54 protein-coding genes (2 of these 54 only partly in view) are annotated in these 57,047 nt (G+C 66.0%); 20 read left to right on the top strand and 34 right to left on the bottom strand.

Annotation, left to right across the window (positions count from 1 at the left end):
• Positions 1–5, bottom strand: the 5' portion of a protein-coding gene (gene tatC, locus CP557_RS18045; protein WP_097381190.1) for a twin-arginine translocase subunit TatC. 916 nt of this gene lie to the left of the window's left edge; 5 of the gene's 921 nt are visible here — the first part of the coding sequence; its start codon is at positions 3–5; the stop codon falls past the left edge of the window.
• A gap of 141 nt (positions 6–146) precedes the next feature.
• Here tatC and CP557_RS18040 point away from each other — a divergent pair, with 141 nt between their 5' ends.
• Together CP557_RS18040 and CP557_RS18035 are read left to right on the top strand one after the other, a co-directional pair.
• Positions 147–2,495, top strand: coding sequence for a twin-arginine translocase subunit TatC (locus CP557_RS18040; RefSeq protein WP_097381189.1), 2,349 nt, complete (start codon positions 147–149; stop codon positions 2,493–2,495).
• Between the two features lie 60 nt (positions 2,496–2,555).
• Positions 2,556–2,744: a CopG family transcriptional regulator gene (locus CP557_RS18035; RefSeq protein ID WP_097381188.1), complete on the top strand. Its 189-nt coding sequence runs from the start codon at positions 2,556–2,558 to the stop codon at positions 2,742–2,744.
• Positions 2,745–2,816: 72 nt separating this feature from the next.
• Here the strand turns inward: CP557_RS18035 and CP557_RS18030 are convergent, their stop codons facing one another.
• Positions 2,817–3,590: a 23S rRNA (uridine(2552)-2'-O)-methyltransferase gene (locus tag CP557_RS18030; protein WP_097381187.1), complete on the bottom strand. Its 774-nt coding sequence runs from the start codon at positions 3,588–3,590 to the stop codon at positions 2,817–2,819.
• Positions 3,591–3,820: 230 nt separating this feature from the next.
• Here CP557_RS18030 and CP557_RS18025 point away from each other — a divergent pair, with 230 nt between their 5' ends.
• The gene (locus tag CP557_RS18025; protein ID WP_097381707.1) at positions 3,821–4,564 is read left to right on the top strand and encodes a DNA polymerase sliding clamp; all 744 of its coding nucleotides are present in this window, start codon (positions 3,821–3,823) and stop codon (positions 4,562–4,564) included.
• A 115-nt stretch (positions 4,565–4,679) separates the two neighbouring features.
• Here CP557_RS18025 and CP557_RS18020 read toward each other — a convergent pair whose 3' ends face one another.
• Positions 4,680–6,200 (bottom strand): CocE/NonD family hydrolase, encoded by a 1,521-nt coding sequence (locus tag CP557_RS18020; protein WP_097381186.1) that lies wholly within the window; start codon positions 6,198–6,200, stop codon positions 4,680–4,682.
• Positions 6,201–6,426: 226 nt separating this feature from the next.
• Between CP557_RS18020 and CP557_RS18015 the strand changes: the two genes are divergently transcribed.
• Positions 6,427–6,744, top strand: coding sequence for a HalOD1 output domain-containing protein (locus tag CP557_RS18015; protein ID WP_097381185.1), 318 nt, complete (start codon positions 6,427–6,429; stop codon positions 6,742–6,744).
• 114 nt (positions 6,745–6,858) lie between these two features.
• Here the strand turns inward: CP557_RS18015 and CP557_RS18010 are convergent, their stop codons facing one another.
• Positions 6,859–7,728 carry an alpha/beta fold hydrolase gene (locus CP557_RS18010; protein ID WP_097381706.1) on the bottom strand — a complete coding sequence of 290 codons (870 nt, stop codon included), beginning with the start codon at positions 7,726–7,728 and terminating at the stop codon, positions 6,859–6,861.
• 249 nt (positions 7,729–7,977) lie between these two features.
• On the opposite strand from CP557_RS18010, the gene priL reads away from it, so the two are divergent.
• Positions 7,978–9,069: a DNA primase regulatory subunit PriL gene (gene priL, locus CP557_RS18005; protein ID WP_097381184.1), complete on the top strand. Its 1,092-nt coding sequence runs from the start codon at positions 7,978–7,980 to the stop codon at positions 9,067–9,069.
• Between the two features lie 48 nt (positions 9,070–9,117).
• Here priL and CP557_RS18000 read toward each other — a convergent pair whose 3' ends face one another.
• Together CP557_RS18000 and CP557_RS17995 are read right to left on the bottom strand one after the other, a co-directional pair.
• On the bottom strand, positions 9,118–9,501 hold the full coding sequence (locus tag CP557_RS18000) for a hypothetical protein (RefSeq protein ID WP_097381183.1): 384 nt from the start codon (positions 9,499–9,501) through the stop codon (positions 9,118–9,120).
• Between the two features lie 41 nt (positions 9,502–9,542).
• On the bottom strand, positions 9,543–9,812 hold the full coding sequence (locus tag CP557_RS17995) for a DUF7472 family protein (RefSeq protein ID WP_097381182.1): 270 nt from the start codon (positions 9,810–9,812) through the stop codon (positions 9,543–9,545).
• 183 nt (positions 9,813–9,995) lie between these two features.
• Between CP557_RS17995 and CP557_RS17985 the strand changes: the two genes are divergently transcribed.
• Positions 9,996–10,616 carry an SWIM zinc finger family protein gene (locus tag CP557_RS17985; RefSeq protein WP_097381180.1) on the top strand — a complete coding sequence of 207 codons (621 nt, stop codon included), beginning with the start codon at positions 9,996–9,998 and terminating at the stop codon, positions 10,614–10,616.
• 109 nt (positions 10,617–10,725) lie between these two features.
• Complete coding sequence (locus CP557_RS17980; RefSeq protein WP_097381179.1) at positions 10,726–12,564, top strand: acyl-CoA dehydrogenase family protein; 1,839 nt, start codon at positions 10,726–10,728, stop codon at positions 12,562–12,564.
• A gap of 159 nt (positions 12,565–12,723) precedes the next feature.
• Here the strand turns inward: CP557_RS17980 and hjc are convergent, their stop codons facing one another.
• Positions 12,724–13,245, bottom strand: coding sequence for a Holliday junction resolvase Hjc (gene hjc, locus CP557_RS17975; protein WP_097381178.1), 522 nt, complete (start codon positions 13,243–13,245; stop codon positions 12,724–12,726).
• Positions 13,246–13,312: 67 nt separating this feature from the next.
• A complete protein-coding gene (locus CP557_RS17970; RefSeq protein ID WP_097381177.1) occupies positions 13,313–14,125 on the bottom strand; it encodes a CPBP family intramembrane glutamic endopeptidase in 813 nt (270 codons plus the stop codon).
• A gap of 118 nt (positions 14,126–14,243) precedes the next feature.
• Between CP557_RS17970 and CP557_RS17965 the strand changes: the two genes are divergently transcribed.
• A complete protein-coding gene (locus tag CP557_RS17965; protein ID WP_097381176.1) occupies positions 14,244–16,352 on the top strand; it encodes a bacterio-opsin activator domain-containing protein in 2,109 nt (702 codons plus the stop codon).
• 375 nt (positions 16,353–16,727) lie between these two features.
• On the opposite strand, the gene CP557_RS17960 is transcribed toward CP557_RS17965, so the two are convergent.
• The 11 genes from CP557_RS17960 to CP557_RS17910 form a co-directional block, all read right to left on the bottom strand.
• Complete coding sequence (locus CP557_RS17960; RefSeq protein ID WP_097381175.1) at positions 16,728–17,498, bottom strand: protein-L-isoaspartate O-methyltransferase family protein; 771 nt, start codon at positions 17,496–17,498, stop codon at positions 16,728–16,730.
• A gap of 78 nt (positions 17,499–17,576) precedes the next feature.
• The gene (locus CP557_RS17955) at positions 17,577–18,206 is read right to left on the bottom strand and encodes a protein-L-isoaspartate(D-aspartate) O-methyltransferase (protein WP_097381174.1); all 630 of its coding nucleotides are present in this window, start codon (positions 18,204–18,206) and stop codon (positions 17,577–17,579) included.
• A 99-nt stretch (positions 18,207–18,305) separates the two neighbouring features.
• On the bottom strand, positions 18,306–19,772 hold the full coding sequence (gene lpdA / locus CP557_RS17950) for a dihydrolipoyl dehydrogenase (RefSeq protein ID WP_097381173.1): 1,467 nt from the start codon (positions 19,770–19,772) through the stop codon (positions 18,306–18,308).
• Between the two features lie 134 nt (positions 19,773–19,906).
• Complete coding sequence (locus CP557_RS17945; RefSeq protein WP_097381172.1) at positions 19,907–22,111, bottom strand: phage tail protein; 2,205 nt, start codon at positions 22,109–22,111, stop codon at positions 19,907–19,909.
• A gap of 3 nt (positions 22,112–22,114) precedes the next feature.
• Positions 22,115–24,085, bottom strand: a complete 1,971-nt coding sequence (locus CP557_RS17940) for a putative baseplate assembly protein (protein ID WP_211290258.1) — start codon at positions 24,083–24,085, stop codon at positions 22,115–22,117.
• 69 nt (positions 24,086–24,154) lie between these two features.
• The gene (locus CP557_RS17935; protein WP_097381170.1) at positions 24,155–27,361 is read right to left on the bottom strand and encodes a putative baseplate assembly protein; all 3,207 of its coding nucleotides are present in this window, start codon (positions 27,359–27,361) and stop codon (positions 24,155–24,157) included.
• Positions 27,358–27,756, bottom strand: coding sequence for a GPW/gp25 family protein (locus tag CP557_RS17930; RefSeq protein ID WP_097381169.1), 399 nt, complete (start codon positions 27,754–27,756; stop codon positions 27,358–27,360). The genes CP557_RS17935 and CP557_RS17930 overlap by 4 nt, the downstream gene beginning before the upstream one ends.
• 3 nt (positions 27,757–27,759) lie before the next feature.
• Positions 27,760–28,050, bottom strand: a complete 291-nt coding sequence (locus CP557_RS17925) for a PAAR domain-containing protein (protein WP_097381168.1) — start codon at positions 28,048–28,050, stop codon at positions 27,760–27,762.
• Positions 28,051–28,061: 11 nt separating this feature from the next.
• Positions 28,062–28,796, bottom strand: coding sequence for a phage baseplate assembly protein V (locus tag CP557_RS17920; protein ID WP_097381167.1), 735 nt, complete (start codon positions 28,794–28,796; stop codon positions 28,062–28,064).
• The gene (locus tag CP557_RS17915; RefSeq protein ID WP_097381166.1) at positions 28,793–29,821 is read right to left on the bottom strand and encodes a phage late control D family protein; all 1,029 of its coding nucleotides are present in this window, start codon (positions 29,819–29,821) and stop codon (positions 28,793–28,795) included. Before CP557_RS17915 ends, CP557_RS17920 begins: the two co-directional genes overlap by 4 nt.
• Positions 29,822–29,823: 2 nt before the next feature.
• Positions 29,824–30,495: a CIS tube protein gene (locus CP557_RS17910; protein ID WP_097381165.1), complete on the bottom strand. Its 672-nt coding sequence runs from the start codon at positions 30,493–30,495 to the stop codon at positions 29,824–29,826.
• Positions 30,496–31,600: 1,105 nt separating this feature from the next.
• Here CP557_RS17910 and CP557_RS17900 point away from each other — a divergent pair.
• From CP557_RS17900 to CP557_RS17885, 4 genes are all read left to right on the top strand, one after another.
• The gene (locus CP557_RS17900; protein ID WP_097381163.1) at positions 31,601–31,951 is read left to right on the top strand and encodes a hypothetical protein; all 351 of its coding nucleotides are present in this window, start codon (positions 31,601–31,603) and stop codon (positions 31,949–31,951) included.
• Positions 31,952–31,972: 21 nt separating this feature from the next.
• Complete coding sequence (locus tag CP557_RS17895) at positions 31,973–32,971, top strand: hypothetical protein (protein WP_097381162.1); 999 nt, start codon at positions 31,973–31,975, stop codon at positions 32,969–32,971.
• A 45-nt stretch (positions 32,972–33,016) separates the two neighbouring features.
• The gene (locus CP557_RS17890) at positions 33,017–34,678 is read left to right on the top strand and encodes a hypothetical protein (protein WP_097381161.1); all 1,662 of its coding nucleotides are present in this window, start codon (positions 33,017–33,019) and stop codon (positions 34,676–34,678) included.
• A gap of 543 nt (positions 34,679–35,221) precedes the next feature.
• Positions 35,222–35,857, top strand: a complete 636-nt coding sequence (locus CP557_RS17885; protein ID WP_143825092.1) for a hypothetical protein — start codon at positions 35,222–35,224, stop codon at positions 35,855–35,857.
• A gap of 526 nt (positions 35,858–36,383) precedes the next feature.
• Here the strand turns inward: CP557_RS17885 and CP557_RS17880 are convergent.
• From CP557_RS17880 to CP557_RS17855, 7 genes are all read right to left on the bottom strand, one after another.
• Complete coding sequence (locus tag CP557_RS17880) at positions 36,384–37,511, bottom strand: hypothetical protein (RefSeq protein ID WP_245853055.1); 1,128 nt, start codon at positions 37,509–37,511, stop codon at positions 36,384–36,386.
• A gap of 196 nt (positions 37,512–37,707) precedes the next feature.
• Positions 37,708–38,163, bottom strand: coding sequence for a phage tail protein (locus CP557_RS17875; protein ID WP_097381159.1), 456 nt, complete (start codon positions 38,161–38,163; stop codon positions 37,708–37,710).
• 48 nt (positions 38,164–38,211) lie between these two features.
• Entirely contained in the window at positions 38,212–38,445 is a 234-nt protein-coding gene (locus CP557_RS23135; protein WP_245853089.1) for a DUF6760 family protein, read from the bottom strand.
• 5 nt (positions 38,446–38,450) lie between these two features.
• The gene (locus tag CP557_RS17865) at positions 38,451–39,011 is read right to left on the bottom strand and encodes a hypothetical protein (protein WP_097381157.1); all 561 of its coding nucleotides are present in this window, start codon (positions 39,009–39,011) and stop codon (positions 38,451–38,453) included.
• The gene (locus CP557_RS22700) at positions 39,008–39,172 is read right to left on the bottom strand and encodes a hypothetical protein (protein WP_169924407.1); all 165 of its coding nucleotides are present in this window, start codon (positions 39,170–39,172) and stop codon (positions 39,008–39,010) included. The genes CP557_RS17865 and CP557_RS22700 overlap by 4 nt, the downstream gene beginning before the upstream one ends.
• Positions 39,169–39,627: a phage tail protein gene (locus tag CP557_RS17860; protein ID WP_097381156.1), complete on the bottom strand. Its 459-nt coding sequence runs from the start codon at positions 39,625–39,627 to the stop codon at positions 39,169–39,171. The genes CP557_RS22700 and CP557_RS17860 overlap by 4 nt, the downstream gene beginning before the upstream one ends.
• 46 nt (positions 39,628–39,673) lie before the next feature.
• A complete protein-coding gene (locus tag CP557_RS17855) occupies positions 39,674–41,413 on the bottom strand; it encodes a phage tail sheath family protein (protein ID WP_097381155.1) in 1,740 nt (579 codons plus the stop codon).
• Positions 41,414–41,733: 320 nt separating this feature from the next.
• On the opposite strand from CP557_RS17855, the gene CP557_RS17850 reads away from it, so the two are divergent.
• The gene (locus CP557_RS17850) at positions 41,734–42,981 is read left to right on the top strand and encodes a hypothetical protein (RefSeq protein WP_097381154.1); all 1,248 of its coding nucleotides are present in this window, start codon (positions 41,734–41,736) and stop codon (positions 42,979–42,981) included.
• A 116-nt stretch (positions 42,982–43,097) separates the two neighbouring features.
• Here the strand turns inward: CP557_RS17850 and CP557_RS17845 are convergent, their stop codons facing one another.
• The 4 genes from CP557_RS17845 to lipA form a co-directional block, all read right to left on the bottom strand.
• Positions 43,098–44,756 (bottom strand): 2-oxo acid dehydrogenase subunit E2, encoded by a 1,659-nt coding sequence (locus tag CP557_RS17845; protein ID WP_097381153.1) that lies wholly within the window; start codon positions 44,754–44,756, stop codon positions 43,098–43,100.
• Between the two features lies 1 nt (position 44,757).
• The gene (locus CP557_RS17840) at positions 44,758–45,747 is read right to left on the bottom strand and encodes an alpha-ketoacid dehydrogenase subunit beta (RefSeq protein ID WP_097381152.1); all 990 of its coding nucleotides are present in this window, start codon (positions 45,745–45,747) and stop codon (positions 44,758–44,760) included.
• Between the two features lie 4 nt (positions 45,748–45,751).
• On the bottom strand, positions 45,752–46,858 hold the full coding sequence (pdhA, locus tag CP557_RS17835) for a pyruvate dehydrogenase (acetyl-transferring) E1 component subunit alpha (protein ID WP_097381151.1): 1,107 nt from the start codon (positions 46,856–46,858) through the stop codon (positions 45,752–45,754).
• A 409-nt stretch (positions 46,859–47,267) separates the two neighbouring features.
• Positions 47,268–48,389, bottom strand: a complete 1,122-nt coding sequence (gene lipA, locus CP557_RS17830) for a lipoyl synthase (protein WP_281255581.1) — start codon at positions 48,387–48,389, stop codon at positions 47,268–47,270.
• A gap of 20 nt (positions 48,390–48,409) precedes the next feature.
• Between lipA and CP557_RS17825 the strand changes: the two genes are divergently transcribed.
• The 3 genes from CP557_RS17825 to CP557_RS17815 are packed head-to-tail and all read left to right on the top strand — an operon-like array spanning position 48,410 to position 52,018.
• On the top strand, positions 48,410–48,925 hold the full coding sequence (locus CP557_RS17825) for a PH domain-containing protein (RefSeq protein ID WP_097381149.1): 516 nt from the start codon (positions 48,410–48,412) through the stop codon (positions 48,923–48,925).
• 57 nt (positions 48,926–48,982) lie between these two features.
• Positions 48,983–49,585 carry a hypothetical protein gene (locus CP557_RS17820; RefSeq protein WP_097381148.1) on the top strand — a complete coding sequence of 201 codons (603 nt, stop codon included), beginning with the start codon at positions 48,983–48,985 and terminating at the stop codon, positions 49,583–49,585.
• Positions 49,586–49,636: 51 nt separating this feature from the next.
• Positions 49,637–52,018 (top strand): DEAD/DEAH box helicase, encoded by a 2,382-nt coding sequence (locus CP557_RS17815; protein WP_097381147.1) that lies wholly within the window; start codon positions 49,637–49,639, stop codon positions 52,016–52,018.
• Between the two features lie 109 nt (positions 52,019–52,127).
• On the opposite strand, the gene CP557_RS17810 is transcribed toward CP557_RS17815, so the two are convergent.
• Both CP557_RS17810 and CP557_RS17805 read right to left on the bottom strand, forming a co-directional pair.
• The gene (locus CP557_RS17810) at positions 52,128–52,781 is read right to left on the bottom strand and encodes an HAD family hydrolase (RefSeq protein WP_097381146.1); all 654 of its coding nucleotides are present in this window, start codon (positions 52,779–52,781) and stop codon (positions 52,128–52,130) included.
• 62 nt (positions 52,782–52,843) lie between these two features.
• Entirely contained in the window at positions 52,844–53,440 is a 597-nt protein-coding gene (locus tag CP557_RS17805; RefSeq protein WP_097381145.1) for a DJ-1/PfpI family protein, read from the bottom strand.
• 268 nt (positions 53,441–53,708) lie between these two features.
• On the opposite strand from CP557_RS17805, the gene CP557_RS17800 reads away from it, so the two are divergent.
• The 3 genes from CP557_RS17800 (at position 53,709) to CP557_RS22695 (ending at position 55,967) form a co-directional block, all read left to right on the top strand.
• Positions 53,709–54,152 (top strand): hypothetical protein, encoded by a 444-nt coding sequence (locus CP557_RS17800; protein WP_097381144.1) that lies wholly within the window; start codon positions 53,709–53,711, stop codon positions 54,150–54,152.
• Positions 54,153–54,191: 39 nt separating this feature from the next.
• Positions 54,192–55,721, top strand: coding sequence for a molybdopterin-dependent oxidoreductase (locus CP557_RS17795; protein WP_097381143.1), 1,530 nt, complete (start codon positions 54,192–54,194; stop codon positions 55,719–55,721).
• Between the two features lie 78 nt (positions 55,722–55,799).
• A complete protein-coding gene (locus CP557_RS22695; protein WP_169924406.1) occupies positions 55,800–55,967 on the top strand; it encodes a hypothetical protein in 168 nt (55 codons plus the stop codon).
• Positions 55,968–55,973: 6 nt separating this feature from the next.
• Here the strand turns inward: CP557_RS22695 and CP557_RS17790 are convergent, their stop codons facing one another.
• On the bottom strand, positions 55,974–56,270 hold the full coding sequence (locus CP557_RS17790; RefSeq protein ID WP_097381142.1) for a hypothetical protein: 297 nt from the start codon (positions 56,268–56,270) through the stop codon (positions 55,974–55,976).
• Positions 56,271–56,275: 5 nt separating this feature from the next.
• On the bottom strand, positions 56,276–56,551 hold the full coding sequence (locus CP557_RS17785) for a winged helix-turn-helix domain-containing protein (protein ID WP_097381141.1): 276 nt from the start codon (positions 56,549–56,551) through the stop codon (positions 56,276–56,278).
• A gap of 316 nt (positions 56,552–56,867) precedes the next feature.
• On the opposite strand from CP557_RS17785, the gene CP557_RS17780 reads away from it, so the two are divergent.
• Positions 56,868–57,047 carry the 5' end (the start) of a hypothetical protein gene (locus tag CP557_RS17780; protein WP_097381140.1) on the top strand. It continues 390 nt past the right edge of the window, so only the first 180 of its 570 coding nucleotides appear in the window; its start codon is at positions 56,868–56,870; its stop codon lies off the right edge, out of view.

Here is a 57,047-nt window from a genome sequence, read left to right as displayed (position 1 = left end):
GACATCTATCGGATACTGATAGGCCGCCGGTTATAGGCCTTTTTCTTACGAACACCCCGTCGTGAGCGAGAAGGGCGTTCGATCGGCCCACGAACTACATACCCCACTCGAAAGGTTGATAACTGGATGTCAGTTACTTTCGTCCAATGAGTTCTGCCGTCGACGAGGATACAGCCCGGGCCCTCAACAGCGGCCGGGAGACGCTCGGCGCACTCCTCTCTGGTGCCCAACAACACCTCCAGAAAGTGTTCATCGTCTTCCTCCTGGGCTTCGTCGGCTCCTTCTACGCGCTTCGGATCGTCGTCTGGGACTTCCTCAAGGCGACGACGGAGTCCCAGATGGGGCAGGATATCGCGGCGGCGACCGATGTCATCACACGGACGCCCTTCGAGGTGATCTTGCTCCAGGCCAAGATCGGGATGATCGTGGGGATCATCGTCGCGCTCCCCGCCTTGCTCTTTTTCTCACGGAAGGCACTCCGTCGGCGGGGGTATACCAGCGTCGTCCCGATTTCGAAAGGCCACATCGCAGGCTTCGTGGTGATGGCGCTGGCCCTGTTCATGGCGGGTGTCGTCTACGCCTACAGCATCTTTTTCCCGTACGCGTTCGCGTTCCTCGCAGGGAACGCGGTCAGTGCCGGCGTCAAACCGAGCTTCGGCATCACCGAGTTCACCGAGTTCATGGCGCTGTTGACGCTCTCCTTTGGCCTCGCCGCCCAGCTCCCGCTGGTGATGGGGGCGCTGTCCTATACCGAAGTCATTCCCTTCGAAACGTTCCGTGACAAGTGGCGACACGCCGTCGTCGGGATCGTCATCTTCGGGGCCCTGTTCTCGCCGCCGGACCCGTTCACACAGGTCATGTGGGCGACCCCGATGGTCATCCTCTACGTCTTCAGTCTCGGACTGGCCAAGGTGGTCACCAACGTCCGGCGACGCGGCGCAGCGAAATCCGCCGGGACGGGGACCGAACACGTCAAGCGCCGCCTCCTCCAGTTCGGTGGCGTCCTCGCCGCGGCCACCCTCACGATCGCGCTGGCCGTCAACCAGGGCGGCTTCGGCTACCTCCACGAATCGGTCTACCCGCTGTTCCCCTCGCGGCTTCGACCCGGGACGACCGGACTCGAGACGTTCGCGCTCGAACACGGCCACCTCGGCGAGCTCGCGGTCGGCCTGGTCGTCGCCGCCGTCGTGGGCTTTCTCGTCCTGCTTGGCTACACGATCTACGTGCTCCAGCAGCCGGTCTACCCCCGCGAGGACGACGTTCGACGGGCCGACAGCCACGACGACATCGATTTCGAGACGCTCGAGGCCGAGGACATCGAGGACGTTTCGACGCAGGTCTTCCGGACGATGAGCGAAGAGCAGGCCCTCGAGTACTCCCGGCAGGCCATGTACGACGACGACCGGGCGAAAGCCGAGGCGATCCTCAATCGCTTCGATACGATACAGGAGTCCATGGCCGGCGAGGACGGAGCGGGAGACGGCGACACGGCGGGCGGGGCGAGTACTGGCGGGGCCGCCGCGGACGACGAAGGGGGCCTCTTCGCGAGCACCGCCGCTGGGATGCTCGATCCGTTCACCGAAGACGAGACCACCGAAGACGACATCGGCGGCTACGCCTACGACATCGCCTTTATCCTCAACAGCCTCACCTCGAAGGTGTTCCGAATCGTCGGGCTGTTCATGGTCGTCATGGGCGGGACCTTCTTCTGGCTCTACTCGGGCGGTCTCGGGGACGTCCTCAGGCTCTTCCTCGATCGAGTTCCACGGGAGTTGCTCGCCGAGGTCGTCGACGAAGACATCAATCTGAGCGAATTGAAGGACCCCGAGTATCTCACCGAGGTCATCAACGAACTGGACATCGTCGTCGCCTTGCACCCCGTCGAAGTGCTCATCTTCGAGGCGAAGGTGAGCGCGCTCGCCGGCCTCATCGCCGTGGTACCGGTGGCGCTGTTCTACGCCTGGCCGGCCGCCAAGGAGCGCGGGCTGGTCTACGGCGACCGCCGGACGTTCGTCGTCTGGGGCGGCGGTCTACTCGCCGGCTTCGCCGTCGGAACCTACCTCGGGTTCTTCTGGGTCGCGCCGTCGATCATCTCGTATCTGATCTCGGATGGGCTCCGCAACGGGATGGTCATCTCCTACCGGATCAAGAACTTCTTCTGGCTCGTGATCTTCACCACCGTCGGAATCGGCTTCCTGCTGAACATCATCGTCACGATGGCGCTGTTCCACGTCGGCGGCATCGTCAGCTACCGCACGATGCTCGAGCGCTGGCGGCCGGTCGTCGTCGGGATCTTCGTCCTCGCGGCCTTCTTCAGCCCGAAGGGGATCCTCATGATGCTGATCGTCTCGATCCCGATCGCGCTGACGTACCTGATCGGCCTCGCCGTCCTCTACGTCCTGACCGCCGGCGGACGGCTGTTCGGCGGTGGCGGTGATGGAACGGCAACGGACCCCGACGCGGACGACGACACCGGAGCCACCGTCGTCGACTAGGAGTCCGGTGCCGCGAGCCGACGGCTTAAGTCGGGGGCTTGCGAACGACTATCCAGACTGATGCCCAAGATCAGCGTCGAAATCCCACAGGAACTCCTCGACGACTTGGACGACCACGTCGGCGACGACGGCAAGTTCGTCAATCGCAGCGACGCCATCCGATCCTCGATCCGCAAAAACCTGGATATCCTCGACGAGATCGACAAACGTCACGACCGCCTCGGGGATCAGGAGTATAGTAGCAACTGAAACGATTTACACACTGATCGCAACGCTGTCGTGCGATCAGGTGTGCACTGACTTACAGTTGCTACTATAGTGTTACTCCTCGTCGATCCGCTGAGCGAACCCGAAGTTCGGCTTCACGTCGTCGACGCGAACCTCGACGGTCTCGCCTTCTTCCGTCCCCGGCACGAACAGCCGATAGCCGTCGATCGACGCGATGCCGTCGCCCTCGTTTCCGACGCTTTCGATCTCGACCTCGAGTTCGTCGCCCGGCCGCACCGTCGCGGTGAGTCGGCCCTTTCCGATGAAGTAGACTTCCGAGGACTCGTCGCGGCTTGCCTTCGGCGACGTCGCACGGACGTACTGGAACTCCTCCTCGACGTCGGCCCGGAAGTCGTCGACGTCCGGCCCCTCGAAGATCTTCACGACGAAGTCGCCGCCGCTGTCGAGGAGTTCGAGTGCGGTCTCGAAGGCCTGCCGCGCGAGGTGCAGCGAGCGAGCCTGATCGAGCGAGTACTCGCCGGACATGTTGGGTGCCATGTCCGACACGACCACGTCGACGGGCCCGCCGGCGGCGTCGACGACGCGGTCGCGGGTCTTGGCTTCGGTCATGTCCCCGCGGAGCGTCTCGACGTTGTCGTGGTCGTCGAAGTCCTTGATCCGCTGGAAGTCGACGCCGATGACGTTTCCGTTGGGGCCGACCTCCTCGGCGGCGACCTCGAGCCAGCCGCCGGGAGCCGCACCCAGGTCGACGACGGTGTCGCCGCTGTCGATGACGTTCTCGAGCTGGTCGAGCTGTTTGAGCTTGTAGGCCGCTCGAGAGCGGTACCCTTCCTGCTTCGCTTTGTTGTAGTAGTGGTCTTTTGCCATGAGTTGATCCTCACGTGGTGGCAGTCCCGGACGACCGACCAGTGACTGCCGACGAAACCGATCCGAGTGTCGTCGCCGCCACTCGGGACGGGCCGTCGTATTCGTATCTCGGATATGCGCCAGAAGCGGAAAGACCTGCTGAAAACGCTCCGCGCCGCGGAGCCGGCGGCCCGGGCCCGCCCGCGCGTAAAGGGTGGCTTTTTATGTCGACCGTTCGTACGGCGACCTATATGTTCAAGGCCATCGTGAGCGCCGAAACGCTCACCAGCGCGCTCGATTCGGTGAGCGTGCTGGTCGACGAGTGCAAGATCCACCTCGAGGAAGACGGGCTGGAGATCCGGGCCGTCGACCCCGCGAACGTCGGGATGGTCGACCTCTCGCTCGATGCGTCTGCGTTCGAGTCCTACGAAGCGGACGGCGGACTGATCGGCGTCGACCTCTCGCGGCTCGAGGATATCGCTGGCATGGCCGAATCCGGCCAGCTCATCCAGCTCGAACTCGACGAGGAGACCCGAAAACTCCACATCCAGATCGACGGACTCGAGTACACGCTCGCGCTCATCGATCCCGATTCGATCCGCCAGGAGCCCGACATTCCGGACCTCGATCTGCCCGCGGAGGTCGTCCTCGAGGGGAACGACGTCAACCGCTCGGTGACCGCCGCCGACATGGTCTCCGATCACATCGCACTGGGCGTCGACGAAACGGAGGAGTACTTCTACGTCGACGCGGAGGGCGACACCGACGACGTCCACCTCGAACTCACCCAGGAGGAGCTGATCGACCTGCAGGTCGGCCCCGCTCACTCGCTGTTCTCGCTGGACTATCTCAAGGACATGAACAAGGCGATCCCGAAAGACACCGAGGTCACGCTCGACCTCGGCGAGGAGTTCCCCGTCAAGATCTACTTCGGCTTCGGCGAGGGCCAGGGACAGGTCACCTACATGCTCGCGCCGCGGATCCAGAGCGAGTAACGCTGGCTCGGCCGCCGACCCACGTTCGGACGATCGATCGCCGTCCTCGAGTTCGGTGCCGTCTTACTTCTGCCTGCAAGCGTCCGCTGGGCTCGGACGGCTCGCAGGTCCCGGCTCAGAGCGAGCCGTCGGCAATCGGCAGCGTCAGCGTCGATTCGTCGTTGTGGACGGTCGCTGACCCGTGTTCGTCCAGGTAGAAGGGATCGCTGGCCTCGATTCGTAGCTCGAGCGCGTCACCGCGGGGGATCTCCCGCAGGAGCGGTTCGAGCTCGAGATCGAGCCGGTGTGTGCCCGGCTCCTCGAGGCGGAACCCGGTCACCTGATCGTCGATCTGTTCGGTCGAGAACGGATCTTCGGCGTGGTGGAGGCTGGCGAAACAGAGCAACGGCGCATCGTGGGCCTCGATCGACACGGAAAGCGCGGGCGTCCCCCGGAGTCGGAAGCCGTCGGACTCGATCTCGTAGCTCGCCGTCTCGTTCCAGAACGGTCGGTGGCGGATCGTCGAGGTCGTCCCACCGAGGCCCTCGAGGCCGACCACCGTCCGTTCGACCGTTCCCGGAAAGTCGTCGAACGTTCGCCACCGACTCGCCTGATCGTCCCAGAGGGAGACCGGCGGAACGACATCGGTCTCCGCGCCACGGACGTGCCGGTCCATCCAGTCGAGCGCCGCCCGGTTCATGTACTCGTGTTGTTCGTCCGTGACAGCGAGTTCGTCGATGTTGTGACCGCCGCCGTAGATGACGAGTCGCGACTCGACGCCCAGGTCGTCGATCTCGCGGTAGTTGGCGACCGCCTCGCTCGGTGGGAAGAGCGTGTCCTTCCAGCCCGAAATGACGAGCGTCGGCGTCTCGAGGCTCTCGAGGGACCGCGTCGGCGATCGCTCCTGGAAGTACTCGAGTGCGGCCTCGGGGATCGCGTTCTCGGCCATCGCCTCGGCGTACCAGTCCTGTAGATTCGAGTCGATGCTCTCCCCGATATCGCCAGTGAACCGCGAGGAAGCGGAGCCAAACCCCACCAGCAACGTGAGCCACCCGGATTTGATCGCACCGTTGGGCGTGATGGCGGTGACGAAATCGTTCCACGCGATTCGAGGGACGATGGCGTCGATTCGGTCGTCTCGTGTGGCAGCGAGGAGTTGGATGCCGCCGCCGTACGACCCCCCGTCCATCCCAAGCGACGGATCGTCGCCGTCGGCGATCACGTCGTCGTGGTCGGCGAGCCAGTCGATCAGCGCCGACACGTCGGCGACCTCGTTCGGTCCGTTGACCCCGACTTCGCCACCGGAGCCTCCGTACCCGCGCGAATCGTACGCGAGCACCACGTACCCGTTGTCGGCGTACATGCCGGCGGTACAGCGGAGGAACTCCCTGCTCATTCCCCAGCCGTGAGTCGTGAGCACGGCAGGGTGGGGTCCGTCGGCGTCCGGTACGTACAGTGTGGCGGCGAGCGCCGTTCCGTCGAACGACTCGACTGTCACGTCTCGCGTCGTGAATGCGCCGTCGCCGTGGAAGAACTCCCTCGAGAGCGCGCAGTCGAGTTCGATCGCCGCTGCCGGGTTCGTCCCGATCCCCATCCCGGCGGCCGTGATCCCACCAGCCGCGGTCGCTCGGAGGAGGGTTCGTCGGTTCACGTTCATATGGCATTGGTTGACATAATTGCCGATATGGATAGTCGTTATCCGACGGATAGCAGGGACCTGATATATCGGCCCACCGCTCCCGCCGCCGCTCGTTGCGAACGCGGCTTCCAGGTCACCTCGAGGACCGACACGGCTCCAGCCGGCGGTCTCGACATCGTCCCCTAATTAAAAGAAGTATATACGAAGGGGACGACCTACCAGCACCTCCAGAGTAGTCAGCGGTATGCCCTCCCCGAACGCTCCCGACGACGGCCCAGAAACGAACGAAACGAGGTACGTCACGACGTTCGATCCGGAAGCTGGTGAACGGGCGAGCGACGCGATCGTCACCGCGGTGGCGGCAATCGTGGGAACGGAATCGGTCGATCTCCCGCCGCTGTACGACGCCGTCGATCCGGAGGCGCTCGACTCGCTGGTCGAACACGCCCAGCGGATGGAAGGCGCGGTCACCCATCAGGTGTGGTTCACCTACGAGTCGTTCGACGTCGGCGTCCGGACCGACGGTGAGATCCGGATCCGGGACGCCACGACGGCGAGTTGAGCAACGACCCGAGTTTCGCTCGAGCGGCGTTTCATGCTGACTTCTATCAGCCAGTGACGGCACAATTACACGGCGGATCGCGGTTGCGCCGGGACATCGGTACAGGGGACCGTCTCAGTCCTGTTCGTCGAGAAAGGCCACCAGTTCCCCGTTGACCTCGTCGTCGTTCTCGATGAAGAAGAGATGGGAGCCACCCTCGACGAGTTCGACGCGACTGTCCGTGATCTTCTCCGCGAGGAGCCCCGCGTTCTCGACGGGAACGACCCGATCGGCCGTCCCGTGGAGGATCAGCGTCGGCACGCGAATTCCGTCGAGGCGGTCGCTGACGTCGAAGTTCTGGACGGCCGCGGCCTGGGCCTCCCGAGCCGGATCGTCGGCGTCCTGTTCGAGTCGCCACTCGAGGATTCGATCCATCAGATGCGGGTTCCGGTTGGTGAACCGGTCGTTGAACGCGGGTCGCATCCGGTGGCGGAGCGTCTCCCGCTGGCTGGCCCCGTCGGGCGTGTCGAACATGTGTTCCTGGGTCTCGTCGGGCACCGGGACCGCGTCGGGCCCGCCGTGAGTGGTACAACACAGCGTCAGCGACTTCGTTCGGGAGTACTCGAGCGCGTAGCGCTGGGCGATCATCCCGCCCATGCTCGCGCCGACGATGTGGGCGTCGTAGATCCCAGCGTCGTCGAGGACGGCCTCGAGATCGGCAGCCAGTCCGCCGATCGAGTAGCCGGCCAGTTTGAGGAGAACGAGCCCACGGAGCGGCCCCGGAAGCCGCGGAACGAGCGGCGGGAGCCCGACGTCCGAGCGACCCGTGCCCCGGTTGTCCGGCGCGATGACATCGTACTCGTCGGCGACGGCCTCGCGTTGCCAGCGCCACATCCACCGTCCGAACCCGAGCCCCTGTACGAACACGACCGGCGCGCGTCCGTCTCCCTCGCTTCGCTCGTACTCGTAATAGATCGACACGCCGTCTCTCGTCGCCTGTGGCATAGCCGAGACGACGAGTCGGATACCCTTGAAATCGATCCTCGAGCCCGAGCCGACCGGGGACCGGTTGCGCGCACTCGAGAACCGGCTGTCGAGATGTGGTAATACCGTATTATCGCCGCCGAGATCGGCGGAGACGGCGGTGTCGGCCACGACTACTGTCGGCGACCGAGCCGTCGATCCGAGCGGATCGGTAATACGTGATTGGGACAATCAGCGCGTTTATCCCGTCGGAGTAATATCGTTGTACCGATGCAGCGACTCCACGCCCGGTACCCGTTTCTCGAGGCGGCCCGCGAGTCCGTCGCGACGGAGGCGGTCGATTTAGCGACCGTGGTCGAACAGGACCGGGCGGTCGTCGATCGCGCGCGCCAACGCGTTATTACCGCACTCGAAGACGGAGAGACGGGGGAGCCACACCGCGATGCCCGCATCGAGTTACTCTCCTATCCGGTCGCGCGGGTGCTCGTCTCGATGGTCGACGAACGGATTCTCGTCCGCAAGTACGCCCGCGCCGAGTCCGCGACGGCCTACGAGCGGTTTACCGCGGACATGACCGACGAGACCGACCTAAAGAGCGTCGAGTCGACCGGGCTGAAGCTCGCGGACCTGCTCGCCGAGTTCGACCTCGAGGACGCCGTCCGCGAGACGGGTGACGGGGAGGGCTACCGGATCGACGTCGGGACCTACCTGCCCCTCGCCGAGGACCTCTGGGACGACGAGTGGCGACTCGTCAATCGACCGTTGGCGGCGGGCGAGATCCCCGTCGACGAGACCGAACTCCTCACGCTCCTGCGCGAGGCGATCCGCGGACGGATCGAGGATGGCCTCCCCTTCGAGGTCCCCGCGGCGATCGCGACCGCGCTCGAGGACGACGCCGCCGAGATCCGGGCGGTACTGGCGGACCTCGAGTTGACGCAGGATATCGACACCGTCGTACCCGACCTCTTCCCGCCGTGTATGAAGGCGCTCCTCGACCAGATTCAGAAAGGTGAGCACCTCCCCCATCACTCCCGCTTTGCGATCACCGCCTTCCTGACGAGTATCGGGATGGACACCGACGAGATCGTCGACCTCTACCGCGTCAACTCGTCGTTCGGCGAGGAGATGACCCGCTATCAGACCGATCACATCAGCGGGGAAACCTCGCCGACGGAGTACTCGCCGCCCTCCTGTGCGACCATGCAGTCCTACGGCGATTGCGTGAACAAAGACGATCTGTGCGAGCGGATTCCACATCCGATGGCCTACTACGAGCAACGGATCGACGACGCCGACGACGAGGAACTCGAGGACTGGCGCGGTGCGGACGGCGAGGACGGCCAGTCGGCGAGTGGCGACTGAGAAAACGCGCCGTCAGCCGATCCGTTCGAACCGAGACGGCTCGTTCGGTCACTCCTGAGACGGCTCGTTCGACAGTTCCTCGGCCTGTTGCTGGATGTCCTGTAGCGCCCGCTCCTGTTCACCGCGAGCGATGCCGCCGGCTTCGACGTGACGGCCCTCGTACTGCCAGGAGGGGATCGCGTTCCAGACGGTCGAGGGCTCGTCCTCGGTCTCGCTCTCGGTTCGGCTCGTCGTCTGTGTGGGTCGTCGCCACGAGAGGAACGCCACCAGTCCGATCAGCGCCACGAGCGTACCGGCGGCAGTCGTCGGGCCGACGACGACCGACAATCCAACGACCAGTGGCGAGCAGAGCAAGCCGAACACGAGCGGGACGGCCAGCCGTCGGAGCCGTGATCGGGACGAGCGCTCGGCGGTATCGTTGGGACTCTCCATACGCTCTGTCGACTCCCTATCGTGAAAAACATGTCGGCGAGTTAAAACGTCCCCTGGGTGTCCGCATCGTCGTCGTCGGTAGCCTCGAGACCGTCCTCCGGATCGTTCAGGGTGTAGGCCAGGCCGATCCCGATCACGGTCAACAGGAGAATGAATCCGACGATAACTCCGATGAGCATCTGGCCACCCTCGGGTGAGAGCGTCCCGTTTCCGGCACTGTAAGAGGAGCCGACGGCGACCATGGCCGCTAGCATCAGGAAGACGCCACCGACGGAGACGACGATTTCGATGAGCTGTTCGCGCTCGATCATTGTCCCATCGCTTTCGCCGGCCCGGTGAAAAGCGCTTCGAAGGGGGGCTCGAGCGGGAGTCGGCCGAGGGTGACCACCAGTCGGAGCGTCTGGCTTGCGATCGCAGGGGTGGCAGTTATTACCCTCGGTACCCTACCGACGTCGAATAGCCAGCCGACTAGCGATTTCAGTTCCGACGCATCCATGAAAACAACAGCGTCACCGAAAGCACCGCTTCCAGTACCGACGGCAGGACACCTCCCCGAGCGATCGCGCCGGGCACGCGCCGAACCGATGTCGGTGTTGCCGCTGGGCGATGGCCTCTACGAGGTCGAGTCCGCGAGCGACCACACCTACCTCGTCGATCTCGAGGCGGGCAGATGTACCTGTCCGGATTACGTCTTCCGCGAGGTCCGCTGCAAGCACGTTCGCCGTGTCGCGATCGAGATCACGGAGGGACACACACCGCCGCCGGGCCGGGTTGCGGTTTCGTGTCACGACTGCGACGAGACGATTTTCGTCGACGAGGACGCGACCGAACCGCTGTACTGCGACGAGCACACGATCCGGCCGGGCGACACCGTCGTCAACCGGGAGACTGGCGACCGCCTCACCGTCGTCGACGTCTCGACGCTCCGGGCCGACGCCGTGGAAATCGGGGCGGCGGACTGTACCGTCGCCGAGTACGCGACGAACGAGGGTTACGATCCCGAGGTCCCCGTCGTCGGAGCAGTCTACCCACACGCGACCGTGGCCCGAAACGGCGTCGTCCCCTCGTCGCTGAGGATCTACGTCTTTCCGCGAACCCGCCTCGAGGCGGCGTAGATCGCCGATTTAGCCCCTGTCGTCGCCGGGAGAACGATTACAACACCTCGCAACGTATTTCGGGTTGACAACTCCCGTTTTCTTGTAGACTGGTACCGACTAGCGGGTTATGGGAACGGGAATCGAGTACGGCGCGTTCGAGGCGGGACGACACGTCAATTACTGGGAACTCGACCGGACGCTCCAGCGGGAACTGCGTCGCGTCACCGACACCGAGACCTTCGAGTGGGCGGAACCTCGCCTCGCGGAGTTCGGCGAGTTGATCGGCCACACCGTCGCGGACAACGCCGATTACGTCGACGATCACGGGCCGGAACTCGAGACGTACGACGAATACGGGGACGTACAGAACTTCGTTCGGTACCCTGCCGAACAACTCGCGAACGAAGCGGCCGTCTACGAGGCCGGCATCGTGGCCGACGCGTTCGAGGCCCCGCCGGGACGCGACGAGCCGATGCCGTTCAGCCACTACCTCGCAACCCTGCAGCTGCTGTGTTACGCCGACGCCGGCTTCGGCTGTCCGGTCGCGATGACCGCCGGTTCGGCGCTCGTCCTCGAGCGCTTCGACGACGGGGAGCTCGAGTCCTACTACCGAGGCCTCGTCAGTCGCGACTACGACGGGCTGATCGAGGGAGCGATGTTCCTCACCGAAGAGCAGGGCGGCAGCGACGTGGGGGCAAACGAAACGACGGCGAGGTACGACGAAGCGGCCGACTGCTGGCGACTCACCGGCGAGAAGTGGTTCTGCTCGAACGTCGACGCCGAGGGGACGCTCGCGCTCGCACGGACCGAGGACGCGCCGGCGGGAACCGACGGCCTCTCGATGTTCCTGGTTCCCCACGGCGACCCCGACGACGGGGTCATGACGAAAGGCGACCGGCGGGCGTTCGAGGGGGCACCGCCGGGAGACGCGCTCAACGACCAGTTGTACCGGCGGCTGAAGGACAAGCTCGGCACCATCGCCGTGCCGACCGGCGAAGTCGAGTTCGAGGACACGAAGGCGTACCTCGTCGGCGAGCAGGAGGCCGGGTTCAAACAGATGACCGAAATGTTGAACCTAGAGCGGCTGTCGAACGCCGCCGCCTCCTGTGGAATTATGGGACGGGCCCTCCTCGAGAGCCGGGTGCAGGCCGCCAATCGCGAGGCCTTCGGGAAGCCCATCGACGAGTTCCCCCTGATGCGCGAGGACCTCGTCGACATGACCGTCGACTACGAGGCCGCCACGGCCTACGTTCACGAAGTCGGCCGGCTCTTCTCCGAGCGCGAACGCGCGAGGCGCGCCGACGAGTCGAGTGACGAACTCGAGGACACCTACCGGCTGCTCCGGCTGCTGATCCCGATCGCCAAGCTCCGCACGGGCCGAATGGCGGTCGACACCGCCTCCTACGCCATGGAGATCCAGGGCGGGAACGGCTACGTCAACGACTTCGTCACCAACCGCCTGCTCCGGGACGCCCAGGTGCTGCCGATCTGGGAGGGGACCGAGAACGTCCTTTCGCTGGACGTCGTCCGCGCCCTCGAGCGCGAAGACGCCCACGAGCCGTTCATGCGCGCGGTCGAAGATCGGCTCGAGGCCGTCGACCATCCCGCGCTCGCCGATGCGGCCGAGACCGTCGAGACGGCCTACGAGGAACTGCTCGGAGCACTGGCCGAACTCGCCGAGGCCGACGGCGAGTACGCCCAGCTCTCGGCCAAGCGACTCTCCCACTACGTCTTCGAGGTGTTTACCGCCGCGTTGTTGCTCGCGGAGGCCCAGTCCGATCTCGAGGACGGGAACGGGCGGACGGCGATGGTCGCCCGGCGGTTCGTCACGACGGAACTCGAGGAACGGGACGGCCGAGGGATCACCGGCGGCGACCGGTTCGTCCTCGAGGCGTTCGAACCGATCGTCCACCACGCGCCGGTCGACGCCGAAACGGTCTCGGAGACGGTGACGGCCGACGACTGAGACGGGCTGCTATCGCTGTGTCCCGGCCCAGCCGAATGCGGGTCGCGGCTGAGCCGGGACTGATCGACCGGAGCCCGTATGACGCTGCCGGAGAGAACGACCCTCGTCGTGACTGCTGTCCAGGGGACGAGAGAGTCGCCGTTCGGTGCCGGAGAAAGGTTACTCGAGTAGCTCCGCGGCTTCCTCGACGTCCATAATCCCCTGCTCGACCGCGTTCAGGACGCGAAGCACGTCCTCGTCGGGCCCGTCGTCACCGCCGTCGCCGATTTCCTCGAGGGTGACCTTCTCCGAGCGGCCGGTGAACTCGGGGAAGTCGGTTCCCGCCGCCAGCGCCGTCTCCTTTTTGACGCGGTAGTTTCCGCCGTCGGTGACGTGGAGGTCGCCGGGATGGAAGAAGTACCAGTCCTCGCGGTCGAATCGAACGCCGATTCTGGGTTTCGCGCCGAAGTTCTGTGCGAAGAAGATCAGGGCCTCGACCTCCTCGCCGGTGAGATAGATCGGATCGCCGGCGCTCGATTTCGCCTCGATCGCGTAGAACTGTTCGCCGTCGCCGGCGAGCACGTCCGGGAGTTCGCGCTCGGTCGCGGAGCCGCTTGCGGGCGCACGCATCACCGCGAACCCGGCCGCGTCGAGTTCGTTGACGAGTTCGCGCTCGCGGCGGTCGCCCTTCGCGTGGGACATACCACCGTCTCACCGCCGGCCAATAATAAAGGAACGGACGCGGCGACGGGGGGTTCCCGGGAACGGTCTACAGCGGTACGGCCGCCACGAGGTCGACCAGCAGCGACGTCGTCGGTTCGGCTGTCTCGATCTCGTACTCCAGAGCCAGATAGAGCAGGCCGAACTGGACCCCGTTGAAGACGGCGTGGGCTATGATGGGGACCAACAGGTTGTCGGTCTTCGCGTAGAGGGAGCCAAAGATCGCCGCACCGCCGACGACGACCGCGACCGGGACGGCGGTCGCGAGCAGCGACTCGGAGAGGAGGGCGTAGACGGGCCAGTGGATCAGCCCGAAAATGAGACTGGCGATACCGACCGCCTGTAGCCGCGAAAAGGCGTCGTAGAGTCGTTTCTGGACGATGTTTCGGTAGAGGAACTCCTCGGCGGGCGCGTTGAAGAAGAAGACGATACCGATCATGACGAGGATCATCGTCTGGTCGGAGCCGATGTAACTCGCGACCTGATTCTCCGCGGCCGGGAGCGAGAGGAGTTGGATGACCACGCTGATGAGCACGTAGAACGCGATGCTCGCGACGATACCGACGAGGACGTACGCCCAGCCTCGCCGCGTCGGGAATCGGACGTCGACGTACGACCACCCGCGATCGGTGACGGCGATGTAGATCGCGCCGACGAGGACGAACGCCAGGAAGTTGAGGACGAAGAACGCCGTCCGACTGGTGATCGACGCCTCCGTCGGTGCCCTGATCAACTGCGGATCGAGCAGGAGCGCTGGCAGCGTCGTAAACTGCGTCGCGACCAGACCGAAAATCGCCAGCCCGGCGGCGACGAGCGTCGAGCGGAGTGGACCGTCCGTCCGGCGGCCTGAAGCTGTTGCCATAGCGATTGCTATGGCGACCGGCCCCTTGGGCGTTCCTCTCTCCGAACGGTCGAACTCGAGTGCTAATTACTTAGGGACCCCTCGCCAATGCGTCGACAAGCGACCAGCAGGATTCAGCATGATGGACCCCATCACCGTACTCGTCGTCGACAACGAACCCGGCTTTGCGGATCTCGTCGGGACGATGCTCGAGCGCGAGCGCGAGGCGATCGGTTCCCTGTCGGCGACGGGCGGCGCGGAGGCACTCGAGGTACTCGAGCGCCGGGAGGTCGACTGTATCGTCAGCGATTACGAGATGCCGGAACTGACGGGACTCGAATTGTTAGAACGCGTTCGTGCGGACGATCCGGATCTCCCCTTCGTGCTCTTTACCGGGCGGGGGTCGGAGGAGATCGCCAGCGAGGCGATCGCGGCGGGCGTGACGCAGTATCTCCAGAAGGAAACCGGAAACGAGCAGTACGCGTTGCTGGCAAACCAGATCACGAACGCCGTCGAGCAGTACCGGACGGAAACGGAGCTTCGGGAGAGCGAGCGACGCTACGAGCGGACGCTGACGACGTTACACGAGACGACGCGCGAACTCATGCGGGCGGAGACGAAAGACGGGATCTACCGGTCAGCGGTCGAGACGGCGGGAAAGATCGCCGACGTCGCGGTCGCCGCGGCCTACGCGTTCGAGCCGACGGCCGGGAATCTCGAACGCGTCGCGTCGGTACGACGATCGACCGAGTTAGGGGCACCGGACGACGTTTTCGGGCGTGGAGAGGGGCTGGTCTGGGAGGTGTTCTCGGACGGCGAGAGCGCCTACTACGAGGACCTCGCGCGCGAGGACGGCATCGACAGTTCGGAGACGGTGAGCCAAAGCGAGCTGATCGTTCCGCTCGGGACTCACGGAGTACTGGTCGCCGGCCGTGAGGACGTCGACGGATTCGACGAGACGATGATCGAGCTGTTGCACATTCTGGCAGCCAACACCGAAGCCGCGCTGGATCGAGCCGAACGCGAGCAGTTGCTCCGTGACCACGACCGGACGCTCACCCAGCAAAACGAGGAACTGACGCGGCTCAATCACACGAACGAGATCGTTCGCGAGATTACCCACGGCATCGCGCAAGCCTCGACACGGGCGGCGATCGAAGAAACGGTGTGTGACCGTCTCGCCGAGACGGATCGATATCGGTTCGCCTGGATCGCCGCGACCGACGACGAACCGCCCGCGCCGTCGGCCTGGTCCGGGATCGATACGGCCTACATCGACACGGTTCGTGCGGACGGGGACCGCGCACCCGAACTCTCGCTGGTCCGTGAGACCCTCGAGACGGGACAGCTACGGACGGTCCCTGACGTCCTCGAGGCCGACGGCTGGACGACCCGGCGCAAGGAGGCGCTGACCTACGGCTATCAGACGGTACTCGGGGTGCCGCTGCTCGCCGACGAACGACGATACGGCGTGTTGCTGGTTCACGTCGGGGGTGCCGATTCGGTCGGGGAGAGCGAGCGTGCGGTCCTCGCCGAACTCGGGGACATGATCGGGCACGCGATCCAGTCGGTCGAGCGAACGCGGGCGATGCTGTCCGACAGCCGACTCGAACTCGAACTCGCCGTGGCGGACTCACGACTACTGCTCAACCGACTCTCCGAACAGGTCCCGGAAGCGGCCCCGATAACGATCGAGGGCGTCATCGATCGCGGGACGGACGTCCTCCTGTTCGTCAACGCGCCGGCGACGGCCCCGCTCGCCGACCTCGAAACGGAGTGGGCCTCGATCGAGACCCTGTCGGTGATTTCCGAGGGTGACGACGAAACGCTGTTCGAACTGACGGTCCCGTCGACGCCGTTTCTCGACGTGTTACGGACCTACGACGTACAGATACGGGACGCGACGGCCACCGACGGTGTATCGACGCTTACCCTCGAACTGCCACAGGGCGTCGAAACCCGGTCACTGATCGAGGCGCTCAGGGCGGCGTATCCCGAAACGGAGCTCGTCGCCAAACGAGAGACGACGAAGACGCGGACGGGACACAGACTCGATAGTGCGCTCGCGGAGGAGCTTACCGACAAACAGTTCGAAGCGTTGCAAGCAGCCCACTACAGCGGCTTCTTCGAGTGGCCACGGGAGAGCACCGGTGAGGAGCTGGCGGACGCACTCGGCGTCTCACCGCCGACGTATCACTACCACTTGCGCGCGGCCGAGCGGAAATTCGTCACGATGGTCTTCGACTGAACCGGTCGCTGAAATATCGGAGCGAGGTTCTGCGGCAGTGCCGTCCCCACGGAGGCCGACAGCGGTTGGGGCACGAACATCCCGTTATCGAACGACACTGCACACGGCTCGAGCCGATGGCCGTTTCCGACGGCTATTCGCTACCGGCAGTAGTCGAACACGTACTAATCAATTAGTGGTGTAGTTCGAAAGACGGTAAACAGTTAGAAGTCATTTTTAACCCCCGCCGGTTCCTACACCGAGGTGGCGATACCAAGCAGACTGTCGCCACCCCCTTTCCCCCACCCCCTTTCCGTACGCTAACGGAACCGGCCGTTGCTCGACACACGCAGACGCATCCTCGATTTCCGGAGAGAGCAACGCAGAGACACGACCCTAGCGTGATCGGCCTCGCCGGGACTGGCCCCCGATCGCCTCCTCCCACTCGATCCAGTCTTGTTCCCAGCCGCGGCGAGACTCCGCGCGCCGCTGGGCCCGCTCGTGATCCTCGCGTGCGGTTCGATTCCGCTCGACGGCCCCCGACTGTTCCCCCTCGACCAGCAGCGGGTCGAGGGACACGGCGTCGAACTGCTCGATCTCGCCGTCGGCCGAAACCGCCTCGAGTCGCTGTTGGTGCGTGCCACGTGGAAACACCAGTCGCCCGTCCTCGGCGAGTTGCTCGAGCAGCGCCCGCGGCGGCTCGACGGCGGCTGCCTCGAGCAGAATGCGGTCGAAAGGCGCGTATTCCGGAAATCCGTTCGCGCCGTCGCGGCAGTCGACGAGGACGCCGTCGTAGCCCGATTCGGAGAGGTTTCCACGGGCTTCGACGACCAGCGGGCGGGAGATGTCGACGGCGTGGACGTTCGTCTCGCCAACGATTTCGGCCGCGACGGCAGCCGTGTAGCCGACGCCAGCGCCGACGATCAACACCGTGTCGTCGTCTTCGAGGGCCAGCGCCTGGAGGAGGCGGGCGACCGTCCGCGGCGCCAGCACGCGGGTTCCGAGGGCTTCGTGTGCACGGTCCGCGTAGGCGGTCCGCTCGTCGTCGACGAAGGCGTGGCGTGGCACGTCACGCATCGAGATCGCGACAGCCTCGTCCGCGAGGATATCTCTGGGCGGGGACTCGAGGCCGTCGACCATATCCGCTCGCAGTACCGCGAGGTCCATACGCCAGCTATCGCGGCGGCCGTTATCAATGGCGCGCTTGCGCGATCGGCTCCCGCTGGCGTCTCGCGCGAGGGACGATTACCCGCGCATTCGGACGAACCGAACGCCGCCGTGTTCGGTCCGCTCGAGGGAGCCGTCCGGCCTTTTGATGGCGGTGACGAGCGTCTGGCGAGCCGTCCCGATCGGCGCGAGTAGCTGGCCGCCAGCGCGGAGCTGGTCGACGACGTGATCGGGAATCGAGGCTATCGCACAGGTGGCATAGGCGGCGTCGTAGGACGCGTTCTCGGGCCACCCCTCGCGGCCGTCGCCGACGCGAATCGAGATGCCGTCGTACCCCAGGGCCGCGAGGGTCTCTCGTGCCTGTTCGGCCAGCGCCTCGCTGTATTCGACCGTATAGACGTTCTCGCCGCCGACTACCTCGGCCGTGACGGCCGCGTGATAGCCACAACCGGTGCCGATCTCGAGGACGTCGTCGCCGGGATCGGCCGCGAGCAGATCGGCCATGATCGCCACCATGTGGGGCGCGCTGATCGTCTGTTCGTCGCCGATCGGCAGGGGCCGGTCGGCGTAGGCGCTCTCCCGGCGGGTCGGCGGAACGAACTCGTGGCGGGGAACCGCTTCCAGGGCCTCGAGCACGCGGTCGTCGTCGACGCGGGGTGCGACGGTCTCGACCATGCGCTGCCGTGGGGTCTCGTAGCTGTCGGACATCGCTCGGAGTCGAATACGACCTCGAGGACGGTATACTGTCGGGCGGAACCCGCAGACCGGTCGGGCAGACGGCGAGAGCGAGCCTCGAGAGGCGGCGTGTTACCGATTCAGCGTGTGAATCGCGTGCCCGAGCGCGTTCTCGGCGGCCTCCATTACCGACTCCGAGAGCGTCGGATGCGTATGGACCGTCGCAGCGACGTCCTCGAGGGTCGCGCCGAGTTCGATCGCGAGGCCGAGTTCGGCGACCAGTTCCGAGGCCTCGGGGCCGACGATCGAGGCACCGAGGACGTAGCCGTCCGCGTCGTCGGCGACGACCTTGACGAAGCCCTCGGAGTCGCCGGTCGTCAGCGCACGACCGCTAGCACGGAACGGGAACTGACCGGTGACGGTCTCGAAGCCGGCGTCCTCGGCCTCGGATTCGGTCATCCCGACGGTAGCGATTTCGGGGTCGGTGAAGACGGCCGCAGGAATGGCCTGGTGATCGAGGGCCGCGGGTTCGCCGGCGATTACCTCGGCGGCGACTTTCCCCTCCGCGCTGCCTTTGTGGGCGAGCATCGGTTCGCCGGCGACGTCACCCACGGCGAAGATGTGGTCGACGTTCGTCCGAGCGTGGGGACCTGTATCGATGAACCCGCGCTCGTCGGTCTCGACGCCGGCCTCCTCGAGGTCGAGCGTGTCCGAGACCGGCTGGCGGCCGACGGCCACGAGCACGTTCTCGGCGTCGAGTTCGAGGCGTTCGTCCGCGACTTGCTCCGTGCCGCCATCGGCTTCGGCCCGGTCGGCCGGCTCCGCGACGACTCGGATCCCGTCTTCGCCGTCACGGTCGTTCCAGTCCGACGCGGTGTAGCCGAACTCGAAGTCGACCCCGAGGTTTTCCGCTCGCTTTTTGACGGGGCGTTTGAGGTCGTCGTCGTACCCCGGAAGGATCGAGTCGAGCATCTCGATGACGGTCACGTCGGTCCCGAGTTTGGCGAAGACGCCGGCGAGTTCCATCCCGATGTAGCCGGCGCCGACGACGACCAGCGAGTCGGGGACCGACTCGAGAGCGAGCGCCTGTTTCGAGTTCAGGACCGGGTCGTCCCCGTATTCGAAGTTCGGGATCTCGATGGGGCGCGAGCCGGTCGCGATAACGGCGTGTTCGAACTCGAGGGTCTCCGAACCCTGACCCTCGCCGCTGTGGGAGACGCGGACGGTGGTCTCGTCCGCGAAGCGGGCGGTCCCCTCGAGCAGGTTGACGCCGTTTGCTTTGCAGAGTTTCTCGACGCCGCTCGTGAGCTGATCGACGACGCCGTCTTTCCAGTCCATCATCCCGGCGAGATCGATCGCGGGATCGGCGTGGATCCCCATCGCTTCCGCGCTGGCGGCGTCGTGAGCCACGTCGGTTGCGGTTATCAGCGCTTTCGAGGGGATACAGCCGTGGTTCAGGCAGGTACCCCCGTAGGCGTCTTTCTCGACGAGCGTAACGTCCAGATCGAGTTGTCCGGCGCGAATCGCGGCCACGTAGCCTGCTGGGCCCGCGCCGACGACCAGTACGTCCGTTCCAGTGGTGACATCTCCGACGACCATTACGTGTCCCAACGGGCTGAAGGCTCCTGTAAATACCCCTTGCCGAGCGCGGTGGGAACCGATCACAGCCGGAGCCTCCCGGACACGACGGCAGTCGAAACCGCCCCGTAAAACGCACCCTCAGCGTCGACCGGCTACTCGGACCCCTCTCGAGCGGTCAACACCGTGTCCTCGCCGAGGGTCGTCTCGCCGAGCGAGAACTCGCGGGCGGTCAGCCGGCTGTTGACCCCCAGAAACGTGTCGCTGTCGAGAGTTAACTCGTCGTCGATTTCGACGACGTCCGCGGTCACGTGTGCCGGTTTCCCCGACAGAACGATCCGCTCGACCGTCCGGCGTTCGTCGTCCGTTTCGAACGGACCACAGAACACGACGAACGACTGCGGGCTCGACTCGGGGAGTGGGTACTCACGGCGAAGCGTCTGTCGATCGATACACTCGAGGTCGCCGTCGTCGAAGAAGAACAGTCGGTGGCCGGAGGGCGTATCGCCGACGGTCCCGTCGCCCCCGTCGGAGGCCGCCGTCGGCGCTGCCGGGCCGCTCCCATCGGGCGAAACACCGTCATCGTCGTCGGCCGACGCCGCCGACGAACGGGCCGTCGACTCCGAACCCGCATAGCGGAGATAGAGCACGAGCATCGCCCGGAGCCCCGCCTTCGTGCCGCGTTGTCTGTACAGCTCCGGCGCCCGAGCGAGCAGTTCCCGCCGTGCGTCCTCCGGCCAGTCGCCGTCGGGCTCGACGGCGAGCCACTGCTCGAGCCACGACAGAGCGTCGCTGGGAACCGCCTCGGGGTCGAAATACCGCCCCATATCCTCGATCGCCGTCTCGATATCGACGAAGGCGGACTCGAACACCGACAGGTACTGCTCCAGGAACGCGGCCGAACGGTCGTCCTCCTGGTAGAGTTCCGGGAGATATCGGAGGTACGTCTGACGGGGACAGAAGGCGGTGATCGAATCGACCCGTGGCGACGACCGCGGACTCCCGTCGAGTTCGAGCGCAACGAACAGGTACCGGCCGACGGCGTCGGACAGCAAGACGTCGTCGGGATTCAGCGAGTCGACGGTCGTCCAGTCGGCCTCGGCGTGGGCCGCGAGCGCGTCGATCGCCCCGGTCCGCCACGCCCGAACGTCCCCACGGGAACGGTCGGGACACCCCGAGACGAGGCGGTCGACGTCGGCACTGGCGAGTTCCCACGCCGACGACACACCCAGCTCGCGGACGCTGTCGACGGCGTCTGCCGGCATCGCCTCGAGATCCCCGATTCCGACCTCGCGAGGCATCGGTCGGTTCGTCGCGAGGTAGCGAACGCGGACCTGCGTACTCGCGGTTAGCTGGGAGAGCCGGATCGCGAGGCGGTGCCACTCGGTATCGTCCGTCCCGGAGTCGTATCGATGGAACGCCTCGCCGACGTGGCGCTCCCGTCTGGGATGTCGCGCGTGGCGTCGTCGTTCCCGAAGGAGCGTCCCCCGCCCGTTCGGCCCACAGGCCGCGTAGAACTCCCGTCGATCGTCGGGTGCGGTGGGTCGTGCGACGAGCGTCCGACAGGGCTGATTGAACCGATACCGCTCGCGAAACGCGTCCGACGAGGCGTCCCGTTCGAACAGGGCCGGCCCCCCGTTCTCGAGTCGGCCGGCGACGAAGAGCGTTCCATCGACCACCGAGAGCGCGGTCGGGGAGAACGCGCCGGCCCCGGCGACGAACTCGCCGCTCGTGATCGGAAACCCGCCGTCGGTGTGATCGTCCCCGTCACCGAACGACCGAATAACCGGGTCGCCATCGTTGCGATCGAGGACGTACCCGCGACCGTCGGCGTCGACGGCGAGGTCGGTCGGCTCGACGAGCCACCAGTCGATCGCCAGGTCGATTTCGGCGTCCCGCCCGACGGTCTGTACCCGACCGACGTCGTCGAGCAGATAGAGCAGTCCTCCCGCGTGGGCGACGCGGATCGGATCGGTCGCATCGGTCTCGATGGTCCCGATCGTCCGCTGGAGTCGGGGTGAGACGACGGTGATGGAGCCGTCGTCACGGTCGACGATGAAAACCCGATCGTCGTCGACACAGAGCGCGCTGGGGTCGGCGACGTCGCCGTCGGAGCGAGTCCACAGGCGCTGGGTGAGATCCGCCGCCGGGTCGTGTCGATACAGTGCGCCCGACGAACGAAGCGTATACAGGTCGCCACTCGGGTCCATCGCTACGTCGACCACGCCGTCCTCGATCGTCGTCCGTTCGATCGCGGCCGTCGTCGCCAGTCCGAGACCCTCATCGCGGACGTCGACGTTCCGGCCGACCCACTCCGTCCAATCCGCGGTACTCGTCGTCGTCGCGTACGAAAAGTCCATTCGTTATCCACCTCCATCGCTCGAGCCGGTTCGGATCGAGAGGTTCGTCGTGACGTCTTCGACGGCGAACAACGAGGTGTCGTCGATACGGACGCTCCCGTCGTCGACCGTCGCACCGCCGTGTGCGGTGATCGTCACCTCGCTCACCCGATCGATCGCATCGAGGTCCGCGATCCGATCGACCAGTTCCGAGCGGTGTAACGTGTGGCCGAACGGCCATCCGTCCCCCCCATCGCCCATCAGGGGATGGACGAACTCCTCGATCGCCGTCCGAACGGCGACGTCGTGGCCGCCACCGGCGTATCGGGCTCTGGCGCGCCCGGCGACCGAAATCTCGAGGCCGACGTACTGTGGCCCGATCACGTCCACCCGATCGCTCAGGAGCTTTCGCTCCCCGACGTGCCGACGGACGGCACGCAGGAATCCCTGGCTCGGTTCCGGCGTCCCCACGTCCGGCGGTGCGAAGGGAACGACGACGACGGTGATTTCGCCGTCCTCGACGAGCACGTTCGTCCGGCCGATCCTGAGTCCCGGCGTGTGCGCGGCGACGTAGCGGTAGTCGTCGGCGGTGATGGCCCGATAGGGGAGCCGCCGGTCGCGCCGGACGCGGTCGAGCGCGTCCGCGATCGTCTCCCCGTCGGCACCGCCGGTCGCCCCGTCGATCGGGTCCACTTCGATATCGGCGGCGTCGACCGGCCCCTCGAGCGAGCGGTCGGGATCGGAGAGATGCCAGACCGTCGTAGCCGGAACGTTCCCGTCCGCACCGCCGCCGGCGACGTAGTCGGCACGGACGGTGCCAGCGGCGGATGGAACGCGTCCCGCAGCACCATCGCCGAACGTCACGGTCCCCGCCTCCCGATCGAGGACGAAGTGGGGATCGTCGGGGCCGGACGCGTCGAAATCGGACACCTCCTGCCACCGCTGCCCGTCGACGAACACCGTCGCCGAGAGCACCGGCGACCGCTCGAAGGCGTAGGTCTGCCCGTCGAGCGCCGGCGCCTCCTCGAGGTGGCCGACCTGCGTCAGTTCCTCGCCGGTCACCGACTCCCGGTGGCTAACCGAGACGACGTTCGATTCGATCGCGTCGAACTGCGGCGGAATCTCGTGTCCGGCCGTCTCGAGACGACAGCGAAGCCATGTTTGCCCCGACGACCCGACGTCGGCCGGCGGTTCGGGACCCGTTGCGTTGCTCGCGGTCGCTGGCCCGTCCTGACGACGGGCCAGCGTGATCGGCCCGCCCCGATAGAACGCGTTCGTGCCGTCGGCCGCGACGGCGAGTCGTCGCCACGAACCGTCGTTCTCGTCGCGGTACTCCCAGACCGGTTCGACGGAGGGCTCGAACGACGGCTCGATCGAGCCGTGCGTCGCCGGCTCCGGGAGGTCGTCGTCGTGGTAGCTGACGGTCAGGGTGAGCGTTCGAGCGTGGGCGAACGGGTCGGCGTCGAAGCCGAGATAGAACGCGTCGCCGTCGGCAGCCTCGTCGCCAAACGCCCGGTAGAACATCCCGCCGGTCCGGTTCGCGTGGGTGTTGTCGGTCCGGCCCGAGCCGGTGACCGTGAGGACGCGCTCGAGCGTCGCCGCCGTCAGGGTGATCGCGTGGTCGGTCTCGAACCGATAGCTCGTGTCGGCATCGTCGGCGTCGGCGACCGAGACGCGCGTCCCGGCCGGGATGCGTGCCCAGCCCGCGTCGTCGGGCAGGTCCAATCGCAACCGCGTCGACGCCGGTGTCGGCGGTCGTCGGCGCTCACCCATCAACGCGAGATACTTTTCGCGGTGGTCGTCGGTCACCCGGTCGAGCTGGTAGACGTACGTCTCCGTCAGCCAGGCCAACATCTCGAGGATCGTCACACCGGGATCGTGCGGGTTGAGGTCGGTCCACTCCTCGGCGTAGGCCGGGATCAGTTTGGTGGCCTCGCTCAGGATCTCCTCGTAGGATCTGTCGTCGAGCTCCGGAACGTCAATGCCCACGGCGATCGCCCCCCTGGAGTCGTCGATCGCGACCGCGGTTCGGTTTCCGGGCCGGTTCTCGTCGGCTCGCGTCGATCACGGCGAGTCGTCACCCCCCATCGTGACGGTCACCTCGTGGGCACCGCTGCAGACGAGCGCGTCCGGCGGAAGCGTCGGCGGCGCGTCGCGGCCGGCCAGCGACGTCTGTTCGCCGGCGACGTCGATCGTCGCACCGAGTTCGACCACGTCGGCGACGGCGTCGGTTCCGTCGACGGTATCGTAGAGTGCGTCCGTCGACGGCGCCTGGCCGAACGACCACCCCTCCCCCCCGTTCCCGTCGAGCGGGTGGAGGTAGTCGTCGATGCGTTCCTCGATGGCCCCCTTGAGCAGCGAGACGCTCGTACTGTCGGCCACGTACACGGTGACGGAAACCGATACCGCCGCGTACTGCGGGCCGCGAACGACGATCCGGGACCCCTCGGATTCGACCAACGAGACGGGCGCGCGTTCGCGCAACGCGTCGCGGACGCGGTGTTTGAGTTCCATCGACGGCACGGGTTTCTCCCGCCGGGCGTGGGGAACGATCAGGAGCGTGACGCCGCCAGCGTCCCCGTCGGCACCCCCGTCGGGGTTGCACCTGACTTTCGACAGTTCTCGGAACTCCGCGGTGGCGACCCGCTCGTAGTCCGACGGAGTGACTGCACGGCCCCGATGTTTGAGCTGGCCCGTGGTGCGTGACACGAGGGCGTCCATGGACTCGGCGTCGGCACCGCCATCGGCCGGTTTCGGATTCGAGACGTCCTCGACGAGCGAAATCGAACTCTTCAGGTCCGTGATCGTGTCGGCTGCGACGTTGCCGTCGCGGCCGCCCCCGGTCGTATACGTCACCGTGATGTTCCCCTGCCCGGACGGCGGGATCCGCCCGCGGTTTCCGTCGCCGAAGCTGACGGTGCCGTCGATCCTGTCGACGACGTAGTGGCGATCCGACGGCTCCGACTCCAGAAAGTCAGCGACCTGCTGCCAGCGGACCCAACACTCCGTCACGTCGCCGCCCGCGTCGGTGACGCGTCGAACGTCGTCGGGGCGTTCGGTCAGAAGCTCGCGCCGTTGGCCGGTCGACAGCGTCGCGGACTCCTCGACCCACAGGTCGAGATCGATGACCGGCGCGTGCGCACAGTCGAAGGATTGGTCGTGCGAGCCGTCGCTCGAGCCCAGAACTTCGTCTTCGATCGTCCGGGTGTTGTAGGCCCACTGCGTGTTGGGATACAGCCCCTCGAGCGTCGGCGGGGCCGTCGTCCGTTCGCGTTGCCGGTCGGCGGCTGCACTCGACCGTGCCGACCCCGAGCGGCGGTCGAACTCGTCTTGGGTGACGCGGGCCCGGATCCAGTGACACTGCCGCCCGAAGCGGTCGAACGCGGTCGTCGGCTCGGGGAGGGTGAGCCTGACGATCCCTCGTTCGGTCAATCCGCCGGTCCGATCCTGAACGGTGAGTTTCGACCACTCGTCGGCCGTCGGATCCTCGCAGTACTCCCAGCGCATGCCGGGATCGAACGAGCGGGGATAGGTGACGTCCTCGATCGGAACGAAGAACGTGAGCGGACCATCGCGAAGCGGCTCGTCGAAGCCGAGATACAACGTCTGGGTCTCGTCCGAAAGCTCCACGAAGGGGGTCAACGCCCCCTCCCGCTGGGCGAGGTCGTCGCTGATGGAGCCGTTGTTCTTCGTCCGGATCCGCTCGAACGGTTGCCGCCCGCGGTCGTACTGGATCGAGACGTCGCCGAACCGCGGCGGGTCCGGCGAGTCGACGAGCGATCCCCGCGTTCCGGCGTCGGTGACGCCGAACGACGGCTGGCCGTAGTTCCCGCTAACCAGCCGGACGCGGATCCAGACGTTTTCGTGACCGGACACCGACGTCGGTTCGATGTCCTCGGGGACGGTAAAGCGAACGTGGCCGGCGCTTCGCAACGCGTTCGTCTCGTCCTCGAGGACGGTCAGCCGGCTCCAGCCGCTGCCGGTCCAGTACTCCCAGGAAAGCGCCGGTGGCCCGTCGAGCACCCCGACGCCCGCGGCCGGTGACGCGTCCGTTTCGTCGCCCCCTGCGCCGATATCGACCCCGTCGATGGCGTCGACGTCGGTTACGGCGTCGGCGTCGGTCACGTCATCGAAATCGTCATCGTTCGGATCTGCATCGGGTTCGGCGGGCGGATCGAACCGTACCTCGACGATGCCACCTCGCTTCGTAAAGGCCTCCTCGGAGGCGACGTAGAACGTCGACGGCGGCTGTGGCAGTCTGCCCAGCGGCCGGATATCACCCTCGTCCGTCGAGAGCGGCACGTCGTTCGACAGCAGGGAATCGGGCGTGAGACCGCCATCACGCGTGTCCCGACCGACGCTGGCCGAGATCGATCGCAGCCGCAGGGAGAACGCCTCGGGATCGGGATCGTCGTCGGCGATCCGACATCGCAACCAGCGGCTTTCGACGCCGTCGACGGCGTGTTGGACGGTCTTTCCGGGAAGTCGAAACTCCCGCTCGATCCGACCGTCGTCGGTCGAGCGCCCGGACGAACCCGACTGAAGCCGCTCCTGAAGCGCATCGAGCCCCGGGTCGTCGTCGGCCGACTCGTCGTCGGTCCGCTCCTCGAGGGGGTGCCATCCCTCCGTCTCGTCGTCCTCGCCGTAGTACTCCCAGACGAGGCCGGTCTCCGGGAGCGGGCTATCGGGCGTCGTCTCGGCCGTGATCGTGATCGGCGATCCCGCCTCGAGATTGAGGAGGTCGTCGTGGGCCAGATAGAGGACGTGCTCCTGGACGTTCTCGCCGGTGAACAGTTCGACGGGCTCGTCTGCGGTTCGGATGGTGCCGTGATCGACGATTCGATCGTCGGCGGGATCGATCGCGATCGCGTCCGTCAGCGACGCGCCGGTCGCCTCGAAGCCCTCGTCCTGTGGAATCTCGAAGATCCGTGTGGCTCCGTCGCCCGGTTCCGCCACCGCCTGCGTCCCGCCGGGGATCGCGACGTTGCGATCGATGTCGGTCGACACCTCGAAGGTCAGCGGGAGCCGTGCGGCCTGTGGCGGTCGTCTGTCGAACCCGAGGGCGTCGAGGAACGCGATCCGGTGTTTCGCGGGTACGTCGTTCAGTCGTCGGATGACGTCCGCCCCGAGTTGTGAAAAGATCCGCAGGAGAACGGTAGCGTTGTCGTCGGTCCCCGGATCCCACGAGTCGGTATACTGATCCGCGAGTCGCTGTAACTCCGCGTAAAGCGCCTCCTGATCCCTGTCGTCGACGACCGGCTGGCCGCTCATCCATCACCCTCCGTAATGTAGAACGGGTATACCATGTTCGATAGGCTGTTGGTCGTCCGAACCTGGTACTCGATCTCGATGAGGACCTTGTTCGGGTTCTCGTCGTCCGTTCTGGCGGTGACGTCCTCGACGTCGATTCTGGGCTCCCACTGGACGAGCGCCTCTCGAACGCTACTCTCGAGTAAGTTCAGCGTCGCCGGCGTCGCCGCCGAAAACACGTGGTCGTGGATCTCGCAACCGAACTCCGGACGCATGACTCGCTCGCCCTTTGCAGTCCCGAGAATGAGCCGGATCGACTCCCGAATGTCGTCCTCGGCGTCGGCCGTTCGAACCGATCCTCGAGCATCCGTCTCGACGGGGAACGCCCATCCCGTTCCGAGGAACTCGTCGGACATGGGTTAGCCGATCATCACCGTCGGACACCCGCTGACGATCGTATTCGGCGGGCCGCTCTCGACGATCGTATCGCCCAGCCTCGCGGCGGGCATCTTGTTGATCAACACGCTCGTACTCCCCTTGGTGACGACGCCGCCGACGTGAGGGACCGGGCCGGTGGTGAGCGGACACGTATGCACGTCCGCGAGCGCTCGCCACGCGGGTCGCTTCCCGATCAGGACGTTCGGGCTCGAGGTCCCGGTCAGCGGCGTCCCGTGTGCCGTCTGGTCGCCGAGTCTCGCTGCAGGTTGCATCTCTCTGTACCTTAATTCAAGGTAATCAAACTACCTTTAACTTTTACCATTCCCGTCCCGTCGACGGTGACCATCGATCCGGACAGCGAGAGCTTCGCCTTGCTGTCGACGGTGACCGGACCCTTGCCCTTGAGTGTAACTCCCTTCTTGCCGGCGATCTTCACCGAGTTGCCATCGAGAGAGATCGTCGACGCCGAGAGTTCGATCTCGGACTTCGCGTCGATCGCGACCGTCCCGCCGGTGGAATCGAGCGTGATGCTGTTGTCGTTCGAGTCGTCGCGGATCCTGATCGTCTCCGAACTCCCCGAGTCGTCGATCACGATCTCGTTGCCGCCGGTCGTCCGAATCGTAATGCTGCCGTCGTCGGCGTCGTCGAACGCGATCACGTGATCGCTCCGGGATCGAACCTCTCGCACGTCGTTGTTCCCGTCGCCGTTTTTCCGCGGCGGTTTCTGTTTCCCGTTCCACAGCGAGCCGATGACGAACGGCTTGTGAATGTCGCCGTTCTCGAACGCGACCAGCACTTCGTCGTCGATCTCCGGCAGGAAGTACGTGCCATACTCCGCCCCCGCCATCTCGGTCGCGATCCGAGCCCAGTGGCTCTCGTCGTCGGCATCCCGCCACGGGAACCGGAGTTTTACACGCCCGAGATCCTTCGGATCCTCGTTGTCGGTGACGATACCGACGGCGACGCCATCGATCCCGCCGTCGCCCGCGCCGTCGTCGATGAAGCCGGCGGGGTTCACGTCGATACCTCCGTTACCTCGAAGGAGGTTCGGTAGCCGGCACTCCCCATCCGGTGGGTCGCTTCGGTCACGTAGTAATCCGCCGAGAAGCGACCGCCGAGTTCCTCGAGTGTAATGACGCTCCCGGCCCTGATGTCCGGCGTTCCGTCGGCCTCACCGTGACCGGTGGCGACGCCGTCGGAGAATCGGTTCAGCTTCGTTTCGGCGACCCGTTCCGCTTCGTCCCGTGACATGGCTTGTACTCTGAAAACCTCCTTGTGTTTCGCGTTCGTGCTGCCGGCAGTGGCGACGATCTCGGATTTGTTCTGTTCGTCCCAGCTCCGGACTTCCACCTGGTCGACCTGCTCTCGGCGCGTGATCTCCGCGTAGAAGTCGTGAAGCGCCTCGCCGTACCACAGTTCGGCGACCGGCCCCTCGCCGTCGCCTTTCGCGGAGCGCGGCCGAAACCGGACGGTGTCCCGTTCGGCGTAGAACTCGAACCCGTAGGTCTCGGCCACCCTCTGAACGAACCGGTAGTCGCTTTGGTTGTCCTGGATCAGCTTCTCACGTTTGATCGACGCATCGGAGACGTCGACGGTCGAAAACGGGTACGACGACAGCACGTCTTCGACCGCAGTCCCGACCGTCGTCTCCGACCACGAGTCCGACCGGGTCCCCTGCATGAGCTCCCAGAGCAGTCCGTAGCCGGAGACGGTGACCGACGGCCCCCGGTCGGTCGTGAACTCGGCGTTGATCGATCGGATCGATCCCGTCAAAAGCGGCGTCAGCGTCCCATCGCCGCCATACCCCATCGCGATCTCGACGTCCGTCCCGACCGCGAAATCGTCCCAGGTCAACCCGCTGAACTCGCCGAGTTCCTCGTCGAAGGGGAAGTTCAGCGTGAACGAGAACCGGTCCGCACCGTCGAGGGTGGTTTCGACGACGAGATCCGCGATCCGGCCGCCGGGCTCCTGAAACTTCGCGTCGCCGACGTCGACCTTGAACCGCGGCGAGTACCGCGGCTGGATGTTCGTTCCGGTACTCATGACTACAGTGGCGGCAACTCGAGTTTGTCGCCCGCGTCGATCGCGCGGGGGTCTTCGACGTCGTTGTGGTCCGCGATGGTCCGCCAGTGTGCGGAATCACCGTATTCCTCGGCGGCGATCAGCCAGAGGGTATCGCCGTCGGTGACCGTCCAGACTTTCGTCTTGTCCGTCGACTCGGGGGAGACCTCCGACTTGTGGTAGTCGGCCGTCTTGTACTCCTTGAACACGACGTTCACCCGGGCACGGACGGGAATGCCGCTTGGCAGGAACTTCGTGAACTGCTTGTTCGCCCGCTGGAGCAACGCGGTAAAGTCGATCCCATCGCCCCAGACGAACCGACACACCGGCGGTGCGTGTAGCTCTCCGTCGACGGAGAGGAGCGTATCGATGTGTTTAGTGTATCGTTCGCGGACGTCGACTTTCGACGGATCGGGCGACCCCTTCGAGTCGAGTTGGTCGGAAGTGTCGAAAAACAGCTCCATCGACAGCGTCTCCGCGTTCCCGTCGACGAACTGCATGATCGACGCCCCCGAGCCGGTGGCTTTCAGTTCGCCGTAGTTGACGCTTTTCTCGAGCGTATAGGCGTTTGGGTTGAACTTGCACTCGATGGTGTCGCCCTTCTGTTTCCCGTTCAAAATCATGATCTGGGCTTTCTCGAGTTTGCCGCCGCTCATCTACAGTCCCCTCCGTTCGCGTTCGATCCGGATCTTCCGCTCGAGTTTGCGATAAAGCTCCTGGACGGCCCGATCGACGTCGGCGTCGAAGCGCGGGTCCGTCCGCGAGGAAACGTCGACGCCATCGAAGCGGTTCCCCCGGTGAGAGTCCGACTCTGGGGCGTGTCCGGTGGTGCGACCCGACGGTCGACCGGACGGTCCGCCCGACGACGGCTGTGGATTCCTCGGCTGCGGTCGCCCCGCATCGCGACCGGGCGACGGCCCGTGCTGTGGCGGTCTCGTCTCCGAACCGATTCCCGACCCCGAGCCGGCCTGCGGACGGTCGTCGCTCTCGGCCACCCGGTCGGCTGGTGGGCGATGTTGCTTTCGCGACGCGCCCGTCGACCCGGTCGTCGGGCGCGGCGACGCTGCGTTCGAACGATTCGGTCCGCCCCGATCGACGGTCGGGGCTGCCGTCGATGTCGTCCGGTACGTCAGCGATGGACGCCCCGACGCTGTACTCGTTTGCATCCCGTTCACACCCGTGTTAGACCCTGTTGATTCAATGGTATTAGTTGTTGGTTTATGCTGCCGGCTCGCGGTCGATATCGGCGACTGCTGTCGGGAGGACTCTCCCGGCGTCCCCGGCGTCGGTTCCGGCCGGTCCGCTCGCGTCGGGACCGTGAGCGAGGGCCCAGCCGCCCGATCCCAACCGCGCTCGGTTGCGGCCGCCGATCGAGTCACTGAGGGACCCGCCGGCGACTGCCCTCGCGAACGGAGACGAGACTGGAGCCGTTGCCCGCCGATAACGGCCGCGTTTCCGGTCGAGGACCGGAGCGAAGGCGTTACGATCGAATCCTCCCCATCGGAACCGACGGGGCCGTCACCGTCGTCGAGCGCATCCACGGCCGCCGCGATACGCCCCCGACCCGAGCCGACGGGATCGATCGACGGCTGACTACCAGTCGCCGACCGCCCGTCGACCCGCTCCGTCGACGAGCCCGACCGAACGGCGAGCGTCGGCGGTTGGACCGGCCGCCGGTCCGAGCGGACGACGGTCCGCTCGAGGGACGGGGCGGTATCGGCCCGCCGATCGATCCCCGCCGCCGATCGGGGTTCGGTCGCGATGCTCGAGGAGCGAGCCACACTCGAGCGGGTCGTCGCCGCGGCGCTCGCAGCGTCGCCCTCGGTGTGGTCCGACGAACGAACCGGCGGCGACGCGCCGGGTGCGTGGGGAGCCGTCGTCCGGGGAACCGAAAGCGACGGCAGGTGGCTCGTCCGCGGCGAGCGGTTCGTCCATCGCGCCCGATTCGTCGCCGCCCCCGGCGATCCGACCGTCCCGGTCGCGTCCGGGTTCCCCGTCGCGGTCGTGTCGGATCCGGCCGTCGTCGCCTCCGCTCCGACGGGTGTGGGTGGGGCCGGGCCTCGAGCGGATTCGCCCCTGCTCGGGCGTGGACCGCCACTACCGCCCTCCTGACTCGTCGAGAGACGGTGGATCGTGATCGACTCCGTCGTGGAAGGCGAATCGGAGGCCGTCGATCGAGCGACTCGATCACGGCGGCGATCCCCGTCGGACCGGCCCGGTCGCTGCCGGTCCACCGTACTCGCAGTCCCCACGGAGCCACTCGGACCGTTCTGCCGTGATCCTCGGCGCTCGGGGGCGGTCGACGGCGTCTCGTCTCGCGCCGGAACCGACCCCGATCCGAGCGAATCAGTCACCGTCGACGGCCGATACTGGCGAACCGTCCGGCGGGACCCGTCCGCTCCGGCTCCCGAGGCGATCGATCCCGAGCGAGCCGTCCGTGGGCGAGCGGCCGTGGCTCGGGCCAGCGATTCGGCTGCGGTCGACGACACCACCGGCGGTGACATCGCGTTCGGCATCGCTCGCTCGGCCTCGTCGTTACCGGTCGGAAGGCCACCGCGTTCGGCCCGCGGTCTCGAGGGGGGCGACGCGACCGTACTCGACCCCGAACGCGGATCAGCTATCGGCCGTGATGCCATCGAGACCGAATCCGAACCGACCGCCGAGGGAGCCCTCGAGTCGGATCGCAGTGACGGGTCGTCGTGTGTCGGCGATCGGGTCGTCCCCGGTCGCTCCCGTTCCGTCCACGACGGGCGCTCTCTCCGGGTCGTCGGGTCGGTCCGACGGGAGCGCGATCGGCCGGGCTCGGAACGTCGCTTCCGACGCCGCCGCTCCCCGCTCGATTCGCGCCCGCGACTCGAGGCTGGAAACTCCGACGGCCGCCGGATCGGTTTCGATCCGGTCGTTGCGGTCGCCAGGGTCGACTCTGGCGACGAACGTTCGGTCGCCGTCCTGCGCACCGACAGTCGGGTCGCCGACTCGAGCGCGTTCGGTCCGGATCGATCGCGGCGTGGCGCCCCCTGGCCGACGCCGCGTCCCGTTTCGGGCTCGGGGTCGCCGAGTCGCCGAGGACGTGACGGGGCGTCGGCCTCGATCGCCGACGAGGTGTCGCGACCGAGCGCCGAGACCGAGTGAGCGATCGTGGATCCGCGACGACTCGCCACCGTCGGTGGCGTGGTAATGGTGGGAACCGGCGATCCGGCCGCTGCGATCGGCCGGCGACGATCAAAAGCGCGGACGCCGGTCGGAACGTCGGCCGATTCCGGTCGAGACGCGACGTCAGGCGTGTCCGCACGTGCGTCGAGTCCATCCGGGTTCACGCTGTCGCGTGGCGACGACCGGGTCGATCTCACGTCCCCTCCGGAACGTACCCCGGTCTCGACACCTCGTCGCGGTCGGTCCGTCGGTCGTGACGACCACAGCACTGGCTGCGACCGCGTCCCCGTTCGGGCGGAGGGGACGTCCGTTCCGACCGGGCTCCTCTCCGCGCCGGCAGTTCCCGATAGCCGTCGATTCGCGTCGGCGGCCGGCCGCTCGCCCGCCGACTGGGAGGTGACGGCGGCGGCCAGCGATCGAAGCCGGGTCGAGCGGGCCGATTCGGACGTGTGTCGCTCCGTCGTGCTGTCGGTTTCCGGACGGCCCACGGACCGTCCAGTTGGACCGTCGCTCTCGGGTCGAGAGCGCGGCCGGGACGGTGGGCTATCGGACCGCGTCGACGATAGCCCACGCGAGCGACTCGACCGGTCGGCCGGCGTCGGTTCCCCCGCGTTCGACGGCGCGACCGTCGCCGCAGACGACCGGCGCCGAACGACGAGCGCCGGCTCCCGACCGCCCGAGCGTCCGTGGCTGCCGAACTGTTCCGGCTGCCCGTCGCCCAACGGGACGGCGCTGGAACCGCCCTCACTGCCACGATCGAGGACTCGGGACGCCGGCGGACGACGGTTGGTCACGGCAGGCCGCGACCGCGACCCGCGAACACCGGTGGCCGGCGTCTCCCTCCCACGATCGCCGCGAGAGCGTCCGTGGTCAGTCGACCGGATGCTCGAGAACGCACGGATAGCCGATCCCGCCGGCTCGACCGACCCGGACGGCCTCGCGCCGGTCCCGATCGCGGTCGACTCGTCGCCGACCGCACGGGGAGGTGACTCGAACGGCGACGGCGTTCCGGATGGGGGCGGCCGTTCGACCGTGGCACCGCGTCGTGAGCGAGGGCCTCGGGTGCCAGCGATCGGCCCCGAATCGGAGCCGTCCCGACGGTCGATCGTCGGCGACCGATCGCCGGGCTCGTCTGTGTCACCAGCAGGCGTCGGCAGTCGCAGCGACGCTGTCGGGTGTGAGGCCGTCGCCTGGGGAGCCGTCCGCTGTGAGAGGGGCGACGGTGACACCGTCACAGGGGGGATCGACGGCAACGAGCGGGGCGTTCGAGGCGGCTGGTCGCGGGCCACCGCTCCGTCCCGGTCCGACGCGTGGGACACTCGAGATGCGATCGACGAGGAGTCGCTCCGCGAGGCCGCTGGCGGCCCCTCGATTACGGTCGAGGCGGTCGGTGCCAGCGCCGATCGTCTCGGAACCCGATCGGTGACCGTGGTGAGCGGCGGTCGTCGACGGCGGCCGATCGACTCGATAAGGGGCGATCGGGTCGGGCGGGATCGACCGGACGCACGATCGAAGCCGGCGCTCTCGCCGGTGTGGTCGTCGGTTTCGTCGCCGGCTCCGAGTTCGACTGAGCGGTGCCGTGGTGTCGGCACGTGCGGGCGGTCGGTGTGGCCGGCGAACGGGTCGGTATCTCGCCCGCCGTGGCCGGTTCTGCGTGGCCGGTCCGTCCGATCGCGCCGGGTGTGAGCGACGACCACGTCCCGTGTGGGGGCGGCCGTCTGCCCGTTCGTCCCGTCGACTCGCCGAGAGCTGGCATACTGCATCGTCGTGCCGTCGTGTGAGTCGGCGGCCGCGTGTCGCGTCCGTCCGCCCCCGTGGGCCATTGCCCGTGAAGTCGGTGTCCGCGTGTGCCGACCGATCGGGTCCGGTTCTCGGCTCCGGATCCCGATCGGCCGGACGGTGGGATCGCTCGGAGTCGCTCGTCGGTCGACGTCGGCACCCAAGGTCGCCACGCTCGAGTGTGCCCCCGCATTCGTGGTTGCGTCCCCGGTTGGCCGGGACGACGAGAGGGCGGGAGAGCCGTCGTGACCGGTCCCGACACGGGTTTCCGTGGGCTCCCCGTTGCGATTCGCCTGCACACCGCGAGTGGACGAGGCGCTTGCCGTCTGTCGGGTTCGAGGATCGATCGGCGACGCGAACCGTCCGTCCGCATTGGGGTGCTTGACCGGCTGCCCCGACCGTCGTGTCACGGTCTCCGGTGACTTGGATTCCGGCCCCCGAGTCCCCGCGGTGGGTAGCCCACTCCGGGTAACGAGCGTCGGCAGGGATCGCCCTCGAGCGTGGGTCCGATTCGGTCGGGACGCCATCGAGCCGGCCGACGTGGTCCGATCGACCGACCGTTCCGAGACGAGCAGCGACGGCGTCTCGCGTTCGAGCGGATCGCCGACGCCGGAGGGCGACGCACTCGAAGCCCCCGGCTCGAACGCCGATGTCCGATCCGTGTCGGAACCGGTCGCCGCCGCTCCCATCGGAACCGCGCTGGCGCGTCGCTGGAGACGGCCCAGCCGGCCCGTACTGCTCGATCCGGATCGGTCGGGCGATCGCCGTGCGGGCGTTCGCCAGGCCCGTCCCGTCGCGACAGGTGCTCGACCGACAGCCGTCGGGTCGGGCTCCCCCCGTCGCCGCGTTCCATCGGACCCGTTGGGCGTCTCGCCTCCTCGTGAAGACGCCGCTTGTCCGTGGGTGGCGGTCCCCTCGAGCGCCGACGACTGCGACCGGTCGGGACGACTCGGCCCGCCCGATCGAACCCCATGGGCCGTCATCGACGCCCGTTCCGTCGACGGCGGGGAGGGCGATCCGTTCGCCGTCGCGAACGATCGATCGGCCGGTCCGGTCCGGTCCGAACGACCGGATTTCGTGCGGTAGGTAAACGCATCGTCGTGATCCGTCGACCGGTCGAACGTCGGCGGAGGGACGATCGAAACCCCGGGCTCGTCGGTCGCCGCGTCGTCGAGGGGAGCGTCGAGGGACGAGAGAAACGATAGCTGGACCGGGCTCCGCCTCCGTGCGATCCGGACGCCGAGTCCACCGACCAGTCGGTCGGGAGTCAGCGTCGCGATCGCCGTGACGCTGGGCTGGAGGCGAGCAACCGTCGACGGGCCACTCGAGTCGACCCCCATCGACGACTCGGCTGCCGCCCGGTGGGTCACGCCGATCTGCCGTACCGACGGCACGCGATCGAGGTCGGTAGACTCCCCGATCACGGCCCGGTGAATCGCTGTCGGTACTCGAGGGACGATTCGACGGGCTTTCGCAGTTCGAAAGACGGATCGACGTGTCGGTACACGATCTCGTTTTGATATTACAAAGACAGTACTTAATGTTTGTGCGCCAGAGGCGCTCTAAACGAGCGCTCTCTCACGAGACACCCGTTTTCGAGGGCCGGGATCGACTACTCCTGTGGCGTCGGCTCGGCACCGATCCCGATCGTCGATCGGGTCCCGGCGCGGACCGACTCGCGATCGAGGGCGTCGCTGCTCCCCTGCAGGACGAACTGATCGCCGGTCCGCGTGTAGACGATCGGGTGCTCACCGCCCTGTTTGAGCGTGTACCCAAGCGGGAGATCCATCGCCGCCTCGTTGGACTCGAGCAGGAACGTCGCCGGGAGTTCGAAGCTACAGCGCTCGCCGGGCTCGAGCGTGACGCCGACGTCGAACTGATAGAGGTCGTGTTTCGTATCACGGATCTTCGCCTGCGTCAGTTCGACGGGGGTAATGCCGGTGTTTTTGACCATCAGTTCGCGGCCGTCCCGTGACTCCAACCTCGAGACCGCCACGATTCGGAGGTCCGTCCGGTCGCTGATCGTGGACTCGTAGCGGTTGTAGACGAGCACCGTCGCGATCAGCCACAGGACTGCCGCGAGGACGACCGTCTGGAGTTGGGTGAGCGTTCCATCGAACCACGGCAGCCACGAAACGAGTGCACGGGTCCCGACGCTCGCGAGAACCGCGCCGACGAAGCCGACGATTCCAGCAAGCGTGCGGGTCTGGAGATGTTTGACCTGCGCGTAGCCGGTTCTGATGAGTACCGACCGTAACGCGGACGGAGAGTCGTCCGTATCCGGTTCCCGACGCTGGCGGAGCGTAAGGACGGTCGCGACCGGCCACGCGATCAGCGACCCGGCGAGAACGGACACCGGGGAAACGACCCCCACGAGGGTCGCGATACCGAGTCCGGTCGCGACGAGTAGGCCACAGACCGCGCCCGCGATCGTCGCCTGTGCCCAGATCGACAGCTGATCCCACTGATCGGCGATCGCATCCTTGTACTGGAGATACAACAGACGGACGCCGATCACGACGACCGCGAGGACGAACACCGTGATCAACAGAACGACTCGCGGGGAGAGTACCCAGTCCGTGACGGGAACGGTTGACTCCGGGACGTAGTCGACGAGCCCCGTCACGACGGCCACGGCAGTCACAACCACCGCGAAAATCAGTGCCGCGGCCAGCGGCCGCAAGACCGGTGAGACTTTCTTTTTGACGGTTTTTGTCGCCTTCGACGCGACGCGCCTCATCGCAGCCCCACCCCGTCAGCCCCCTCCTCGAACGCCGGTCGACCAGCGACGATGGCACCCGCTCGGATCGGTTGTTTCGTCTCCGGTTCGGATCGATTGCGCATAGTTTTTCGTATGATGTTTGTCGAATGCTCTTAAAGATAAGGTATCCTGTTTCCTGAAAGAGTATCGAGGTCGGAACGGGTATTCGTGACCGTTACTCCGGCATACCGGACATCTTGGAGAACCGCTCGTATGCCAACTCGATCGACTCGATCGCCATGCCCCGTTCGTTGCTGACCAGGTCCGGACCGGACCATTTCGTCGGATACGCGTTCACGAATTCCCACCCCCACTGACTCTCGCCTTTGAAGCTGTCTTTTACTTTGACGACGATGTTCTTCCGAGAGATGGTGCCGCTCATGACCGTCTGGATCCACTCCCAGAAGGTCGTGTTTTTCGTCAGGCCCCGTTGAAGGACGAGATTCGCGTGAGCGAACTGGCCGGGTAACTGATGGACGTGATCGTTGACGCCCCCCTCGCGGTACTGGACGGTTTCGAGTTCCATCGTGATTCCGGCGACCTCGGCGAACCCGGCGACGGTCTCGCCGTCTACCTCGACCTCGAAATTGTACTGTGCGTACGGATCGTTTTCGTGCGTATATGTCGTCATCGTCTCACTACTGCGTTCTCGACTGTCTCCGAACGCCGGATGCCGTGGTTACTCGGAATCCGGCGGTTGCCGGAGCACGATACCTCCACCGGCGCCGTCGCGTCCGCGTCGGCCACGGGACTGGTCGGACGGCGAGTCGGACATACGATCGTTGATCGTGCTGATCTCCTCACACCAGCGCTGGCGTTCCCAGTGGGGCATGTTCAATACCGTATCGTGGCTCCACCCGAAGTGGTAGGCCACGAACGCGACCTCCTCGTAGAGGCGGTCCGGTTCGTACAGCCGGACTACTCCGCTGGATTTCCCGACTCCGATCCCTCACCGTCGTTCGGTTCGGTATCGGCTGCACGCATGTCGGCGGATTCGAATCCCGCTGATTCCGCCCCACCGAGTTCGCCGATGTCGCCGCCGACACCGGCGCCCCCGGCGTCCATGGCGGCGGCATTCATCGCGCCGTTCGGTCCGTCGGTGGTCACGTGCGTGCCGCTCTCGGCGTCGATCTCGAAGACCTCGCCGCAGTCCGGACAGGCCGTCTCGACGGCGTTCATCCCCTGGTTGTTGACCCGCTCGTATAGCGCCTGCAGGTACTCGAGGTCCGTGACGAACAGTTCCTCGATGACGGTTGCATCGATCGTCTCGAGGTCGCCGAGTTCAGTCACGACCCGCGAGAGCAAGACGATCGTCAGGTACGAGGAGTTCGTCTGGACGCGGGGGTTTTGCAGGGGCTCGATTTCGTCGGCCGCGGTCGCGAGGCGCATTCGGCCCTCCTTGTGGAGGGTACCGTCGTCGTCGACGTATCCCTGTGGGAGGGTGAACTCGAACTCGGTCTGGAGCGTCTCCCCGGTCATGGTCGAGTCCCCCCACTGTCACAGGCGACGACGACGCGGTTGGCGAAGGGTGCCGAGTCGCCGGTGTGGAGGACACCCTCGTCGTCGACGCGCCACTCCGCATCGAACCGATGGCGCGGGACGGTGAACGCGTCCGGAGACGAGTTCGACGGTCGTGTCATACGTTCTTCCGTTCCATCTCGTCGAACGTGATGACGTACTCCTCGGTGGCGAGGTTCCCCTGGCCGCCGCCGCCGTGGGAGTTGAGCGTTGGTGGTCGGTATTCCTTGATCCACGCCTTCGTGAACTCGAATCGGAGGACCGAGTCACCGACCTCGTTCATGACGATGACGGCGATGTTCTTCCGGCCACCGTCGTCCATCTTCCCTTCGTTGACGGATTTCCGCCAGTCGTAGAGTGCTTTGTTTTTCTCGTTGGCCCCACGAACGAGGATGAGATCGTCGTACTGGGTGTCGCCCCAGAGCTTTCGATTGTGCGACGGATCGTTGCCTTCGCGGTATTCGACCTGTTCGGTTCGCATCGCTGGCAGTTCGATCTCGACGAAGCCGGGGATGCCGACGCCGTCGAGTTCGACCTTGAATTCGGTTTGTCGGAGTGGTCCGTGTGAGTCTGGCATTATCGTATCGGGTTAGGTGATAGTCGGAAACGGTGCGTGGGCGGTGTTACGCGTCGCCGGCGTCCTGGCTGATCCGGAAGACGACGAACTCGGCAGGCTTGACCGGCGCGATACCGATCTCGACGATGAGGCGACCGTTGTCGATGTCGTCCTGTGTCATCGTTTCCTCGCCGCACTTGACGTAGAACGCTTCGTCGGCGGTGCTGCCCTGGAGGCCGCCGTCTCGCCAAACCGTCGTCAGGAAGTTCTCCGCCGACTGGCGCACGCGGGCCCACAGGTCCTCGTCGTTGGGTTCGAAGACCGCCCACTGGGTGCCTTCGTCGATCGACTGCTCGATGTAGAGGAACAGCCGTCGGACGTTCACGTACTTCCAGGACGGATCGCTGGATGCGGTTCGAGCGCCCCAGAGACGGATTCCGCGGCCCTGGAAGCTCCGAATGCAGTTGACGCCCCGCGGATTGAGGATGTCCTGTTCGCCTTTCGTGATGTTGTGTTGCACGCCGAGAATACCGCGCACGACTTCGTTCGCGGGTGCCTTGTGGACGCCGTGTTCGGCGTCGCTGCGGGCGAAGATTCCGGTGATGTGACCGCCCGGCGGAACGAGCTTCTTCCGGTTAGTGAACGGATCCTTCGTCTCGATCCACGGATAGTAGTAGGCAGCATAGGAGGAGTCGACCGGCGTCTCCATATCCGAGATCGCTCCCGCGTTCTGCGGTGCCTGTAGGACCGCAAACCGCTCGCCCATGTTCTCACAGTGGGCGACGAGGGCCTCGGTGAGCCCTTCGATATCGTTCTCGTCGGGAATACACATGAGCGAGACGCCATCGAGTTCCCGGAACGCCGAGAGACCGGTCCGCATACCGGGCTTGTTGACGCCCTCGTAGTCGCTGAGCGTTACCTCCTCGTTTTCGGGTTTCTGCGAGAGATCGGAGACGACGTCGACGTCGACCTCCAACTCGCCGTCGCGAACTGCCTCGAGATCCGCCTGGAGATCGTCCTGGGACTGAGAGGCGTCGATCTCGAACGGCTCGGCGATTCCCTGGAGCTCGTTGTACGCTCGATCCTCGAGATCATCCGGGATGTAGGCTGCAGTCTCCGATTCGCCGTCGAGCTGGAGTAGTCCGCCGTCGGAGTACTCCTCGGGGACGTCTCGCGACAGCCAGGAGAGCCCTTCGGCGGGTCGTCCGGCTCCGAGCTGTTCGAGATCGACGAGCGCAGAGCCCGGGATCTGTTTCTCGTAGAACTTGCTGGACTCCGGATCGGCCGACATGTCCTCGTAGACTTCTTCCACGTCGGGAGCCGGGTCGGGCTGGTCGGAGGTGGGTTTGCTGACCTCCTCGATGTCACAGGACCAGTATCGCAGCGTCAGCTTGAAGTACTCGTTTTCTCCCTCCTCGTAGAGCGGTCCGTCCTCGACGATCGCGGCGACCGAACAGCCCCACTGGCCCGGACCGGTCGCTTCGACTTTGAGAACGTCGTTTCGATCCTCGTCGACGAGCGTCGTCGTCGCGACGTCGGTCGCGTCGGCGGCTGCAACGCGACCGACGTAACAGCGACTCCCCCCGTTCTTGAAGAAGCCGTCCACGGCCACGTCGAGATCCGACGACTGCGGGCTCGAGCCGAACGTTCGTTTGAACTCGGCGAAGCTCGTGATGAGCTTCGGTTCGACGGGACCCCGCTCCGTTTCGCCGAGGAAGCCAGCGGTACTGGTGCTGACTCCTTCGACGGATTTGGTACCGCTGTCGACCTCTTCGACGTACACGCCTGGTGATAGGTACTCTGGCATTGATGTCGTTCCTCCAATCGCTGGTATAGCAGTACTGTATTTATACACAAGTGATATAAAACTTATTCCTTAGCCGGATCTGAAATCAACTAGAAATGGATATATTATTTGTCGTAGTAGGTTAGTTCTGTTTAGATCGAGTCTAAATTGCGACCGAGTCGGCTGAGACTGGATCGGGTGACGCCACCGCACGCGAGCGACACCGGCCGGAGACCACCCTGGTTACCGGAAGCGTTCGCTCGCGGTCACGGGTGATACCCAGTTCCGGAAATAGACATAATTAAATGGAATAGCGGCGCAATAAACAACACCACTACGCCATGGCCCAGGACTCGGACCACAGTACGGGGGAGCGGGGCGATCTATCGCAGTTTCGGAAGAATCGGTTCTTCAGCGGGAAACTGATGACCCCCCGCGATATGGAAGCGGAACAGGAGTATCACGCCGAGCGATTGCACGCCCTCTCCCGGTTCGTGGTTGGGAGCGGAATCGTCCACGGCCTCGAGATTCGATCGATCGACGAGACCGACGACGGACTCGAGGTGACGATCGAACCGGGGTTGGCGCTGGACGGGCGTGGTCGTCCCATCGTCGTCGAACAGGTGACGACGAAGTCGCTCCCGCGTCCCTCGGCGAACGAGCTATCGCTCTATATCGAGTACGAGGAGGTCTCGCTGGAAACCGTTCCCGTCCCGAACACGGACGACGCCATCGACGCGGAGTCGACGTCGAACCGGACCGTCGAGGTCTTCGAACTGACGTATCGAGAGACGGCCGAAGACGAGCGACCACAGCTGCCGGACGTCGAGATTCCGTCCGTCGGGAGCGACGGTCCCGACGCCGAAACCATATCCCGCCAGCTCCTCGAGCGGTATCACGACCAGTACCGGTCCTCGATGCCCCCTAAAACGGAGACGCCAGTCTTCCTGGGCTCGTTCGAACGGACGCCCGACGGCGTCTGGACGGAATCCACGGAGCCGGCTCCACGGGAGTTCGCCTACGATCACGACCTGCTCTTCGCGACGATCATCGACCACGTCACCGACACCGACAATCCACATCGGACGCCGGTCGAACGGGAGCCCCCCGACATCCCGGACGGTATCGGGGAGATCACCGATCGACTCGACGCCCTGGAGACCGAGCTGGGACGGGTCAAACGGGACCAGACCGCGCTCACCCAGTACGTCATGCGGAAGACGCTCAAGGACAGAGCCCGGTTCTTCGACGAGTTGGCCGATCGGTTAGCACAGCAGACACGCGAGGGGAGTCGGCTCGCCCGCGAAATCGCCACCGTCTCCCGCACGAACGGCGAGGAGATCTGTGACAGCGAGGGCGCGTACCGCCGACACCTCCAGGAGATCCTCGAGCACCTGATAGACCTCGGTGACCATCTCGAGGGTGCGACGACCGAAGCCAGCCTCGAACGGTACCTCAAATCCGTCTCCGACCTCCAGTCGGCACTCGAGAACGATGACCCCGTCCTCGAGTTGGCCGAGATCCAGGATCGGGTCTGCGAGGCCGCCGACTCGCTGGACGTGCTCGTCGACGTCGTTCCAAACGAGTGAGACGGTCTGCTACCACTGGGGTCTGGCCCGCCCACAGCAGGTCGCGGGCGCGCCGGCGCTGATCCACAGGAGTCCGTCTGAGACGCCGGTCGGCTCGAACGCGGCCCTCGAAACGATCACTCGAGCAAGAGGAGGCTCGGGTTCTCGAGGTACTCCATGACCGTGTTCGTAAACGCTGCACCGACGGCCCCGTCGATCAGCCGGTGATCGAACGACAGCGAGAGGGTCAGCACGGATCGCGGTTCGATCGACTCGGAGCCGTTTTCGTCGGTTACCACGCGCGGTTTGCGCTTGATTTCGCCGATCGCGAGGATTCCCGCCTCGGGGTAGTTGATGATCGGCGTCGCGTACTCGCCGCCGATGCCCCCGACGTTGGTGATCGTGAACGTCGACCCTCGGAGTTCGTCGGGGCTAATCGTCCGGTCGCGAGCCTTCTGGACGACCTCGTTCATCTCCGAGGAGAGCTGTAACAGCCCCTTCCGATCCGCGTCTTCGACGACCGGTACCATCAGCCCGACATCGGTCGCGGTGGCGACCCCGATGTTGTAGTAATCGCGGTAGACGATCTCCTCGTTTTCCTCGTCGATGACCGCGTTCATCTCGGGGTACTCTTTCAGCGCCGCGACGACGGCCTTCATGATGAACGGCATGTAGGTCAGCCGGATGCCCCGTTCCTCGGCGCGCGGTTTGAGGTCCTCGCGGGCCGCGACGAGTTCAGTCACGTCAACCTCGTCGTGGTGAGTGACGTGGGGCGCGCTGTACTTGGACTCGACCATCGCGTCGGCGATCGTCTTGCGCACACCCGTGAACGGCTCGCGGCGTTCGCGCTCGCCCTCGGCGAACTGGGCCCCTTTCGTACCGACCGATTCGCCGGCCTCGACCGCCTCCCTGTCGGCTTCCTGGGCCTGTCGCTGGGCGTCGGCGTACTCCTGGATCGCTTCCGGCGTGACGAACGCCTCACCGTCGCGCTCCTCGGTCGCCGGGACGGCGTCGATGTCGACGCCTTCCTCCTGGGCGATTCGTCGGGTCGCCGGCGCGGCCAGCGTCCGCTCGCGGTCGGCCGACTCGACCCGCGTCGGCGTCTCGGGTCGCCCGGTGCTCGAGGACGCAGTCGCGTCCTCGGGGGTCGTCTCCTCGGCGGCACTGGCACCAGCGCTGCGGCCGGTCGAATCGGCCGTCCCGGATGCGGCCTCGCTTGCCGCCGCGCCGGCGCTCTGTGACTGCGACCCTGCCGGTTCGCCGCTGGAGTCGCCCGTCGCCGCCTGCACGTCGGCCGCAGTGATTCGGCCGCCGGGGCCGCTCCCCTGGATCCTCGAGAGGTCGACTCCCTCCTCGCGAGCCATGCGGCGCACGCGCGGCGGAGCGAAGACGCGATCGTCCGGCGGTGCGACCGCCTCGGTGTCGGCCCCGGTCGCGCCGGGGTCGCCGGCGGGTTCGCTCGTCGTCTCCTGCTCCGATTCGGTCGGCGCCGCAGCGCCCTCGCTCACGGCTTCGCCGTTTGCGTTTTCCGAGGCGCGCGGTGCCTCGCTCTCCTCGCCCTCTACGTCGAACGAGATGATCACGGTCCCGACCGGGACGACCTCGCCTTCCTCGACGTGTAACTCGCGGACGGTGCCGTCGACCGGCGCGGGAACCTCCACGAGGGCCTTGTCCGTCTCGACCTCCGCGACCGGCTGGTCCTCCGTGACCTCGTCGCCCGCCTCGACCAGCCACGAGACCAGTTCGCCCTCCGCGACTCCCTCGCCGACGTCCGGCAGTTCGAACTCTCTGACCATGTTAGAACTCCACGGCGTCTCGAATCCCGTCCTCGATGCGTGCCGCCTCGGGCAGGTAGTAGTCCTCGAGCGCGTACAACGGGAACGGCGTGTCGAAACCCGTGATACGCTCCACCGGCGCTTCCTGATAGAGGAGCGCTTCTTCCTGTAAGGTCGCGGTGATCTCCGCACCCAGCCCGCCGGTCTTGGGTGCCTCGTGGACGACCGCCGCGCGACCGGTCTTCTCGAAGGACTCGACGATGGTCTCCTCGTCTAACGGCGAGAGAGTCCGCAGGTCGACGACCTCGGCGTCGATCCCTTCTGCTTCGAGGTTCTCCGCGGCCTCGAGCGTCGGTCGGGTCATCGCGCCCCAGGTGTAGACCGAGATATCGCTTCCCTCGCGGCGGACGGCCGCCTCGCCGATCGGCACCTCGTAGGACTCGTCGGGGACCTCCTCGCGGAAGGCCCGATAGATGAGCTTTGGCTCGAGGAAGATCACCGGGTCGGGACTGCGAATCGCGCTGATCAGGAGTCCCTTGGTGTCGGAGGGCGTCGACGGGATGACGACCTTGAGTCCGGGCTGGTGGACGAACATCGCCTCCGTCGACTCGGAGTGGTGTTCCGGCGCGCGGATGCCCCCGCCGTAGGGGGCCCGGATGACCATCGGACACGTGAATCGCCCGCGCGAGCGCGTCCGCAGGCGCGCCGCGTGGGAGACGATCTGATCGAACGCGGGATAGATGAACCCCAGGAACTGGATTTCGGGAACCGGCCGCATCCCGTAGGCCGCCATCCCGATCGCCGTCCCGACGATGCCCGACTCCGCGAGCGGGGTGTCGACGACCCGGTTCTCGCCGAACTCGTCGTAGAGCCCTTCGGTCGCGCGGAAGACGCCGCCGTTCTTGCCGACGTCCTCGCCCATGACGACGACGTCGTCGTCGCGTTCCATCTCGGTGTGCAATCCGTCCCGTACCGCCTGTACCAGCGTGAGGTTTTCTGAGTCTGCAGCCATGGTATCACTCCAGCAGCGCGTCGTCGCCGTGATCCTCGCGGATCGATTCGAAGTACTCGAGCTGTCGTCGTAATCGTTTGGGCATCCCCTCGTAAACGTGGGCGAAGATCTCCTCCGGCTCGGGCCGTTCGACCGACTCCGCGCCGTCGATGGCGTCGGCGACCGCCTCCTCGATCCGGGATTCGATCGCGTCCACCCGTTCGTCGTCGAGCATGCCGTTCGAGCGCAGATACGTCTCGAGACGCGGAATCGGGTCTTTCTGCTTCCAGCGTTCGACCTCCTCGTCGCTCCGATAGACGGAGGGGTCGTCGGCGGTGGTGTGGGCACCAAACCGGTACTGAACCGCCTCGATGAGCGTCGGGCGCAGTTCGCCCTGACCGGGGTTTTTGGCCTTTTCGACGGCCTCCCTGGTGACTTTATACACCGCAAGCGGGTCCATCCCGTCGACCTGGACCCCCTCGAAGCCGTAGGCGGTCGCCTTCTGGGCGAGGGTCTCGCTTGCCGTCTGGCGCTCGCGGGGCACGGAGATCGCCCACTGGTTGTTGTTACAGAAGAACACGTTCGGCGTGTCGAACACGCCCGCGAAGTTCAACCCCTCGTGGAAGTCCCCCTCGGAGGTCGCGCCGTCGCCGAAGTAACAGACGAAGGCCTTCTCCTCGCCGCGCAGTTTCGAGGCCCAGGCCGCGCCGGTCGCGTGGGGGATCTGGGTCGCGATGGGGACGGCGACCGAGAACATGTTGACGTCCTCGGGGATGTAATTGCCCTGCTCGTGGCCCATCCAGTAGAGCAGGGTACGCTCGAGGGAGAGCCCCCGAACGAGCCCGACGCCGTGTTCGCGGTAGCTGGGGAACACCCAGTCGTCCTCGGCCAGCGCGTGAGCGCTGCCAACCTGTGCGCCCTCCTGACCCGACAACGGCGGATAGGTACCCATCCGCCCCTGTCGCTGGAGGCTGACGGCTCGCTCGTCGAAGCGGCGCACGAGCCGCATCTGTTCGTACATCTCGACGAGTTGGTCTTCGGAGAGATCCGGCACGTCGGCACCTTCGCGGACCCGACCCGCCTCGTCGAGGACCTGTACTCGTTCGCGGGGATCGTGCTGTAGCGTACTCACGGGGAGACCCACCTGTACATACTCGGGGTAACTATCGCTCAGGGTAAAGGAGTTTCCCAAATAGTTTACTATCAGTGAGATTCTTGCCAATCAGCCGTAGAACTACTGTGCGACGGCAGACGCTTCTGGACAGGAGTGAGCGGAAGTGGCTATTTCTTTTTATTTGTCCAATCGGAGAGGTCAAATCGAAGGGTCGACTGGACAAAAGTCGAGTTCGACCACGGTTGGTCCCCGGTGGGAACGGAGAGCCGACGGCGTCGGCCGACGTGTGCTTCCATGATGACCGTCCTCGGTGTCTGAGAGCGTTCACGACTCTCAAAAGGTCCGCGTTAGGCCACGTGGAGGGGGCAATAGGAGCGATGAGAGGAGACGAGACAGTGGTACGCGTATTTTTGATGACCGTCCGTCGCTAGTCCGTGACGCTCGCCTCGTCCGGGTCAGTACGTGCCTCCCGTCTCGCCGCTGCGACGCTTTTGCCCTCCCGCAGGACGGCGTCGACGAACAGTTCGCCGGCCTTGTACGACGAACGCACCATCGGCCCGCTGGCACAGTAGAGGAACCCCAACTCGTCCTCGGCGACGCGTCGCCACGTCTCGTACTTGTCCGGCGGGTCGTAGCGTTGCACCTCGAGATGGTCCCTCGAGGGTCGGAGATACTGTCCCAGGGTGACGATGTCGACGCCGTGCTCGCGGCAGTCCGCCAGCGTCTGGTAGACCTCGTGGTCGTACTCGCCGTGACCGAGCATGATCGAGGTCTTGGTGTAGATGTCGGACTCGCGGTCGACCTGCTCGAGCACCGACAGGGACTGTTCGTAGCCCGCACGGCGGTCCCGCACGGGGAATTGCAGTCGCTCGACGGTCTCGACGTTGTGGGCGATCACGTCCGGGTCGGCGTCGATGATCTTCCGGACGAGTCGCTGTTCGCCCTGGAAGTCCGGAATCAGCACTTCGACGAGGATACCGGGATGGCGGGCCTTGATCTCGCGGATCGTCTCCGCGAAGTGACCCGCACCCTGATCGGGGAGATCGTCACGGTCGACGCTCGTGAGGACGACGTAATCGAGACCGATCTCGGCGATAGCACTCGCGACGTGTTCGGGCTCGTCGGGATCGAGCGGTTCCATCCCGCCGGTTTGGACATCACAGAAGTTACAGGCTCGAGAGCACCGATCGCCCATCAGCATGAACGTGGCCGTTCCACCGCCGTCGGTGCCCGAGCCAGTGTCGTCGGGACCGGACCGACCCGACCAGCACTCGCCCAGATTCGGACAGTTGGCCTCTTCGCAGACGGTGTGCAGGTCGTATTCCCGCAGCGTCTCCCGGATGCCGGCGAACTCCCGACCCGAGGGTGGCCGACTCTTCAGCCAGTCGGGTTTGCGCGCGCGGCTCATATGCCATCGTCGGGCCGCACGGTGAAAAACCGTACTGCTCCGAGCGGCCCGAACCGGCTGGGTCGATCGACACCTCGTGTCGGTGGCGAATCCGTCGTACGGCCAGTAATCAGCCCATTCGCCCGATAGCTTTACGGACAGGTATGGAATAGGCGGAGCCGATGGCTTTCGGCTCGACGCCGGACTGGTTCCACATCAGCGACGATGAGAGCATCGTCTGGGAGAGCCGTCCCCATCCGATCACGATGGGAACCAGGCTTCCGGTCGGAATCGGGCTCGCGCTCGCGGGCTTTCTCGTCGCCGGCTGGAGCGGGACCGACGGCGTCGGGCTCCTGACGATCCTCGGGGTCCTCACGACGGTCGCCGGCACGAGTCTCGCGTTCGCCCGCTACCTCGCCTGGACGAACACCCGCTACGTCATCACCTCCACGGAACTCTACAAGAAACGCGGGATCGTCTCGCGGGACGTCACCCAGTTCCGACTCGAGCGCGTCCAGAACACCAGCCTGCGTCAGACCGGGATCGGACGGCTGCTGGGCTATGGCGATCTGACGGTCTACACCGCCGGCTCCGGCGACCCGGAGTTGACCTTCGAGCGAGTCCCGAAACCGGAGCGGGCGAGCAGTCGGCTCAGCGACCAACTCGAGACCGTCGCGAACGACGGGACGGCCGTCTGACCGATCGGAGGGCGGACCACAAGACCCATTATTCGAGGACGGTCCGTAATCGATACAATGTCCCCGCAGCCGGCAGCGACCGATCGGACCACGGTATCGCGCGGCTCGAGCATCGCGGCGAGTGCGGGACTCGGCGTCTTCGCCGCCGTGATCGGCTATCTCGTGACGTACCTGGTGGTCGGGAGCGAGGTTCGCGGGACCGTCAGCGGTGACGACATCGCCGGGTGGAAGGCTGTCGCCTGGTACTTCTACGAAGCACACATGGTCGATATCGAGGCCACCAGTCAGGTCGGTTCCTTCGGCGGGCGGCGTATCCTCTCGCTCATCGCCGACTCGAGCGCCGCAGGTGTAGACCTGTTGTACGTGCTTCCACCGCTCGTGTTGGTCGGGGTCGGCGCGTTTCTCGCCGTCCGCTGGTCCGTTACCGATCTCGGCGACGCCGTCGTCGCCGGCGCGCCGGTGACGATCGGCTACGCCGTGGTCCTCGGTCTCGGCGCGGTCGTCGCCGAAGCGAACACCGAAGCGTCCGCGTTGGGGATCGAGGCGACCGGGTCGATCGGCCCGGTGCTCCTGCCCGCGATCGTGCTCGGCGGCGTCCTCTATCCGCTGGTGTTCGCCACTGCCGGTGCTGCGATCGTCGCTGCGGTCACCGATCGATAGACCGCGACTCGAAGGAAACGCCTTTGCCCTGCCGCTCCCCGTGTCCGTGTGATGGAGGTCGCCGAGGTTCTCCCCGAATTCGCCGACGCCTTTGCCTTCGAGGAGTTCAACCGGATGCAACGCGAGGCACTGCCCGCATTACTCGAGTCCGAGGACAACGTGGTCGCGAGCGCGCCGACCGCCTCGGGGAAGACGGCGCTCGCGGAGTTGGCGATCTGTAAGTCCCTCGCCGAGGGGGGCACTGCGCTCTTTATCGCCCCGATGCGTGCGCTCACGAACGAGAAGGAAGACGACTGGGACCGCTTCGAGGAACTGGAGTACTCGGTCTACGTCGTCACCGGCGAGCGCGACCTGAATCCTCGTCGCGCGCGCCGGGCGGACATCCTCGTGATGACCCCCGAGAAACTGGACTCGGCGACCCGGAAACACGATTCGCGCCGGTACGACTTCGTCACGGATATCGACGTCTGCGTCATCGACGAAGTCCACTTGCTGGACGCGGATCGGCGGGGCTCCGTGCTCGAGGTGACGATTTCCCGCCTCCGCCGACTCTGTGAGCCCCGGATCGTCGCGCTCTCGGCGACGATGCCCAACATCGACGACGTGGCGGCGTGGCTGGGTGCTCCCGAGGAAACGACCTTCGAGTTCGGCGAGGAGTACCGGCCCGTCGAACTCAACGCCGGCGTCAAGACCTACACCCACGGCGACAACTCCTTCGCCGACAAGTACCGCCGCCTCTACCGGGCGCTGGATCTCGCGGAACCGCACCTCCGCGAGGACGGCCAGTCGCTCGTCTTCGTCTCCTCCCGACAGGACACCGTTCAGGCCGCCAAGAAGGCTCGCGACGAGATCGCCGAACGGGATATTCCGATGGGGGCTCGCGGCGACTACGATTTCCACACGGAATCGAAAGACGAGATCGACGACGCCACCCTCCGCAAGTCGGTGCTCGACGGCGTCGCTTTCCACCACGCGGGGCTCTCGAAGAACGACCGCGATCTCGTCGAGGAGTGGTTCAAGCAGGGCCACATCGAACTGCTCTTCTCGACCTCGACGCTGGCCTGGGGCGTCAACTTGCCCGCTCGCTGTGTGGTCATCCGGGACACGAAACACCACGACCCCCTCGAGGGCGAAGTCGACATGAGTCCCCTCGACGTGCTCCAGATGCTCGGCCGGGCCGGGCGGCCGGGCTACGACGACGTCGGCTACGGCTGGGTCGTCTGCGATACCGCCGAGGCGGACAAGTATCGACGGCTGCTCCGCGATGGGAAAGAAATCGAGTCCCGCCTCGCGGAGAGCCTCGAGACACACCTCAACGCCGAGATCGCGATGGGGACGATCACCGACCTCGAGGACGTGATGGACTGGCTCGAGACGACCTTCTACTACGTCCGCGGCCAGTCCAGACCCGACGACTACGACTTCCAGAACCTCCGCCAGCGGATCCGTGACTGTCTCGAGGGCTTAGTCGACCGCGGGTTCGTCGAGACGGGTGAGGACCTCTCGATCGAGGCGACGCCCCGGGGCGTGTTGACCTCGAAGTACTATCTCCGACTCGACACCGCGGCCCGCTTTGCGGGGCTGTGCGATCGGGTCGGAAGCGACGGAGACGGCGGGGGAACCGGGAGCGAGGAGTTGACGACCGGTGCCGTCCTCCGGGCGGTCGCGACCGCCGCGGAGTTCGACTCCGTCTCGGCACGCCAGGACGAACGCGACGCGATCGATGCCGTGCTGGTCGGCGAAGAGACCGACGACCTCGAGGCGGGCCAACGGAAGGTGCTCGCGATCCTCCGGAGCGGGGCCAGCGGGACGACGCCCTCGGAACTCCGTAGCGACGCCTGGGTCATCCGGCAGAACGCGACGCGGCTCCTCTCGGCGCTTGGTGCCTTCCTCGACCGCTTCGTCGGTCCCCACGCCGCGAACCTCGCGCGCCGGATCGAGGCCCGCATCGAGAACGGCGTCGCCGAGGACGCGGTCGGGCTGACGGCCATCGACGGCGTCGGGGCCGGCCGTGCGAGCAAGCTCGCGACGGAGGGGCTGTCGACCCCCGGTGACGTCGTCGACGCGGGCGTCGAGGGGCTCGTCGACGCAGGGCTGACCGAGGGCGTCGCCGAGCGCGTCTCCAAGAGCGCCCGGTCGCTCCCCGCGATCGAACTCGAGTGGGGCCAGTTCCCCGAGACCGTCGCGACGGGCGAGAACGAGGTCCGTGAGGTCACAGTTCGAAACGTCGGCGAACCGGCTCGCGCCGGCATCCGAGTGACGGTCAACGGCGTGGAGATGACGAGCACGAACACCTACCTGCGCGACGCGGAGACCGTCCCGGTCGGCGTCTTCGGCGCGGACGCCGAGGAACTCGAGTTTACCGTCAGCGTGGCCTTCCCCGAAGAACCACTGCTCCCGATCGAGGCGAGTCGGACGGTTCGGGTTCGATAGCGACGTCCCCGTCGACCGTCGCCAGGTCGGTCGCTCCGTTCGTCGAATTGCCCCCATAGAAAACGTGGAAACGGAGCCGTCGGCTTCGATTTCGACGCCGCTGTGTGCGCTACTGCGCCGTCAACGCGAGGACGCGGTCTCGGAGTTCCGCGGGCGAAGCGACGACCTCGTCCGCGGACGAGCGGTCGATGTCGCCGTGGGCGGCGACCCGATAGGCGACGACGAACGCGCCCGCTCGAGCCGCTGCCTCGATCCCGTTTTCGGAGTCCTCGACGACGAGACACTCCGCGGCTGGAACCCCGACCTCGGCGGCCGCGTACTCGAAGACGTCCGGCGCGGGCTTGCTCGCCGCGTCGATATCGTCGGCGCTGATGACGTGATCGAACGCGCCCTCGAGGTCGAAGCGCTCGAGGACCATGTCGATCCACTCGTGGGGCGAGGACGAAACGAGCGCGGTGGGGACGCCACGGTCGTTCAGTTCCGCGAGGAGGTCGTGGAGGCCATCGAGCGACTCGGCGCGGTCGGTGTAGATCTCCTCGGCAGCCGTATTGAAGCGCCCGAGGAACTCCTCGCGGGAGAGGGTAGCCCCGTACTCCGCGTCGAGATAGTCGTAGATCTCGCGGAAGTTCATCCCACTCGTCTCGGCGATCTCGACGTCCCGGTCGGGGACGGCCGCCGGGAAGATCTCCTCGCGCTGGAACTCGACCCAGTAGTCCTCGCTGTCGACCAGCACGCCGTCCATATCGAACAACACAGCGGTCATGTCTCCCCGGTATTCGATCGCCCCATATAGCCGTTTGGCAGGCTGAAAGGATGGGCGATCGATCAGCGGACGACCTCGCCGCGTCGCTCGTGTTCCATCTCCGTTTCGACCGCCGCGGCGATTTCCGCGCCGAATTCGCGCTCGAGCACCCACAGCGCCAGATCGATCCCCGCAGTGACGCCGCCAGCGGTGAGGACGTTGCCGTCGTCCACCACGCGCGCGTCGACCACGGAGCCGGCCGCCGCCTCGAGATCGTCGACGGCGACCTGATGCGTGATCGCGGGTCGCCCCTCGAGAACGCCCGCCGACGCCAGCACCATCGCCCCGGTACAGACGGACGCGATCGTCGTGCCGGCCCCCGACCGCTCGCCGACGGCCGCCGGCAGGCGTCCGTCGTCGACGGCGGCCCGGACCCCCTCGTCGTCGGTCGTCCACCCGCCGCCGGGGACGACCAACAGATCGGGCTCGCCGAGGATCCCGTCGGGTTCGACCCGGAGGCCGTGGCCCGCGGTCACGCGATCGGTCTCCGCGAGCGTGACCAGCCGCGTCTCGAGGGGTGCGCCGGCCTGGGCCCCGTTCTGGAAAACTTCGTAGGGACCGATCGCATCGAGTTCGTCGAAGCCATCGAACAGCACGATTTCCGCGGTCGTCTCGCTCATAGTCGATACTCGCAGGGGATCCTGAAAGCCGTTGTGTCGAGACGGATGCACCCTCGCGGATGGGTGCCCGATCCGATCGTCCGCCGCCGAACCAGCAACGCAATTACACCCTCAAACCGCACGACTGCGGGGCGAATTTTGAACGGAGTTGGACCCGATGGTGGACGCAGTTGAGTGGGAACCGAGCGGAGTTACAACCGACTTCGAAGGGAGTTGCGTCGGAGTTCGAAAAACGCCCTTGAGGGCGTCTCGAGTGGGTTCGGATGCAATGGTTCGAACACCAACGCGAATCGGCGTCCTGTGTCTGACCGTCCTGCTCGCGACGAGCATCGGCGCGGCGGCAGCCGCCGGCGCGACGACTGGATCAGCGGTCGACGCGGCGCTACAGAACGATGGAATGGACGACGGAACGAACGAGAGCGATATGAACGACGGCGATAGTATGGGTGATGATTCCATGGACGACGGCGATAGTATGAGCGACGATTCCATGGACGACGGCGATAGCATGAGCGACGATTCCATGGACGACGGCGATAGCATGGACAACGAGGAGGAGATGGAAGAAAACGACTCCATGGACGACGGGGACGGAGCAGACGAGATGGACGAAAGCGACGGTGACGAACTCGGCTCCGCCGGCATAGCGATCGTCGGAATCCTCGCAGCCGCGGGGGGCCTGGGGATCGTTGCGGTTCGCCGACGCGAGTGATCACAGCGGAGAGACCACCACTCACCACATCAGTACACCATGATTCCGTTCCTGTCCCGACTCTCGAGTGCACGCGCGACCTGGCGCATGCTCACCGCGACGATCGCTGCCGTCGGCGCTGTCGCTGGCTCGTTCGCCTACGCCGGGTTAACGCCCCAGTTCGTCGGCGAACCGGCCGCAACGTTCGTCGTCGACGTCATGCCGGCCGCGATCGTCAACGCCGTCCTCGATACCCTTGGCTCGCTCGCGGAACCCGCAAGCTTCCTGCTGGCGCTGACGCTCGTCACTGTCGGCCTCTCCATCGTCGTCTTCGGCGCGCTACAGCTCGAGGCCGTCGCAGACGTTCAGTATCTCGCGGTTTCGCTCTCCGGCGGTCTCGTCTGGCTGGTCACCGCGCTGGCGACCGGTGTGCCGGTCGCCGCAGTCGCAGCCGGCGTCCCGGCCGCGACGATCGTCGGAGTCGTCGAGGTCGCCGCCGCGCGTGACCCCCTGAGCGTCCGCCGGGATCGTACCGTCGACCGTTCGAAACGGGCGACGCTCCAGGCCGGCTTCGGTACGCTCTCGCTGTCGGGCCTCGCCTACGTCGCCGGTCGGCGGCGAACGCCCGACTCGAGCGTGCCCTACCTCGACGGCGGGAACCGACCGCCGGTCGCCGAGCGGGCGCTGTTGACCCAGGCCGGCGACGACGCGTTCGATCTCGCGAACGCACCGGGGCTGATCAGCGAGATCGGCGACTTCTACACGGTCGACATCAACACCATCGACCCGATCGTCGAGCAGGAGGACTGGTCGCTGTCGATCACCGGCAGCGTCGACGCCGAATTCGACCTCTCGTACGACGAGCTTCGGGACCGGACCGCAGACCGGTTCTACAGCACGCTGCGCTGCGTCGGCGACGATCTCAACGACCGCGAGATGGACACCGCCGTCTGGACCGGCGTGCCAGTGACGGACTTGCTCGAGGAGGCCGGCCCCGACGAGTCGGCCACGTACGCCGTGGTCCACGCCGTCGACGATTACTGGAACACGATCAGCCGCGAGGCCCTCGAGCGCTCGTACGTCGTCTACGGGATGAACGGCCGCGTGCTGCCACGCGAGCACGGTCACCCCGTCCGCCTGCTCGTCCCGGGGAACTGGGGCGAGGTAAACGTCAAGTGGATCAGCGAAATCGAACTCGTCGACGAGCGCCGGGCGGGCTACTGGGACGAACGCGGCTGGGACGGCACCGGCGAGGTCGAAACCGTCGCCAAGATCTGGTCGGTCGACCACGGCGACGACGGGACGGTCACCGTCGGTGGCCACGCGTACGCGGGCCTCGAGGGAGTCGAGACCGTCGACGTCTCGATCGATGGCGGCGACACCTGGACCGAAGCCGAGGTCTCGGCACCCCTCGAAGGCGAGCCCCGAGACGTCTGGCGACAGTGGCGATACAGCTTCGAGCCGACCGCCGACAGCCACGAGGTCGTCGCTCGAGCGATCGACGGAACCGGCGCGGTCCAGACCGAGGAGCCCTCGGGATCGAAACCGGACGGGGCGACCGGCTGGGTCTCGCGAACGATCGACGCATGAGCCAGGAGTCGATACGCTCGGTCACGACGCGTCGACGGTGTTACCGGCCGCGAGCGCGTCGGCGACCGCAACGACGCCGTGGCCCGAGCGCGAACCGATGACCGGTCCGTCGTCGCTACGGTCGCGTTCCACCTCAGTATGGGGATGCTGTATACCGACGCCCCCGGCGCGATTCTCGTCGCGACGGGGTTGCGAGGGCTGCAGTTCGTCGCCCTCTGCTTTCTCACCTGGGCGACGCTGCGATGAGGGCTGCTACCGCAGCGTCACGTAGGCGAGAAACGTCAGCGCGACGAACTGCAGGCCCCGCAGCAGGGCAACGACTTGCTGTACCATCGGGTCCGAGGCGTAGAACATGCCCGAACTGAAAAAGAAGTAGATCGCCACCGCGTTCTCGAGGGCGAGGACGACGCTGAAGGCCAGCAAGCCGGCGACGAGCGGGGTCTTGAACCGCCGGTAGTTTTGCACCCAGACGTAGGTGAGGGCTGCGAGCAAGAGCAGATTCCCACCCGAGAGGACCGCTGCCGCCGTGATTTCGGTTGACATTGCCATCGGTATCACTCCAAGTGCTCCGTGATCGTTTCGAACTCGTCCCAGTGATGCATGAACTGGTCAGTCAGGAAGTACAACTCGCCGTAGCTCTGTCCGCCGCGCTCGACGACATCATGGTCCGCGAGCATCTCGAGGTGGTGGCGGATCGTGTTGTAATCGACCTCGAGCGTTCCGGCCAGCTGGTTGGCGTTGCGAGGTTTGTCCTCGAGGGCCCGGATGATCCGTGCTCTGTTCTCGCCGCCGCGCGTGCCGGCGATGAGGTACCACAACGCCTTCTCCATCGGTCAGGTGCGAGGTTGTCACGAATCGGTGAAAAGAATGTGGATTCGAACCGTGTTCGGAGCAGAACTGCCGTGTGAAAGAGGAGCGATCCGATGCCACGGCCGGTGTCCCGCGCCGAGCGCGCGGCGCGTCGGTCCGCCCGCCACCGAGTCGAGTAGGACGTGTCGGTCCGGGGCGACCCAACCCCGTTCGATCCGCGTTAAACGGGAGACAAACCCGCGAAAACGTCCGTCAAATGGCTTCAAATACCCGAAACTCGAGGTCACGGCATCCCCCCTTCAAGGGGAGGCAGCCACCGAGAGTCGGATGCGAGCTATGAAACGAACAACGCTCATCGCAGTCGCACTGGCGGCACTGATCGCGGCGACCGGCTTCGCTGCCGCAGCGCCCGGAAACGCCCCCGTCTCCGTCGATACGGGCGCGGATAGTACCGACGAACGGCAGGCAAACGGACACGCTAACGACCAGCAGGCGAACGGACACGCTGACGAACGC

The sequence above is a fragment of the Natrinema ejinorense genome (assembly GCF_002494345.1).
GTDB lineage: Archaea > Halobacteriota > Halobacteria > Halobacteriales > Natrialbaceae > Natrinema > Natrinema longum.
Note: the sequence above shows the minus strand (reverse complement) of the source record. Positions and strands in the feature narration are given on the sequence as shown.

Bases quoted from the DNA above. Each gene is read 5' to 3' on its own strand.
- CP557_RS17845 (WP_097381153.1), bottom strand. From the start codon at position 44,756: ATGGTCAGAGAGTTCGAACTGCCGGACGTCGGCGAGGGAGTCGCGGAG.
- CP557_RS17955 (WP_097381174.1), bottom strand. From the start codon at position 18,206: ATGTCCGACAGCTACGAGACCCCACGGCAGCGCATGGTCGAGACCGTC.
- hjc (WP_097381178.1), bottom strand. From the start codon at position 13,245: ATGTCCCACGCGAAGGGCGACCGCCGCGAGCGCGAACTCGTCAACGAA.
- CP557_RS17860 (WP_097381156.1), bottom strand. From the start codon at position 39,627: ATGCCAGACTCACACGGACCACTCCGACAAACCGAATTCAAGGTCGAA.
- CP557_RS17930 (WP_097381169.1), bottom strand. From the start codon at position 27,756: ATGTCCGACGAGTTCCTCGGAACGGGATGGGCGTTCCCCGTCGAGACG.
- CP557_RS17995 (WP_097381182.1), bottom strand. From the start codon at position 9,812: ATGATCGAGCGCGAACAGCTCATCGAAATCGTCGTCTCCGTCGGTGGC.
- CP557_RS17790 (WP_097381142.1), bottom strand. From the start codon at position 56,270: ATGGCAATGTCAACCGAAATCACGGCGGCAGCGGTCCTCTCGGGTGGG.
- CP557_RS17960 (WP_097381175.1), bottom strand. From the start codon at position 17,498: ATGGACCTCGCGGTACTGCGAGCGGATATGGTCGACGGCCTCGAGTCC.
- CP557_RS17985 (WP_097381180.1), top strand. From the start codon at position 9,996: ATGAAAACAACAGCGTCACCGAAAGCACCGCTTCCAGTACCGACGGCA.
- CP557_RS17805 (WP_097381145.1), bottom strand. From the start codon at position 53,440: ATGAGCGAGACGACCGCGGAAATCGTGCTGTTCGATGGCTTCGACGAA.
- CP557_RS17815 (WP_097381147.1), top strand. From the start codon at position 49,637: ATGGAGGTCGCCGAGGTTCTCCCCGAATTCGCCGACGCCTTTGCCTTC.
- CP557_RS17980 (WP_097381179.1), top strand. From the start codon at position 10,726: ATGGGAACGGGAATCGAGTACGGCGCGTTCGAGGCGGGACGACACGTC.
- CP557_RS17965 (WP_097381176.1), top strand. From the start codon at position 14,244: ATGATGGACCCCATCACCGTACTCGTCGTCGACAACGAACCCGGCTTT.
- CP557_RS18030 (WP_097381187.1), bottom strand. From the start codon at position 3,590: ATGGCAAAAGACCACTACTACAACAAAGCGAAGCAGGAAGGGTACCGC.
- CP557_RS18010 (WP_097381706.1), bottom strand. From the start codon at position 7,728: ATGCCACAGGCGACGAGAGACGGCGTGTCGATCTATTACGAGTACGAG.
- CP557_RS18000 (WP_097381183.1), bottom strand. From the start codon at position 9,501: ATGGAGAGTCCCAACGATACCGCCGAGCGCTCGTCCCGATCACGGCTC.
- CP557_RS17880 (WP_245853055.1), bottom strand. From the start codon at position 37,511: ATGAGGCGCGTCGCGTCGAAGGCGACAAAAACCGTCAAAAAGAAAGTC.
- CP557_RS17810 (WP_097381146.1), bottom strand. From the start codon at position 52,781: ATGACCGCTGTGTTGTTCGATATGGACGGCGTGCTGGTCGACAGCGAG.
- CP557_RS17800 (WP_097381144.1), top strand. From the start codon at position 53,709: ATGGTTCGAACACCAACGCGAATCGGCGTCCTGTGTCTGACCGTCCTG.
- CP557_RS17935 (WP_097381170.1), bottom strand. From the start codon at position 27,361: ATGAGCGGCCAGCCGGTCGTCGACGACAGGGATCAGGAGGCGCTTTAC.
- CP557_RS17840 (WP_097381152.1), bottom strand. From the start codon at position 45,747: ATGGCTGCAGACTCAGAAAACCTCACGCTGGTACAGGCGGTACGGGAC.
- CP557_RS18015 (WP_097381185.1), top strand. From the start codon at position 6,427: ATGCCCTCCCCGAACGCTCCCGACGACGGCCCAGAAACGAACGAAACG.
- CP557_RS18035 (WP_097381188.1), top strand. From the start codon at position 2,556: ATGCCCAAGATCAGCGTCGAAATCCCACAGGAACTCCTCGACGACTTG.
- CP557_RS17900 (WP_097381163.1), top strand. From the start codon at position 31,601: ATGCTCGAGGAGCGAGCCACACTCGAGCGGGTCGTCGCCGCGGCGCTC.
- CP557_RS17820 (WP_097381148.1), top strand. From the start codon at position 48,983: ATGTCCCCGCAGCCGGCAGCGACCGATCGGACCACGGTATCGCGCGGC.
- lpdA (WP_097381173.1), bottom strand. From the start codon at position 19,772: ATGGTCGTCGGAGATGTCACCACTGGAACGGACGTACTGGTCGTCGGC.
- CP557_RS17970 (WP_097381177.1), bottom strand. From the start codon at position 14,125: ATGGCAACAGCTTCAGGCCGCCGGACGGACGGTCCACTCCGCTCGACG.
- CP557_RS17915 (WP_097381166.1), bottom strand. From the start codon at position 29,821: ATGAGTACCGGAACGAACATCCAGCCGCGGTACTCGCCGCGGTTCAAG.
- CP557_RS17855 (WP_097381155.1), bottom strand. From the start codon at position 41,413: ATGCCAGAGTACCTATCACCAGGCGTGTACGTCGAAGAGGTCGACAGC.
- CP557_RS18040 (WP_097381189.1), top strand. From the start codon at position 147: ATGAGTTCTGCCGTCGACGAGGATACAGCCCGGGCCCTCAACAGCGGC.
- CP557_RS17925 (WP_097381168.1), bottom strand. From the start codon at position 28,050: ATGCAACCTGCAGCGAGACTCGGCGACCAGACGGCACACGGGACGCCG.
- CP557_RS17945 (WP_097381172.1), bottom strand. From the start codon at position 22,111: ATGGACTTTTCGTACGCGACGACGACGAGTACCGCGGATTGGACGGAG.
- CP557_RS17850 (WP_097381154.1), top strand. From the start codon at position 41,734: ATGGCCCAGGACTCGGACCACAGTACGGGGGAGCGGGGCGATCTATCG.
- CP557_RS17825 (WP_097381149.1), top strand. From the start codon at position 48,410: ATGGCTTTCGGCTCGACGCCGGACTGGTTCCACATCAGCGACGATGAG.
- CP557_RS17865 (WP_097381157.1), bottom strand. From the start codon at position 39,011: ATGACCGGGGAGACGCTCCAGACCGAGTTCGAGTTCACCCTCCCACAG.
- CP557_RS17910 (WP_097381165.1), bottom strand. From the start codon at position 30,495: ATGAGCGGCGGCAAACTCGAGAAAGCCCAGATCATGATTTTGAACGGG.
- CP557_RS18025 (WP_097381707.1), top strand. From the start codon at position 3,821: ATGTTCAAGGCCATCGTGAGCGCCGAAACGCTCACCAGCGCGCTCGAT.
- CP557_RS17795 (WP_097381143.1), top strand. From the start codon at position 54,192: ATGATTCCGTTCCTGTCCCGACTCTCGAGTGCACGCGCGACCTGGCGC.
- CP557_RS18020 (WP_097381186.1), bottom strand. From the start codon at position 6,200: ATGAACGTGAACCGACGAACCCTCCTCCGAGCGACCGCGGCTGGTGGG.
- CP557_RS17890 (WP_097381161.1), top strand. From the start codon at position 33,017: ATGGTGGGAACCGGCGATCCGGCCGCTGCGATCGGCCGGCGACGATCA.
- CP557_RS17785 (WP_097381141.1), bottom strand. From the start codon at position 56,551: ATGGAGAAGGCGTTGTGGTACCTCATCGCCGGCACGCGCGGCGGCGAG.
- CP557_RS17875 (WP_097381159.1), bottom strand. From the start codon at position 38,163: ATGACGACATATACGCACGAAAACGATCCGTACGCACAGTACAATTTC.
- CP557_RS22700 (WP_169924407.1), bottom strand. From the start codon at position 39,172: ATGACACGACCGTCGAACTCGTCTCCGGACGCGTTCACCGTCCCGCGC.
- priL (WP_097381184.1), top strand. From the start codon at position 7,978: ATGCAGCGACTCCACGCCCGGTACCCGTTTCTCGAGGCGGCCCGCGAG.